Origin of the sequence: Bacillus sp. NP247 (assembly GCF_018966865.1) — a bacterium.
Lineage (GTDB): Bacteria > Bacillota > Bacilli > Bacillales > Bacillaceae_G > Bacillus_A.
This window is the reverse complement of the sequence record NZ_CP076653.1, coordinates 2,812,472-2,870,142: the sequence shown is the minus strand read 5'-3', so window position 1 is coordinate 2,870,142 and position 57,671 is coordinate 2,812,472. Positions and strand designations below refer to the sequence as shown.

General features: G+C 37.3%; 51 protein-coding genes, 9 tRNA genes, 3 rRNA genes, 2 pseudogenes and 3 riboswitches (1 of these 68 cut by a window edge). Of the genes and pseudogenes, 19 read left to right on the top strand and 46 right to left on the bottom strand.

Translation table 11 applies throughout. The features are described from left to right. Window positions 1–47: 47 nt before the first annotated feature. Window positions 48–899, top strand: a complete 852-nt coding sequence (locus tag KPL75_RS15170; protein WP_219916856.1) for a GRP family sugar transporter — start codon at window positions 48–50, stop codon at window positions 897–899. Window positions 900–966: 67 nt separating this feature from the next. Here KPL75_RS15170 and pnuC read toward each other — a convergent pair whose 3' ends face one another. Beyond that, complete coding sequence (gene pnuC, locus KPL75_RS15165) at window positions 967–1,617, bottom strand: nicotinamide riboside transporter PnuC (protein ID WP_219916855.1); 651 nt, start codon at window positions 1,615–1,617, stop codon at window positions 967–969. 188 nt (window positions 1,618–1,805) lie between these two features. On the opposite strand from pnuC, the gene proC reads away from it, so the two are divergent. The 4 genes from proC (at window position 1,806) to KPL75_RS15145 (ending at window position 7,505) form a co-directional block, all read left to right on the top strand. Further along, entirely contained in the window at window positions 1,806–2,609 is an 804-nt protein-coding gene (gene proC, locus KPL75_RS15160) for a pyrroline-5-carboxylate reductase (protein ID WP_219916854.1), read from the top strand. A 1-nt stretch (window position 2,610) separates the two neighbouring features. Further along, window positions 2,611–3,444, top strand: coding sequence for an aldo/keto reductase (locus tag KPL75_RS15155; protein ID WP_219916853.1), 834 nt, complete (start codon window positions 2,611–2,613; stop codon window positions 3,442–3,444). A gap of 153 nt (window positions 3,445–3,597) precedes the next feature. Further along, window positions 3,598–3,702, top strand: a riboswitch (SAM riboswitch). A 135-nt stretch (window positions 3,703–3,837) separates the two neighbouring features. Then, window positions 3,838–5,478: a peptide ABC transporter substrate-binding protein gene (locus KPL75_RS15150; protein ID WP_219916852.1), complete on the top strand. Its 1,641-nt coding sequence runs from the start codon at window positions 3,838–3,840 to the stop codon at window positions 5,476–5,478. 386 nt (window positions 5,479–5,864) lie between these two features. Further along, the gene (locus tag KPL75_RS15145) at window positions 5,865–7,505 is read left to right on the top strand and encodes a peptide ABC transporter substrate-binding protein (protein WP_219916851.1); all 1,641 of its coding nucleotides are present in this window, start codon (window positions 5,865–5,867) and stop codon (window positions 7,503–7,505) included. A 46-nt stretch (window positions 7,506–7,551) separates the two neighbouring features. On the opposite strand, the gene KPL75_RS15140 is transcribed toward KPL75_RS15145, so the two are convergent. Beyond that, a complete protein-coding gene (locus tag KPL75_RS15140; protein WP_219916850.1) occupies window positions 7,552–8,691 on the bottom strand; it encodes a YhgE/Pip domain-containing protein in 1,140 nt (379 codons plus the stop codon). A 58-nt stretch (window positions 8,692–8,749) separates the two neighbouring features. Beyond that, the gene (locus KPL75_RS15135; protein ID WP_002151292.1) at window positions 8,750–9,331 is read right to left on the bottom strand and encodes a TetR/AcrR family transcriptional regulator; all 582 of its coding nucleotides are present in this window, start codon (window positions 9,329–9,331) and stop codon (window positions 8,750–8,752) included. 267 nt (window positions 9,332–9,598) lie between these two features. Here KPL75_RS15135 and KPL75_RS15130 point away from each other — a divergent pair, with 267 nt between their 5' ends. Further along, on the top strand, window positions 9,599–10,066 hold the full coding sequence (locus KPL75_RS15130; protein WP_215572263.1) for a YusW family protein: 468 nt from the start codon (window positions 9,599–9,601) through the stop codon (window positions 10,064–10,066). Between the two features lie 29 nt (window positions 10,067–10,095). Here KPL75_RS15130 and KPL75_RS15125 read toward each other — a convergent pair whose 3' ends face one another. From KPL75_RS15125 to KPL75_RS15105, 5 genes are read right to left on the bottom strand one after another with little or no spacing between them, the layout of a single operon-like run. After that, a complete protein-coding gene (locus KPL75_RS15125) occupies window positions 10,096–11,706 on the bottom strand; it encodes a peptide ABC transporter substrate-binding protein (protein ID WP_219916849.1) in 1,611 nt (536 codons plus the stop codon). Between the two features lie 13 nt (window positions 11,707–11,719). Then, a complete protein-coding gene (locus tag KPL75_RS15120; protein WP_002151286.1) occupies window positions 11,720–12,493 on the bottom strand; it encodes an ABC transporter ATP-binding protein in 774 nt (257 codons plus the stop codon). Then, window positions 12,490–13,500 (bottom strand): ABC transporter ATP-binding protein, encoded by a 1,011-nt coding sequence (locus KPL75_RS15115; protein WP_002151284.1) that lies wholly within the window; start codon window positions 13,498–13,500, stop codon window positions 12,490–12,492. Before KPL75_RS15115 ends, KPL75_RS15120 begins: the two co-directional genes overlap by 4 nt. Continuing rightward, the gene (locus tag KPL75_RS15110) at window positions 13,457–14,461 is read right to left on the bottom strand and encodes an ABC transporter permease (protein WP_219916848.1); all 1,005 of its coding nucleotides are present in this window, start codon (window positions 14,459–14,461) and stop codon (window positions 13,457–13,459) included. Before KPL75_RS15110 ends, KPL75_RS15115 begins: the two co-directional genes overlap by 44 nt. A 16-nt stretch (window positions 14,462–14,477) precedes the next feature. Then, a complete protein-coding gene (locus tag KPL75_RS15105; protein WP_002140132.1) occupies window positions 14,478–15,395 on the bottom strand; it encodes an ABC transporter permease in 918 nt (305 codons plus the stop codon). Between the two features lie 137 nt (window positions 15,396–15,532). Continuing rightward, window positions 15,533–15,638, bottom strand: a riboswitch (SAM riboswitch). Window positions 15,639–15,812: 174 nt separating this feature from the next. Here KPL75_RS15105 and KPL75_RS15100 point away from each other — a divergent pair. Further along, window positions 15,813–16,028 carry a DUF3951 domain-containing protein gene (locus tag KPL75_RS15100; RefSeq protein ID WP_219916847.1) on the top strand — a complete coding sequence of 72 codons (216 nt, stop codon included), beginning with the start codon at window positions 15,813–15,815 and terminating at the stop codon, window positions 16,026–16,028. Between the two features lie 16 nt (window positions 16,029–16,044). Here the strand turns inward: KPL75_RS15100 and KPL75_RS15095 are convergent, their stop codons facing one another. Continuing rightward, window positions 16,045–16,548 (bottom strand): hypothetical protein, encoded by a 504-nt coding sequence (locus tag KPL75_RS15095; RefSeq protein WP_219916846.1) that lies wholly within the window; start codon window positions 16,546–16,548, stop codon window positions 16,045–16,047. 274 nt (window positions 16,549–16,822) lie between these two features. Here KPL75_RS15095 and KPL75_RS15090 point away from each other — a divergent pair, with 274 nt between their 5' ends. Beyond that, on the top strand, window positions 16,823–17,269 hold the full coding sequence (locus KPL75_RS15090; protein WP_219916845.1) for a hypothetical protein: 447 nt from the start codon (window positions 16,823–16,825) through the stop codon (window positions 17,267–17,269). 32 nt (window positions 17,270–17,301) lie between these two features. Here the strand turns inward: KPL75_RS15090 and KPL75_RS15085 are convergent, their stop codons facing one another. The 4 genes from KPL75_RS15085 to KPL75_RS15070 all read right to left on the bottom strand — a co-directional run bounded on the left by KPL75_RS15085 (window position 17,302) and on the right by KPL75_RS15070 (window position 22,443). Then, entirely contained in the window at window positions 17,302–18,561 is a 1,260-nt protein-coding gene (locus tag KPL75_RS15085) for a multidrug effflux MFS transporter (protein WP_219916844.1), read from the bottom strand. Between the two features lie 118 nt (window positions 18,562–18,679). Beyond that, window positions 18,680–20,398: a DUF3981 domain-containing protein gene (locus KPL75_RS15080; RefSeq protein ID WP_219921112.1), complete on the bottom strand. Its 1,719-nt coding sequence runs from the start codon at window positions 20,396–20,398 to the stop codon at window positions 18,680–18,682. Between the two features lie 78 nt (window positions 20,399–20,476). Further along, a complete protein-coding gene (locus KPL75_RS15075; RefSeq protein WP_219916843.1) occupies window positions 20,477–21,010 on the bottom strand; it encodes an MFS transporter in 534 nt (177 codons plus the stop codon). Beyond that, window positions 21,007–22,443 carry an FAD-binding oxidoreductase gene (locus KPL75_RS15070; protein ID WP_219916842.1) on the bottom strand — a complete coding sequence of 479 codons (1,437 nt, stop codon included), beginning with the start codon at window positions 22,441–22,443 and terminating at the stop codon, window positions 21,007–21,009. Before KPL75_RS15070 ends, KPL75_RS15075 begins: the two co-directional genes overlap by 4 nt. Before the next feature lie 200 nt (window positions 22,444–22,643). Here KPL75_RS15070 and KPL75_RS15065 point away from each other — a divergent pair, with 200 nt between their 5' ends. The 4 genes from KPL75_RS15065 to KPL75_RS15050 all read left to right on the top strand — a co-directional run bounded on the left by KPL75_RS15065 (window position 22,644) and on the right by KPL75_RS15050 (window position 26,340). Next, entirely contained in the window at window positions 22,644–23,552 is a 909-nt protein-coding gene (locus KPL75_RS15065; RefSeq protein WP_219916841.1) for an NAD(P)-dependent alcohol dehydrogenase, read from the top strand. Window positions 23,553–23,632: 80 nt separating this feature from the next. Then, window positions 23,633–23,746: riboswitch (SAM riboswitch) on the top strand. Between the two features lie 85 nt (window positions 23,747–23,831). Beyond that, window positions 23,832–24,644, top strand: coding sequence for a MetQ/NlpA family ABC transporter substrate-binding protein (locus tag KPL75_RS15060; protein ID WP_219916840.1), 813 nt, complete (start codon window positions 23,832–23,834; stop codon window positions 24,642–24,644). Between the two features lie 12 nt (window positions 24,645–24,656). Further along, on the top strand, window positions 24,657–25,697 hold the full coding sequence (locus tag KPL75_RS15055; protein ID WP_219916839.1) for a methionine ABC transporter ATP-binding protein: 1,041 nt from the start codon (window positions 24,657–24,659) through the stop codon (window positions 25,695–25,697). Further along, window positions 25,672–26,340, top strand: a complete 669-nt coding sequence (locus tag KPL75_RS15050) for a methionine ABC transporter permease (protein ID WP_219916838.1) — start codon at window positions 25,672–25,674, stop codon at window positions 26,338–26,340. Before KPL75_RS15055 ends, KPL75_RS15050 begins: the two co-directional genes overlap by 26 nt. A 36-nt stretch (window positions 26,341–26,376) precedes the next feature. Here the strand turns inward: KPL75_RS15050 and KPL75_RS15045 are convergent, their stop codons facing one another. Further along, the gene (locus KPL75_RS15045) at window positions 26,377–27,180 is read right to left on the bottom strand and encodes an SDR family oxidoreductase (protein ID WP_219916837.1); all 804 of its coding nucleotides are present in this window, start codon (window positions 27,178–27,180) and stop codon (window positions 26,377–26,379) included. 348 nt (window positions 27,181–27,528) lie between these two features. Between KPL75_RS15045 and KPL75_RS15040 the strand changes: the two genes are divergently transcribed. The 4 genes from KPL75_RS15040 (at window position 27,529) to KPL75_RS15025 (ending at window position 30,218) form a co-directional block, all read left to right on the top strand. Next, on the top strand, window positions 27,529–28,020 hold the full coding sequence (locus KPL75_RS15040) for an RNA polymerase sigma factor (RefSeq protein WP_002113346.1): 492 nt from the start codon (window positions 27,529–27,531) through the stop codon (window positions 28,018–28,020). Continuing rightward, the gene (locus KPL75_RS15035; RefSeq protein WP_219916836.1) at window positions 28,020–28,931 is read left to right on the top strand and encodes a sigma factor regulator N-terminal domain-containing protein; all 912 of its coding nucleotides are present in this window, start codon (window positions 28,020–28,022) and stop codon (window positions 28,929–28,931) included. Before KPL75_RS15040 ends, KPL75_RS15035 begins: the two co-directional genes overlap by 1 nt. A gap of 258 nt (window positions 28,932–29,189) precedes the next feature. After that, window positions 29,190–29,696, top strand: a complete 507-nt coding sequence (locus KPL75_RS15030; protein ID WP_219916835.1) for a DoxX family membrane protein — start codon at window positions 29,190–29,192, stop codon at window positions 29,694–29,696. A 138-nt stretch (window positions 29,697–29,834) separates the two neighbouring features. Then, window positions 29,835–30,218 carry a hypothetical protein gene (locus tag KPL75_RS15025; protein WP_258236942.1) on the top strand — a complete coding sequence of 128 codons (384 nt, stop codon included), beginning with the start codon at window positions 29,835–29,837 and terminating at the stop codon, window positions 30,216–30,218. A gap of 242 nt (window positions 30,219–30,460) precedes the next feature. Here KPL75_RS15025 and KPL75_RS15020 read toward each other — a convergent pair whose 3' ends face one another. Further along, window positions 30,461–31,027: a DUF4256 domain-containing protein gene (locus tag KPL75_RS15020; RefSeq protein ID WP_219916834.1), complete on the bottom strand. Its 567-nt coding sequence runs from the start codon at window positions 31,025–31,027 to the stop codon at window positions 30,461–30,463. A 171-nt stretch (window positions 31,028–31,198) separates the two neighbouring features. Between KPL75_RS15020 and KPL75_RS15015 the strand changes: the two are divergent. After that, window positions 31,199–31,498 (top strand): annotated as a pseudogene (locus KPL75_RS15015) (hypothetical protein); the annotation flags it as partial. Window positions 31,499–31,589: 91 nt separating this feature from the next. Here the strand turns inward: KPL75_RS15015 and KPL75_RS15010 are convergent. The 21 genes and pseudogenes from KPL75_RS15010 to KPL75_RS14910 form a co-directional block, all read right to left on the bottom strand. Further along, entirely contained in the window at window positions 31,590–33,554 is a 1,965-nt protein-coding gene (locus KPL75_RS15010) for a S9 family peptidase (RefSeq protein WP_219916833.1), read from the bottom strand. Window positions 33,555–33,853: 299 nt separating this feature from the next. Continuing rightward, window positions 33,854–35,656: a glutamine--fructose-6-phosphate transaminase (isomerizing) gene (gene glmS, locus KPL75_RS15005; protein ID WP_219916832.1), complete on the bottom strand. Its 1,803-nt coding sequence runs from the start codon at window positions 35,654–35,656 to the stop codon at window positions 33,854–33,856. Window positions 35,657–35,668: 12 nt separating this feature from the next. Continuing rightward, window positions 35,669–35,854: pseudogene (locus tag KPL75_RS15000) on the bottom strand (hypothetical protein). 287 nt (window positions 35,855–36,141) lie between these two features. Continuing rightward, entirely contained in the window at window positions 36,142–37,488 is a 1,347-nt protein-coding gene (glmM, locus tag KPL75_RS14995) for a phosphoglucosamine mutase (protein ID WP_219916831.1), read from the bottom strand. Next, entirely contained in the window at window positions 37,481–38,956 is a 1,476-nt protein-coding gene (locus tag KPL75_RS14990) for a CdaR family protein (RefSeq protein WP_219916830.1), read from the bottom strand. The genes glmM and KPL75_RS14990 overlap by 8 nt, the downstream gene beginning before the upstream one ends. Then, on the bottom strand, window positions 38,949–39,770 hold the full coding sequence (gene cdaA, locus KPL75_RS14985; RefSeq protein ID WP_002113339.1) for a diadenylate cyclase CdaA: 822 nt from the start codon (window positions 39,768–39,770) through the stop codon (window positions 38,949–38,951). Before cdaA ends, KPL75_RS14990 begins: the two co-directional genes overlap by 8 nt. Window positions 39,771–40,013: 243 nt before the next feature. Beyond that, a complete protein-coding gene (rocF, locus tag KPL75_RS14980) occupies window positions 40,014–40,907 on the bottom strand; it encodes an arginase (RefSeq protein ID WP_219916829.1) in 894 nt (297 codons plus the stop codon). Window positions 40,908–41,176: 269 nt separating this feature from the next. Next, on the bottom strand, window positions 41,177–42,322 hold the full coding sequence (locus tag KPL75_RS14975; protein WP_219916828.1) for a glycerate kinase: 1,146 nt from the start codon (window positions 42,320–42,322) through the stop codon (window positions 41,177–41,179). A gap of 125 nt (window positions 42,323–42,447) precedes the next feature. Beyond that, window positions 42,448–42,520: transfer RNA gene (locus KPL75_RS14970), tRNA-Ala, on the bottom strand. Window positions 42,521–42,530: 10 nt separating this feature from the next. Beyond that, window positions 42,531–42,602 (bottom strand) — tRNA-Gly (locus KPL75_RS14965). Between the two features lie 5 nt (window positions 42,603–42,607). After that, window positions 42,608–42,683 (bottom strand) — tRNA-Lys (locus tag KPL75_RS14960). A 5-nt stretch (window positions 42,684–42,688) separates the two neighbouring features. Next, window positions 42,689–42,763 (bottom strand) — tRNA-Gln (locus KPL75_RS14955). Between the two features lie 65 nt (window positions 42,764–42,828). After that, window positions 42,829–42,912 (bottom strand) — tRNA-Tyr (locus KPL75_RS14950). Window positions 42,913–42,928: 16 nt separating this feature from the next. Next, window positions 42,929–43,004: transfer RNA gene (locus KPL75_RS14945), tRNA-Val, on the bottom strand. Between the two features lie 5 nt (window positions 43,005–43,009). Further along, window positions 43,010–43,084, bottom strand: a tRNA-Glu gene (locus KPL75_RS14940). 23 nt (window positions 43,085–43,107) lie between these two features. After that, a tRNA-Thr gene (locus KPL75_RS14935) sits at window positions 43,108–43,180 on the bottom strand. Window positions 43,181–43,184: 4 nt separating this feature from the next. Continuing rightward, window positions 43,185–43,259, bottom strand: a tRNA-Asn gene (locus KPL75_RS14930). A gap of 9 nt (window positions 43,260–43,268) precedes the next feature. Then, window positions 43,269–43,384: ribosomal RNA gene (gene rrf, locus KPL75_RS14925) — 5S ribosomal RNA — on the bottom strand. A 91-nt stretch (window positions 43,385–43,475) separates the two neighbouring features. Then, window positions 43,476–46,397: ribosomal RNA gene (locus KPL75_RS14920) — 23S ribosomal RNA — on the bottom strand. A gap of 146 nt (window positions 46,398–46,543) precedes the next feature. Next, window positions 46,544–48,095 (bottom strand): 16S ribosomal RNA (locus tag KPL75_RS14915). Together the 16S, 23S and 5S rRNA genes with 9 tRNA genes alongside form the textbook arrangement of a ribosomal RNA operon. 223 nt (window positions 48,096–48,318) lie before the next feature. Beyond that, the gene (locus KPL75_RS14910; protein WP_219916827.1) at window positions 48,319–48,537 is read right to left on the bottom strand and encodes a hypothetical protein; all 219 of its coding nucleotides are present in this window, start codon (window positions 48,535–48,537) and stop codon (window positions 48,319–48,321) included. Between the two features lie 193 nt (window positions 48,538–48,730). Here KPL75_RS14910 and pdaB point away from each other — a divergent pair, with 193 nt between their 5' ends. Continuing rightward, window positions 48,731–49,495: a polysaccharide deacetylase family sporulation protein PdaB gene (pdaB, locus tag KPL75_RS14905; RefSeq protein WP_219916826.1), complete on the top strand. Its 765-nt coding sequence runs from the start codon at window positions 48,731–48,733 to the stop codon at window positions 49,493–49,495. 124 nt (window positions 49,496–49,619) lie between these two features. Here the strand turns inward: pdaB and kbaA are convergent, their stop codons facing one another. After that, complete coding sequence (gene kbaA, locus KPL75_RS14900; RefSeq protein WP_219916825.1) at window positions 49,620–50,231, bottom strand: KinB signaling pathway activation protein KbaA; 612 nt, start codon at window positions 50,229–50,231, stop codon at window positions 49,620–49,622. Window positions 50,232–50,370: 139 nt separating this feature from the next. On the opposite strand from kbaA, the gene gerD reads away from it, so the two are divergent. Next, window positions 50,371–50,982: a spore germination lipoprotein GerD gene (gerD, locus tag KPL75_RS14895; protein ID WP_219916824.1), complete on the top strand. Its 612-nt coding sequence runs from the start codon at window positions 50,371–50,373 to the stop codon at window positions 50,980–50,982. Window positions 50,983–51,032: 50 nt separating this feature from the next. Here the strand turns inward: gerD and KPL75_RS14890 are convergent, their stop codons facing one another. From KPL75_RS14890 to KPL75_RS14850, 9 genes are all read right to left on the bottom strand, one after another. Then, on the bottom strand, window positions 51,033–52,100 hold the full coding sequence (locus tag KPL75_RS14890) for an Mrp/NBP35 family ATP-binding protein (RefSeq protein ID WP_219916823.1): 1,068 nt from the start codon (window positions 52,098–52,100) through the stop codon (window positions 51,033–51,035). 143 nt (window positions 52,101–52,243) lie between these two features. Next, window positions 52,244–52,957 (bottom strand): N-acetylmuramoyl-L-alanine amidase CwlD, encoded by a 714-nt coding sequence (gene cwlD / locus KPL75_RS14885; protein ID WP_002113331.1) that lies wholly within the window; start codon window positions 52,955–52,957, stop codon window positions 52,244–52,246. Between the two features lie 66 nt (window positions 52,958–53,023). After that, entirely contained in the window at window positions 53,024–53,452 is a 429-nt protein-coding gene (locus tag KPL75_RS14880) for a DUF2521 family protein (protein ID WP_219916822.1), read from the bottom strand. Between the two features lie 162 nt (window positions 53,453–53,614). Continuing rightward, window positions 53,615–54,007 carry a 30S ribosomal protein S9 gene (gene rpsI / locus KPL75_RS14875; protein WP_000079986.1) on the bottom strand — a complete coding sequence of 131 codons (393 nt, stop codon included), beginning with the start codon at window positions 54,005–54,007 and terminating at the stop codon, window positions 53,615–53,617. Window positions 54,008–54,028: 21 nt separating this feature from the next. Continuing rightward, the gene (gene rplM / locus KPL75_RS14870) at window positions 54,029–54,466 is read right to left on the bottom strand and encodes a 50S ribosomal protein L13 (protein ID WP_002029337.1); all 438 of its coding nucleotides are present in this window, start codon (window positions 54,464–54,466) and stop codon (window positions 54,029–54,031) included. A 152-nt stretch (window positions 54,467–54,618) separates the two neighbouring features. Beyond that, on the bottom strand, window positions 54,619–55,362 hold the full coding sequence (truA, locus tag KPL75_RS14865) for a tRNA pseudouridine(38-40) synthase TruA (protein WP_309137431.1): 744 nt from the start codon (window positions 55,360–55,362) through the stop codon (window positions 54,619–54,621). Window positions 55,363–55,376: 14 nt separating this feature from the next. Then, window positions 55,377–56,171, bottom strand: a complete 795-nt coding sequence (locus tag KPL75_RS14860) for an energy-coupling factor transporter transmembrane component T family protein (protein WP_070140538.1) — start codon at window positions 56,169–56,171, stop codon at window positions 55,377–55,379. Then, window positions 56,159–57,040 carry an energy-coupling factor ABC transporter ATP-binding protein gene (locus KPL75_RS14855; RefSeq protein ID WP_002113327.1) on the bottom strand — a complete coding sequence of 294 codons (882 nt, stop codon included), beginning with the start codon at window positions 57,038–57,040 and terminating at the stop codon, window positions 56,159–56,161. Before KPL75_RS14855 ends, KPL75_RS14860 begins: the two co-directional genes overlap by 13 nt. Continuing rightward, window positions 57,016–57,671, bottom strand: partial view of an energy-coupling factor ABC transporter ATP-binding protein gene (locus KPL75_RS14850; protein ID WP_144505030.1) — the 3' portion only. It continues 187 nt past the right edge of the window; 656 of the gene's 843 nt are visible here — the last part of the coding sequence; the start codon falls outside the window, past its right edge — the gene reads right to left on this strand; the stop codon is at window positions 57,016–57,018. Before KPL75_RS14850 ends, KPL75_RS14855 begins: the two co-directional genes overlap by 25 nt.

Here is a 57,671-nt window from a genome sequence, read left to right as displayed (position 1 = left end):
AACGATATGTAATTATATTGGTATAGCAACCCGAAGGGAGTCTTGTAATGGACATTTTATTAGCGCTTCTTCCTGCAATTGCATGGGGAAACATCTTATTAGTAAGCGTAAAAATGGGCGGTGGTGCATATAGCCAAACGGTAGGTATGACAATCGGTGCTCTATTCTTCGCAACAGTTATGTATGTATTTACTCAACCAGCTTTAACAATGACAATCTTGATTGTTGGTTTTATTTCAGGTTTATTCTGGGCTTTAGGACAAGTAAACCAATTAAAAACAGTTGAAAAACTAGGTGTTTCAACTACTGTAACGATTTCTACTGGTATGCAACTTGTTGCAACTTCTATCTTTGGAGTTATCGCTTTCCGCGAGTGGACTACTACAACAACGATCGTTATGGGAACGATTGCAATCCTATTAATCGTAATTGGTGTTGTATTCACATCATTAGACGATAAAGAAAATGCACAGCCACCAGGACAATTGAAAAAAGGACTTCTTACTTTAATTGTTTCTACTTTCGGCTATCTTGTATATGTAATTATTATTCGTTGGTATAACATCGATGGTTGGTCTGCTATTTTACCACAGGCAGTTGGTATGTTCGTTGGTGCGGTTGTACTGACGTCTAAACATAAACCATTTAACAAATATGCAATTCGTAATGCTGTATCTGGTTTACTTTGGGGAACAGGAAACTTATTCTTACTTCTTTCATTACCACGTGTCGGAGTAGCGACAAGCTTCCCATTATCTCAAACTGGAATCGTTATCTCAACATTCGGTGCGATTGTCTTCTTAGGTGAAAAGAAAACAAAACGTCAATTGATCTTTATTGCACTAGGTAGTGTTTTAATTATCGGCGGCGCTATATTACTCGGTCTAACAAAAGCATAAACTTATATTCTATTAAAAAAACCCTGGGGCATATGTGCCTCAGGGGTTTTTTGATTTTAATTATTTTCTAAATATAATTATTTACATGCACTTGTCCTTTATAGTTCTTCTTCCACTCTAGCAAACCAGCTACACATATAAAGAGATTAATAACAGCTAGTATTAGCATGACATATAAACCAGTGGAAATATAAATTACAATACTAACTACGTTATATAAAATCCATAAATGCCAGTTTTCTAAGATTTTTCGACTTAGCATAAATTGAGCTACTAATCCTAATACAGCATTTAAAGCGTCTAAATATGGACTTGTTGATTCTAAATAACGGACTTGATAATAACCCCAACCAATCCAAGCAACTAAAATAAAAATTATATAAAAAGTCCACTCTTTCAAATCTAAACGAACTGTTGCTTTTACCTCTCCCTCCCCACTACGTGCAATCCAATAATACCAACCATATACATTAAATATAAATTGAAAGGCTGCCAATACCGCCATTGCATATAAACCTTGTGCAATAAAAATATACAGAAATACCGCAACAGTAATCATGCCAAATAAAAAGTTAGATATTTTTTCTCTTGCTAATAACCAAACATTAATAATCCCCATAATCGATGCAAAAATTTCAATATAACTCGATTGAATATACAATCCAACCAATACGCAAATTATACTAGAACTGAGTAAAAAAAGTGGACTTCTAACCATGATTATCTCTCCCCAGATGTGTAATAAATTACCTATCACCAGTATAAGGAATAGCTCTCCCCTTTACCATGAATTTTCTGACCCCCGTTATCCATTCCACCTACGGTAAGTCTTTTCTTTTTACAAAATTCTCTTAAAGATGATATCGTTTTTTTATAACATATCTCTACTAGAAAGGAATAAAGGATATGCCTAATAAACATCGAATTTTATTTATTGGTGCCGGTCGTATGGCAGAAGCTATATTTACTGGACTACTTACAACAAGTAAAGAATATATCGAAGAAATTATTGTTTCCAACCGAAGCAACATAGAAAAACTAATGCAATTACAAGCTCAATATGATCTATCGATTACAACTGATTGGAAGCAGCATATTAAATCTGTAGATACAATCGTTTTAGCAATGCCACCTGTCGCACATGAACAGCTATTAGCGGATCTATCCCCTCTTCTAACTAATCAATTTGTCGTGACAGTTGCTGCCGGAATCGGACCATCTTATCTAGAAGAAAGACTTCCCCAAGGGACACCTGTTGCTTGGATTATGCCAAATACAGCTGCTGGAATTGGCAAGTCTATCTCCTTATATACGACGGGACATTCTGTAGATGAAACACATCAAGAAACGTTACAACTTCTTTTAAAAGGTATTGGTACCTCACAGTTTTGTACCGAAGAGGAAGTTCACCAACTTACCGCAGTTACTGGTAGTGCACCTGCTTTTCTCTATCACTTTGCTGAAGGTTTAATTGAAGCAACGAAAAGCTATGGTATTGATGAGGAAACAGCAAAACACCTTGTCATTCAAATGATTGCTGGCTCTGCCGCTATGCTCCAGCAAAATCAGGATCCAGCTATGCTCCGCGAGCAAGTAACAACACCAGGAGGTTCAACGGCTGAAGGCTTAAAAGTTCTATATGAAAATAATTTTTCAGAAGTCATTCAACAAGCAGTTGAAGCGACCAATAAAAAAGCTAGGGGGAATTAATATGACTTTAACAAGTTTAAACGACTATACAACATTACATAACGGCGTGAAAATGCCTTGGTTCGGCTTGGGTGTTTTTAAAGTTGCAGATGGTACAGAAGTAATTGATTCTGTAAAAGCAGCTATAAAAAATGGATACCGTAGTATCGATACTGCTGCGATATATAAAAACGAAGAAGGCGTTGGACAGGCAATTCAAGAATCTGGTATTCCTCGTGAAGAGTTATTCATCACTTCAAAAGTGTGGAATAGTGATCAAGGTTACGAGTCAACATTACAAGCATTTGAAACTACATTAGAAAAATTAGGTCTAGAATATTTAGATCTATACTTAGTACATTGGCCTGTAAAAGGAAAATACACTGAATCATGGAAAGCTTTAGAGAAACTTTATAAAGACGGTCGTGTGCGCGCTATTGGTGTGAGTAATTTCAACATTCACCACTTGCAAGACGTATTTGAAATTGCTGAAATCAAGCCAATGGTCAACCAAGTGGAATACCACCCTCGCTTAGCACAAGAAGAATTACATGCTTTCTGTAGAGAACATAACGTCCAGCTTGAAGCTTGGTCACCATTAATGCAAGGGCAACTACTGGATAATCCAACATTACAAGAAATCGCTACAAAATATAATAAATCGACTGCACAAGTTATTTTACGCTGGGATTTACAAAACGAAGTTGTAACGATTCCTAAATCAATTAAAGAACACCGCATTATTGAAAATGCAAACATCTTCGACTTTGAATTAAGCTCGGATGATATGAAAGCAATTCAAGCTTTAAATGAAAATCATCGCGTCGGTCCAGATCCAGATAACTTTAACTTCTAGTAGGAAAACCACTGCCATATGCAGTGGTTTTTTTATTTTTAAAAAACTGAAAATTTAAACTATATTTCATTTGATTGACACTTCATTATCTAAGGTGTAAGATTTTGAATTATCAAAGAAACACAAAAATTAATAAAATTTATTCGTTTACTCATTGTATCAAGAGAGGTGGAGGGACTGGCCCTTTGAAACCTCGGCAGCAGGTTCATTTTGAATACTGTGCCACTTCCTGCAAGCTTTATGCTTGAAAGATAGAATGAGGGACTTCGTTTATATACGGGTGCATAACTTGTACGTAAAAATCCCTCTTTCTCAATCCGAAAAGAGGGATTTTTTATTTTTCATTTCCCTCATCATCATCCAATCTTATTAATTATCTAGGAGGAAAATCAAATGAAAAAGAAGTTTGTACCCGGTATTGCATCAGTTGTAGGAGTAAGTATTTTATTAACTGGTTGTGGTAGTTATAAAAACGAAGCGAGTGGAGCAAATGCAAAAGATGAGGCACCTAGTAAGCAAGTTTTAAACTTATCTTCACCTACTGAGATTCGAACAATGGATACAGCTCGTGCTACAGATACTGATTCTGGTCAAGTAATGAGAAATGTATTTGAAGGTTTGTATAATCTTGGTGAAGGTAATAAACCTGTTCCTGGTGTTGCAAAATCTCATGAAGTAAGTGGTGATAAAACGAAATACACATTCCATTTACGAGATTCAAGATGGTCAAACGGTACTCCTGTTACAGCGAAAGATTTTGTCTTCGCTTGGCAAAGAGCTGTCGACCCAGCAACAGCCTCTGAATATGCATTTTTATTCTTTGATATTAAAAACGCAACAAAGATTAACAACAAAGAACTTCCAGCCGACCAACTTGGTGTAAAAGCAGTTGACGACCATACGTTTGAAGTAGAATTAGAGCGTCCTGTTCCGTACTTTATTAGCTTAACAGCGTTCCCAACATTTCTACCCATTAACGAAGAATTCTTTAAAGCACAAGGTGATAAGTACGCTTTAGAAGATAATACAATTTTGTACAACGGGGCTTTTACACTAAGCGATTGGAAGCACGAACAAAGCTTTAAATTTAAGAAAAACCCTACCTATTGGGATAAAGATAATGTCAAACTGGAAGAAATTAATTTTAACGTCGTAAAAGAAAAATCAACAGAAGTAAATTTATTCGAATCTAAACAATTAGACCGTATAAAACTAACATCTGACTTCGTTGATAAATATAAAAAAGATGCTAACTTTAAAGAACGTCCGAACGTAGGCGTACAATTTTTGCGTATGAATCAACAAAACAAAGTACTTCAAAACGTTTCTGCACGCCAAGCAATCGATCAAACAATCGATAGAAAATCCTTTGTAAATACGCTATTAAATGATGGATCTACACCAACTTACGGTCTCGTACCAAAAAACTTTGCAAAGGGATCTGACGGAAAAGACTTCCGTGCTGTAAACGGCGATTTAACAAAAGTTGATACAAAAGCTGCACAAGAATTATGGAAAAAAGCAAAAAAAGAACTTGGTTCTGAAAAGATAACATTAGAATTATTAACAAGTGACGGTGACCTTGAGAAGAAAACCGGTGAGTTCTTAAAAGGACAACTAGAAAAGAATTTAGAAGGCTTAACAGTAAATATAAAACCACAACCGCGTAAGCAACAAGTTTCACTCTTATTAAAAGGTGACTACGAAATTGGAATTGACGGTTGGAGCCCTGACTTTGCTGATCCAATCACATTCCTTGAATTGTTTACAACGAATAACCCTTACAACTTAGATCATTACTCTAATAAAGAGTTTGATGACACAATTGAAAAGGTTAAAACTACCTTGGCTGGTGATGAAAAAGCTCGCTGGGAAGCGTTACTAGCATCAGAAAAAATATTGTTTAAAGACTCTGTTATCGCTCCTCTTTACCAAAAAGGCGAATCTTATTTAGAGCGATCCTTTGTAAAGGGTATTGTGCAAGTAGACTTTGCTGGTCAATTAAACTTCAAATGGGCAAAAATTGAAAAATAAAGTGAAACTTTAATCATCGTGTTTCCGCCAACTCCCATTGTTTTCTTGGCAAAATATATTAAAAGTAGATTCCTTAATATGAGTGAATCTACTTTTTTAATATATTATTTCAAAAAATTAACACTCTATTTTTATTATTGACATATAGTTCTTTCCAGTGTTAATATTCTAAATAATCAAAGAAACTAAATATTTCACCACCAAAATATAATGTCTACTATGTTGAAACATATAACGATAGATTATAGTTCAACATGTATATACATATAGAACACATGATTACCTACATACACATATTTATAATAGGTTTTCTCTTCTTCTATAGCTACGCTTCAAGACATGGACATTATGACGTTACGAACAACACATTTAGGGAGGAAAGAACAATGAAGAAAAAAGTTGTACCTGTTGTTGCATCTGTTTTAGGGGCAAGTCTACTACTAACTGCTTGTGGAGGAAATAAAGATAATACGAGCGGAGCGAAAGCAAATGATAAAGCACCTAATAAACAAGCGATTAACTTATCATTTGCTTCAGAAATTCCAACAATGGATGTTGCAAAGGCAACGGACGGGGAATCCATGAACGTAATGAGAAATGTTTTTGAAGGTTTATATGCAATGGGAGAAGATAATAAACCTATTCCTGGTGTCGCTGAATCGGTTGACGTTAGTCCCGATAAAACAAAATATACATTCCATCTTCGTGATTCGAAGTGGTCAAACGGTACTCCCGTTACAGCAAAAGACTTTGTCTTCGCTTGGCAACGTGCCGTAAATCCTGAAACAGCTGCCGAATATGCATTCTTATTCTTCGATATAAAGAATGCAAAACAAATAAATCAAAAAGAAGCAGCGATCGATCAATTAGGTATCAAAGCTCTTGATGATAAAACTTTAGAAGTGCAACTGGACCGTCCTGTTCCCTACTTCTTAAGCTTAACGACATTTTCAACATTCTTACCAATTAACGAAGAGTATTTAAAGTCTCAAGGTGATAAATACGGTTTAGAAACAAATCATTTAATTTACAATGGCGCTTTCACATTAGATAACTGGAAGCATGAACAAGGATTCCAATTGAAAAAGAACCCTAACTATTGGGATGCTAAAACTGTAAAATTAGAAGAAATTAACTTCAATGTCGTGAAAGATAAGTCTACAGAAGTTAACTTATATGATTCAGGACAAATTGATCATGTTGCTTTAACTGCAGAGTTTGTTGATAAATATAAGGGCGATTCAAACTTCAAAGAGCGCGCTGAAGTCGGTATTCAATTCTTACGACTAAATCAGAAAAATGCAGTATTAAAAAATCAACATGCACGCCTCGCTATTAACGGAGCAATGAATAAAAAAGCGTACGTAGAAACAATTTTAAATAACGGTGCAATCCCAGCAGAAGGAATGGTTCCTGCGAAGTTCGCAAAGAGCCCAGATGGCAATGACTTCCGTAAAGAGAATGGAAATCTAGTCAAAGATGATGTGAAATCTGCAAAAGAAAACTGGAAAAAAGCGAAACAAGAACTCGGTACTGACAAAGTAACAATTGAACTATTAACAAGTGATAATGCTTTAGCTAAGAAAACTGGTGAATATTTAAAAGGTGAATTGGAAAAAAATCTAGATGGATTAACAGTGAATTTAAAACCTCAACCACGTAAACAACAGTTAAAACTACTATTAAGTGGTGATTACGAAATCGGAATCGATGGCTGGGGTCCTGACTTCGCGGATCCTATTACATTCTTAGATCTATTTACAACAGATAGTGCTTATAACTTCGATAAATACTCTAACAAAGAGTACGACGAGCTTATTCGTAAAGTAAAAACTGATTTAGCTGGTGATGAAAAAGGTCGCTGGGAAGCAATGAAGCAAGCTGAAAAAATCTTATTACAAGATGGTGCTGTTGCTCCTTTATACCAACAAGGTCGCTCTTACTTACAACGTGGATTTATTAAAGGACTTGTAACAACTGACTTCGGCGGTGAATTTAACTACAAGTGGACAGAAGTTGCAAAATAATAAGTACCATAAAAAAGGTATCCAATTGAAGGATACCTTTTTTATTTTATACTTCTTTAACTATAGAACTTCTCCCCTTTACCATTCTTTTTATAACTATAGCGATTCCCGCTACCAATTGTGTAACTAAAATAATAAACAATAATGAAATAATATTTTTCTCTAAATTAACTCCGCCGAATATTATTGTATAATAACCATTCGCTGCGTATGTTGCGGGAAATAAATCGCCGATTGTTTGATATGTTTTAGAAAGCATCTCATGTGGTACAATTACACCCGAACTTACAAGTTGTAGCGATAGTGAAATTATATTAAAGATCATACCTGCATTTCCGAAAACAGTTATGAACATTTGTGTTAATGAAAGAAAGGCAAAGAAAACTATCGCTTGAAACACCCATATGCTCCATACTGCTTCGTGTATTTCAATTTGAAATCCTTTCATTAAACCCATTGTAATACATGCAAGTAAAATTGATACTGTACCGTTAATGATTTGTCTTGATACGAAATTACTCCAACCGTTCTTTACTTCCTTTGCAACTTTTGATAGTTCCATACTCATGATCATTGCTCCTACAAATGAAGCTAATACCATCATTAGTGGTACCATGTTAGCCGAAAATCCTTTGACATCATTTACTTTATGAACTGTAAAACCAATTGAATCTTCGGTTAACCCTTTTATCACTTCTACATTCTCAGGTCCTACAGCTTGTAATTTCCCGACAATCGCTTGTTTCTTATAACTTGTTATCTCTTTATTTACATTGTCTCGAATTTGTTTTGCAGCTCCTTCCATCATTTGCTTTGCCATCATGGCATTCGCTTGATTAATGTGGAAGTTTAAATTTGCTTTTCCTGTTTCATTTATATCTTTTGAAAAAGAAGTAGGAATTTCAATAATCATATCGTACAAATGATCATTCATTTCTTTATTTGCTTTTTCCACAGACTGTTCCGTTTTCACCTTAAATGGTAAATTTCTCTGCAAGCCTTCTGCTATTTTACTGCCTATATTTCCATCCCCATTCACAATAGCGATACGCATTTGATCTGCTCTTTCATTCACTCCATCATACGCCGTTAACCAAACACAAAAGAAAATAAGTTGGAACGATAGCGCTACTACCATCCCTACATAAGTACCTGGTCGTTTTAAAAACTGTTTTAATGTATCCATCTTCCCGCTCTCCTATATAGCAAGTAAGTACTTGCTTGCATTTTATTTTAAATAAATACTAGGGTCTTAAAGCCCTAGCATATAAAACTATATTATTCTCAATAAATTTCTCATCATCAATTTCCATAAGTCGGTTTTCAAAACGCAATTTAGATAGAAAGTAACCAAAATTAATCCATATAAAATTCATTACTTGCGCTTCAATATTTGTATGAATAATCTTGCCCTGTTCCTGCATCTTGGCAAAATAAATTATTAATTCCTCTTTTAATCCTTTTGGAATTTTCGAGATTTCCTCATCTAATTCAGGAAATTCTCTCGCCTCACGTATACCGATAGAAATAATATCTTTTATGCTATTTAAAAATTTATGATAATGCCTTGCTAAGTTCTTTAAATCAGTTTCTAATTCCCACACAATTTCTGTTTGCAAAAATTGTTTTAAATGCGGTATATATGAAAATTCAGCAACCGCCGCTTCAATAACACCCTTCTTACTTTTAAAATTACGGAATATCGTTACTTCATTAACACCAGCACGCATTGCAATTTCTTTCGTCGTTGCTGCCGTATATCCTTTTTCTTTCACTAATTCAATTGCCGCTTGAATGATTTTTTCTGCTGTCTTTGAGCGCGCCATAAAACCCTCTCTTCCTCATGCAAGTGATCACTTACATTTTGATTATATTACTTTTCTAATAATTGTCAATAATTCTCTTTCGCTTCTTTTTACATTTCAGTACCTCCTCACAACTTAAATTCACCATATATATACAAATCCTTTTTGATTTAAATTGCGGATTAATCCTTGAAGCTATAAGAAAATAATTTATTTTCATCACATACATAATTACATGGAATTGGGAAAAACTTGTATAGAAAGAAGTTACATAAGGAGGAATTTATAATGAGAATTTTACTATCAGTTTTATTAGCTCTTATGCTAGTACCTGCATTAACAGGATGTAAAGCTCCTGCAAAAGAAGACACAACTTCTAATAAAAAGACTACAGAAGAGGCAAAGAATGAAGCGCCTGCTGATTTAAAACTAAACTTTAATGAATTTGATTTAAAAGCGGACTATCAGGATACAAAGAAAGACTACGAAGCTGATTATAAAAATGTAGCAGCCGATAAAAAAATGGAAGCAAAAGTTGAAGACCATAAAGCAGATGTAAAATTAACAGGTGATGAAGCTATTACAAAATTAAGCCCACTTCTACAAGAATTAAAATTTGATAAAGATACTCCTGATCAAGAAGTAATCGATCAAGTAGTAAACGTGTTCAAACTTGATAAAGACTACCAAAAGTTCGCTTTAGAAGTTGTATTCTCTGATGGAACGAAAAAAGAATATAAAAGAGAAATAAAATAAAGAAGTAGGCGATTGCCTACTTCTTTATTTTATTTTTTAATTTTTACATATCTTAGTTCTGGACTAGAACCGATAATGAATTGGACGCCAGATACTGATGATTTTTGTAAATAAGAAGAGCTTGGGAAAATAATTGGGATTAATGGTGTATCATCAAACATAATATCTTCTGCTTTATGCAATAAGTCAAAACGCTTATCTTCGTTTTGTTCAACTTCTGCTTCTTTTACTAAAGCGTCAAATTCTTTATTATGCCATTTTGCATAGTTGTTTGGACCATCACCTGCATATAAATCTAGTTTAGTAATTGGATCTAATAGAGAACCTCCCCACCCCATATAAGCTAATTGGAAATCACTTTGCTTGTATGTGTCGATGTAACTCTTCCACTCTTTATTTTCTAATTTAATATCTACACCAAGATTTTTCTTAAACATTTCCTGCATTGCTTCTGCTACTTTTTTATGTTGTGTATCTGTAGTGAATTTTAATGTTACTTCAGGCAATGTAGACCAGCCTTGTTCTTTCATACCTTCTTCTAGTAATTTTTTCGCTTCCGCTGAATCGAATTTTACGTAATCACCTTTTTCTTTACGGAAATCACGACCACCTTGTGTTTTTGCCCCTTCTGGAACGAATGCATATGCTTCCTGTGCATTATTTTTATACAGTTTTTCAACGATAAACTTACGATCAACCGCTAATGAAAATGCTTTACGTACTTTCGCATTTGTAAACGGCTCTTTTTCTACGTTAAACGAATAAATATAAGATGAGAATCCTGCAACGCGCTTATATTCTTTGTTTCCTTTTTCTTTTTCAATCATCTCTTGTGGTAAGCTACTTAGCAAATCTAATTCTTTTGATTTGTACAATTGGTACGCTGTTTTAGAATCTGGAATAATACGAAACTCAATTTCTTTTAATGTTACCTTTTTATCATAGTATTCTTTATTTTTTTGTACTGTAATCGCTTGATTATGCTTCCATTCTTTTAACGTAAATGGTCCGCTCGTAATTAACTCTTTTGGATCTGTTTTTAATTTATTATTATCATCAATCGATTTTTTAGATAATGGAATAAATAATGAACTTGCTAATTTTTGTTTAATAGAAGCAACTGGGTGCTCAAGTGTTATCTTTAATGTTTGAGGATCAACGACTTGAATACCAACTTGCCCTTCTTCACCTTTTCCAGTATTATATGCCTCTGCTCCTTTAATAAAATACATTTCTGTCGCATTCATAGAACCCGTTTTCGGATTTAATAATCGCTTCCATGCAAACTCAAAATCATTTGCTGTAATAGGAGAACCATCTGACCATTTAATATCTTTCTTTAAATGAATTGTATACTCAGTCCCATCAGCATTTACTTCTTCTTTCGCTGCTAATTCATTTTGATATTTCCCATCACTATCTTGCGTATATAAACTTGAGAACAAATGTCCAATTACATAACCTGATGTGCTATCTGTCGCGATAGCGGAATCAAGTGTATATGGATCACTACTAATATTCGTTACTAATCGATCTCCTTCACCCTTACCAGCACTCGCTTTTTGCGTCTCTTTCTTACCGCAAGCAACAGAAGTAATTGCTAAAACAGTCATAATGACAAACAGTAAAAACTTCTTCATCCTACATTCTCCTTTAACCTGAAATTTTTGGTGTTGATGCTAATAATGTTTTTGTATAAGAATGTTGTGGATTACGGAATACTTCATCCGTATTTCCAAATTCAACAAGTTCTCCTTTATATAGGACGGCCACTTTTTCACATAAATAGTGAACCATCGGTAAATCATGTGCGATAAATAAATATGTATAGCCTTGTTCCTTTTGAATCTTTTGCAGTAGATGTACAATTTGGATTTGCAGTGAAACATCTAATGCTGAAATTGGTTCATCAAGGATTAAAACTTCTGGCTCACATAATAACGCTCTTGCAATAGCAATACGTTGACGTTGTCCTCCGCTAAATTCGTGTGGATAGCGATCAATATATCGTCTATCTAATCCAACACGCTCTAGTGCATCACCTGCAACTTTATCTTTCAATCCTTTATCGCCTAAACCGAATGAAATATAGCCTTCTGTTACAATATCGCGTACTTTCCAGCGCGGATTTAATGCAGCTGTGGAATCTTGAAAAATGAACTGTACTTTCTGCAAGAAATCCCGCTTATGAGCTGACTTCAGCTTGTGAACAACTTGACCGTTATAATCAATTTCACCAGACGTTGGACGCTCGATCCCAGCTATGAGCTTACCAAGTGTTGTCTTTCCAGAACCACTTTCTCCAATAATGCCAAGCGTTGTTCCTTTTGGGATAGAAAGTGATATACCTTTTAACGCTGCGATTTCTTTATTTTTACTTCCATACGTTTTCGTTACTTGCTTTACAGTAATTAAATCTGTCGTCATGAGGCATTCACCTTCTCTTTTGATTTCGCTTTATTATGCTCCAGAATATGTTGCCAGCAATGTGAGCTATGCTCCTCAGAATATGTCGTTCTCTCTGGGAAGCGATGAATACATTCTTTTATCGCTACTGGGCAACGATTTACAAAAGGACAGCCAAAGCTATTTAATGTTTCAATGGAAGGTGTCGTTCCTTCTATAGCACGTAATACCTTTTCGGAATCATCCATATTTGGAATTGCTTGTAATAAGCTTTTCGTATATGGATGTTTAGGAGAACCTATTACCTCCTGTATCGTTCCTTTTTCAACAACACGTCCCCCGTACATCACAACTACTCGATCAGCTACTTCACGTACAAGTGCCAAATCATGTGTAATTAATAAAATACTCGTATTTTGTTTTTCTTTTCTTTCTTTTAACAACTCCATAATTTGCTTTTGAATCGTTACATCTAATGCTGTTGTAGGTTCATCTGCAATAACGAGCTTCGGATGACAAGCAAATGCAATTGCTAAACAAATACGCTGCCTCATCCCCCCGCTTAACTGATACGGGTATTGTTCAAAGCGTTTCTCTGCTTCATGTATCCCTAAATCATTTAGTAAGTTAATTGCAATTTCTTTTGCCTCTTTTTTCGATTTTTTTTCATGCTGCACAATTACTTCTGTAATTTGTCTTCCCACCTTCATCGTCGGATTTAAAGATGAAAGCGGGTCTTGAAAGATAAAGGAAATATCTTTCCCGCGAATTTGATTCCATTCTGATTCCTGTAAATTAGTTAATTCCTTTGATTTGAAAGATATATCTCCATCATCAATATGAATCGATTCTTGATTTAAGCCGATAATAGATTGTGCTGTAACACTTTTTCCTGAACCACTTTCTCCTACAAGTGCAACTATTTCACCTTCGTTAATAGAAAAGGAAACATGCTTCACAATTGCTTGCTTACTATTCTCTTTTTCAACGGCCAACGTTACGTTTTCTAAAGATAAGATTTGTGCCATGTTTTTTCTCCTTTCGATTACGTTTTACGATTTTTGGATCAATTGCATCTTGCAAACCGTCACCAATTGCATTAAATGCGAACATGATGAGTGCAATCATAATTGCCGGGAAGAATAGTTGCCACCATTCTCCGCTTAGTAATGTCCCAAGTGCATCGTTCGTCATCGTGCCCCAACTTGCCGCTGGTGATTGTACTCCAAGTCCGATAAAGCTTAAAAATGATTCTGAGAAAATAGCTGCTGGAATTGTAAATGATAAATTTACGATAATAATCCCCGTTAAGTTTGGAATTAGATGCCCATATATAATTTTCATATGAGGTGTACCTAATCGCTCTGCTGCAATAACAAATTCTCTTTGTTTCAATGAAAGTACTTGCGCTCGAATGAGACGTGCCATGCCAATCCATCCCGTTAACGCAAGGGCGATTATAATTGTAAAAAGCCCGGGTTTCATAACGATTAATAGTAAAATAACAATTAATAAATATGGGATACCGTATAACACTTCAATCCCTCTTATAATCCACTCATCAATTAACGTTCCAAGACGATTACGCCCTCTCACATATCCACTAAAACCTCCGATAAGTACACCAATCCCTATATCGAGAGCTGCTGCTACCAATCCAACTGTTAATGAAATTTTCCCACCAGCCCAAGTACGCGCCCAAATATCTCTCCCTAAATCGTCTGTTCCGAACCAATGCTCACTACTAGGCGGTAAATTAGTTGCTTCTTTTACTTGTTCACTCGCAGTAAATGACGTTAAACTTTCGCCAATAAGCGAGAAAACAATAATTAGTAATAACGTCACTGCCCCTAAAACTGCTATAGGATTTGATACAAACTTGCGAAACACTTCCTTTTTTCGGCTAATCGTTTGCTGATCTTTATTTATCGTTAATTCTTTTTTCTCTTCATTCGTTAATAACTGGTCATTAATTTCATAAGCCCCCATTTAAACATCACCCTCCTTACGTAATAGAACGAATGCGCGGATCAACAATACGATGAATGATATCTGTAATAAAAATACATACAATTAATAGCGCACTATAGAAAATGGTTGTTCCCATAATCACTGGATAATCTCGATTAAAAATACTATCTACAAAATATTTTCCTAAACCAGGAATTGAAAAGATTTTTTCAATAACAAAAGTCCCTGTTAAAAGTCCAGCCATTAATGGGCCAACAAACGTAAGTACCGGAACAATCGCATTTCGAAGAGCATGTCTTATAATGATTTTCTTAATTGGTATACCTTTCGCTCTCGCTAGCTTAATATAATCACTCTGCAACACTTCAATCATATTAGAGCGAACAAATCTTGTAATAACTGCAATTGGACCTAAAGCCAATGCGAAGGATGGTAATACCGTATGTTCGAATGTTCCCCAAGACGCTACTGGTAAAAGTTCAAATTGAATAGCGAATACTTGTATAAATAGTGGTGCTAAAATAAAACTTGGAATAGAAATACCGAGAATCGCAAGCAAGCTCACACTATAATCAATTACTTTCCCATGATATAGCGCGGCAAATGTACCTGCTGCAATTCCGACTAACAATGAAATAACAAGTGCTTGTAGGCCAATAATCGCCGATGGTCCAAAGCCAGTTGTTATAATTTCTGATACACCTTGCCCTGTCGATTGCACGGATTCACCAAAATCAAAATGTACTACGCCATCTAAATAAGCAACATATTGATTCCATAACGGTTCATCAAGGTGATACTTTGCTCTCATGTTTTGTATCACTTCTTCAGGAAAAATCTTCGCATCTGATGAAAATGGATCCCCTGGAATAATATGCATAATCAAAAATGTTACTGTCGTAATAACCCATAGTGTAAATACCATAACCGATAGTTTTTTAATCACATACACTTCAATAACCCCCTAAACACGTGAATTTACTTTGTTTTATTGACGTACTTTTTCCCTTACTCCCTTTTCTCTTTTTAGAATACAAAAAGCCTTGATCTTAAAAAAATAAGATCAAGGCTTAATAAACAAAGGCCCATCACTTATCTTTCAAGACTTGCTTGCTGGAATTAGCACGGTGTTCATCTTGCAGAACCCGCTGCTGAGGTGTCATAGGGCCAGTCCCTCTACCTCTCTGGATAAGTAAATTGCTATATTATTATTTGGTTCAAATTGTATATTTCGAATTATAATTCTGAAAAAATGAAAAGTCAATCAAATTGGATATATTTAGAAAAATCAGTTTTTTAATGCAGTCATTTATCTAAATCGCAGTTTTTTGTTTATAATAAAAAGAAATGATATTAAAGGAGTTATACGATGGATCCATCACTTCTTGCTACTATAGGATTACCATTAACAATTGTTATACTTGTTATCATTGGATTTTATAAACTTTTCATTAAAAAGAAAAGCATTACTTCTTTTTACACACCCTTCGATAATATTACCGGACAAATTATTTCCGAATTTCACGAAGAGCAGAAAGTATTAGTATGCGAAGATGAAGATGGCGATGGTAAGAAGAAAAAATAACCTTGCACACGCAAGGTTATTTTTTCGCTTCTGTTTGAAAACGTTTATAGTATGTCGATGCTGTTGCAAAATTAATTTCTATATCACGAATTAATGATGAATCTTCTTCTTTAGCTAACTTCTGTAATTTTTTCATCGCTTGTTCCGATTCATTCAAGAAACCAACATATACCTCATGTTCTTGCTCTTTCGACTTTGGAACACGAATTTCTTTACGTATATTATCAATATCTTCTAACATGCTCGTCGTTACCTTTTGCACATCTTCTTTATATGTAGCATTCGTTATTTCCTTACCGCCCTTTTCTTTTGCCACTTCAAATAACTGTAACGCCTTATTAATTTCTTTATTTATTTTCGTATCATATTTTTCATGTACTGCGCTGTATTCTTTCATTTCTTCTGTTTGCTCAGTGGATTGCTCTACCTTTTCTTTCGGTTCTTTCGTATCTTTATTTCCATTACATCCTGCTAGAAGGATCATACTTCCCATTACAGCAATACCCAAAACCTTCTTCATCTCGAATTCTCCTTTTATCTACAGCTACTACTAATTATAGTTTCTTTTATCTCCAATTGTTATTATACCGAGAACGCCCCACTTTTTACACTTAAGACGATATCTTAATATACATACCAACATTTTTGTCACAGTATCGTCACTTTATGCAAATAACTTTTGCATCACTTTACTACATCACCTTACAAAACTGTAAGCACACATAGAGAACAAACCATGCTAGACTTACATATGCATAAAGTAAGCGTAGTTCAGTTTGTAAGGAGAATCATCAATGTACAATACAATACCCTTTATGGGCGAAGATATTCGCGTCCTTATTCGCGAAAAGTCACTTCATATTGAAAATACAGAGAGCCTTCGCCGCGTATTAAAGAAGAAGCATGCTCCATTTAAGCTGGCCCAATATTTAAAGCAACAACATATAAATCAATTTCATACTGTGCTAAATATATCCGATAAATCTTTAACAATCGAGATTATCGGTCATGTCTACATTGGAAATTTTGCAGATGTCTTAAAAGAAATTCCACGCATACCGAAGATTGCTCCTATTATCGTTGAGAGGGCATATAGAATTACAGATCATACTGATATTATTGATTGCGGGGAGAAAGAGGTCGACAGTAACCGCTGGGTATGGGATAAACTTGCTTTCTTATATGATGCGATCATGAATAATATGTATGAGTTATTTCAAAAAAATGAAAAAAAGAGCTGATTCAAAGAAATGTTTGAATCAGCTCTTTTGTATTAAGCTTCTAAATTTTTATTTTGTTGCAGTTCAAACTGCTTCTCACTTCTTCTAGCCATAAATAGATAACATAATACGGCACCAATTTCACAAAGAGCTATAACAACACCCATCGGTAATGCTGTATTACTTCCACCAATACCTACTAGCGGTGCTACAAGTGCTCCTGAAATGAACTGTAATAAACCTAGTAAAGCTGATGCTGTTCCTGCTGCTTGTTTTTGATTTCTCATCGCTAACGAGAAGCCGGTTGTTGATACAACCCCAACACTTGATACAACAAGGAATAGCGAGCATAAAACACCGATTAGCCCTATTCCAAGTGCGATTGTAAGTAGTAACGATAGACCGCCAACAGCCGCAATAATAATACCAGCAACAAATAAAGTTTTCTCATTAACTTTCCCCGCTAAGCGGCCAGTAACTTGGCTAGCAATAATAATACCAATACCGTTAATCGCAAAGAACAAACTAAACTGTTGTGGTGATGCCCCGTATATATTTTGCAACACAAACGGTGAACCAGAAATATAAGCAAACATTGCAGCTGTTACTAATCCTTGTGACAATGCATAACCCATAAATAAACGATCTTTCAGAAGCTTTCCGTATGTCGCCAGCGTTCCCGACAAACCACCTGTCTCTCTTTCTTCAGGAGGTAATGTTTCACGTAATACGAAAGTAGCTGATATTAGCATGAATACACTAATTGCTCCAAGGACGATGAAGACGCCGCGCCATGATGTGAACTGTAATAATTGCCCTCCAATAATCGGTGCCAAAATAGGTGCTGCTCCATTTACTAACATAAGTAATGAGAAAAACTTCGTCATTTCAGAACCGGAATACATATCACGTACCATTGCACGTGATATAACAATCCCGGCTGATCCTGAAGCTCCTTGTAAGAAGCGCAATAAGACTAAAGTCCAAATAGATGGCGCAACAGCACAAAGCAATGAAGATGCAACATAAACAATAAGAGCAATAATAAGAGGTTTGCGCCTTCCATAAATATCACTAATTGAACCGATAAACAATTGTCCTACTGAAAGCCCAAGCAAACAAGCTGTCAATGTAAGCTGCGCAAGGGATGCACCTGTCTGTAAATCATCTGTTAACTTCGGTAAAGAAGGCAAGTACATATCAATAGATAATGGCCCAATTGCCGTAAGTGTCCCTAATACAAGAATCATCCATAACCTGTTTGTCTTTACAGGTTTATATACTTCGTGATTAACTCCATTCACTTTTTTCATTCACCCTTTCATATAAAAATCTAATCGTAACAATTATAGTTACAACATAAATATACGTCAAGTATACCGTATTTCCCTGTTTAATAATGTAAAAAAAAGCGATAGAATCTCTACCGCTTTACTTTTTTAAATTACTATTTGCAAATTTAGATACAGATGCCATCATTTCTCCTGTGTCTAAATATGTGATTTGAATTGGATCTCCTACTTCTGTAAACATTGCATATGGGAATTTCTTCGCCGGTACCATGAATACTTTTTGCTCGTTTTCTAATAGTACGTACACAATCGTATTTTCACCTGATTTTTCTTTATACACACGTTGTACAGTACCTTCTTTTTGCGCTTCTTTCCCATTTGAAGTCGGTCTAAATGAATCACCACTTCCGCTCAGCGCATTTTTATAATTCTCAAGTGCTTCTTTTTGCGTTGAACCTGTTGCAAACACTTTTGCATTAGAAGCATATATAACAGTATGAGCACGTACTAATCCCCCGTCATCAATAACCGGTACAATCCAAGAAGGTTTACCATATACGTTATAAATAACCGGCATTGTTCCATGCCATTTCTCTCTCTTAAAGGAATTATCCACTACTTCTGTAGCAGCCGAACCGTCCATAATTCCCTTCACTTCTTTTCCGTTATAGTAATACAACTTTCCTGTCCGTGCATCAACTAATGAGTAACCTAGGGCAGAATCTACTCCTTCTTTCGGAGAGGTAAAGTCTGTAAAGTAATACAGTTTACCATCCTTTCCGAAGATTGGCGTAACGCCTTCCTTCGTCCCCCACTCAGTCGGAATCTTCATGTCAGTTTGTGAGAATTTCGTATTCCAAAATCCGTGAATGTATTTTCCGAAGTACGTATTTAACGTAGATGCTGTTTCATGATTTAATACACCATCAACGAATTTAGGTGCATTCCCTTTATCATATCGTTTCACATCACCTGTTTGTGCATCAACAACGACAACGCCTTCTACTTCAAACCCTGATCTTCCTGAAATAAACTCACCGTATGTCATTGTATAATACGGTTTTCCTTTATCATCAACTTCAAATTTTGGTTTCCCTTTAAAAACTAAATCTGGCTCTGCTTTTCGAACGACACGTTCTAATTTATTACCGAAAAACATGCTTGGTACATACTTCATTTTATATCCAAGATGTAATTTCGCTTCCGCATCAGGATTTGTACCTGACATTGTTACGTAACCTGGAATTGTTTCCGCTTTACGTGCTTTAAAAAATCCCGAAACTTCTATCGGTGCTACATACAAGGCTTCACCATTTACCATTTGTGGCGTTAATTCCCCTAGCTCAAAATAAGCTACTTTCGGAATATCACCAAATACCTTTTTCATTTTATTTTCCGCTGTTTTAGGCGGAACTGTAAACGGTTGATCATTTTCAGTAAATGGCTCTGAAATATCTTTCTCTACCTTCACGACTGAATCATATTTCTTTTGCGAGATTACTATATCGTGCAAATAACCAAAATAGCCGTAACTTGCGAGTAAAACAAACATTAGAAGTCCTTTTAACATACCTTCTAATTTCCCTACCTGCTCTTGTGAAAATAAAACAAGCCCAATTAAAATCGCTACTGCAACAGAATAATGAGTAAGAATAGAATCTGCTCGATCATCAATTAGCCAAAAATATTCATAGATTGCAATACCTATCCAAAATAAAACAGGAATAACTAAAATAGATGATTTCTTACCCTTTACAACTTTCTCATTTCCTCCTTTATCCACCGCGCGAATTTTATTACCGCTTCTAGTCCATGGAATCAAAAACAAAGTGAGAATAGCTAAAACTATAAATTTCATCAAAGGCAATGTCCCCTTTTCTTTTGTCTTCTCCATAAGTATAACAAATAAAGGGTAATCAGGTAAAAATGGGTATGATTATATTTTTTTGCTACTTAATACAATTCCACTCACTGCATATAAAATAGATGCTATATAAAAAATGGTGCCAATCGTAAAGAAATCTACTAAATATCCCGTTGCAATAACCGCTACTGCTCCTCCAACCGATGTCCACACATGATATTTTCCAATTTCATAACCAGCTTTTTTCTGTTCTACCTTTCGTGCTAACGATGTCTTCTCCGTATTACGCTGCACAGCACCTAAAATACCCATTAAAATTTGGAGAATATATACATGCCAAACCTCTGTTGCAATAGGGAAACAAAGCATTAATATAGCCATGGACCATGCGTATATAATTAATAACTTTCTATCACCTATCCTATCAGAAGTTCTTCCAACTAACGGATATACTAGAGCTGAAGTTAAGGCAAATAAACCGTACGCCCAGCCAAATTGCGAGAAGCTATTCCCAACATTTCGAAGCAATAGAATGTAAAAAGGAAATACCATACTTCCCGCCATCATAATAATGCTTTGTGACGCTACAAATCTTCTATATGTCATTTGCTATACTCCTTATAAAATAAATTCACAAACCTTTCCTCTGGGTCTACTTCCTTCTTCTTCTGAAGGAATTCTTCTATACGAGGATATGCTTTCTTTAGTTGCTCCTTTGCCGGATAAGAATAATACGGTAAATAATAACTTCCATTATGCTTTAACGTAACATCAATCATCTTTTGAATGACCACTTTTGTTTTCTTTATTTCATCCTCAGAACGCCCTTGATTAATTAGAAGCACAAGCGCAAACATATCATCTTTCGCATAAGATAGCACCGCATTCTCATTCTTTTCTACATAGCGGATTGTAATGTTAAGAAGGTTTAATTCCTCTTCATTTAAAACACTTCGCAAATCATCTATATACTCTGCAAAACCATCTATCGGTACAAAGTACTCTTGTAAAACTTCGGTCAAGTTTGGATTATCGTATTCCATAAAAGCACTATCAGATCTCATTACGTTATTTCGCGTTTCGTACTTACCATCTGTACGTTCAAAATAACTTCTTTGTATATCCCAAAATGCGCCCTTTCCCCAGTCACTATAACGTGATAACCCAAGTAAGAATTTCGGCGCAGCTATAATATTTTCTTCTTTTAATTTGCTGTACTCTTTCAACTTCTGTTGATCTTCTGCCAGTACATAATCTGTCACATACATCTCTTTTAAAAATGAATTTGGGGCAACAGAAATACGTGCTAAATGCATACGTATATTCTCATCCCTTCGCACTTTATTCTTAAAGTATGAAGAGTATTCTTTATAATCTAGTACTTTCGTATGAGTTTCATACAATTCATCGTTTGTTAACTGCAGCGTCACATCTAAAATCACACCAAACAATCCATATCCCCCAATTACATACGGAAACAAGTCAGCATTTTCTTCTCTACTTACATCACGTACTGTACCATCTGCCATTAACAATCTGAACGACTCTACTGTATCAATCAATGCTTCATGACGAATATCACGCCCATGCACATTTACACTTAATGAACCACCAACAGTAAAAATATTTTGAGATTGCATCACTTGAACTGCAAGACCATATGGATTGATTTTCTTTTGAATGCCATTCCATGTGACACCACTTTGTACCCTAATCCTCTTCTTCTCCGGATCAAACTCTAATATTTTGTTATATCCTTTCATATCAAGCATCGTACCGTTCGGATAATACGTCTGTCCGCCTTGGCTATGTTGCATACCTGCAATCGAAATCTTCTCTCCAGAAACATTTGCATCTTGCACTAGCTTTTTTAATGAGCCCTCATCCTCAGCATCTTCAATACGTTTAATTTTCGTTGGAAGCAACTTTCCTACATCACTCATAATAGGATGATCCAGTTGCTCTTTGTATACATATATAGATGTTGTGAGCAACACTGTATACGCTACAATTACAACCGCTATTTTTCTTTTTTTCAAATGGCACTCTCCTCGTTTGAAATTCTAATCTCACTAGTACTTCTCTCTATGCTTATTGTACCTACTTTCTTAAAAGGAAAATACTACACTGTAAAAAAGAACTATCTTTCTTTTACTTATTATGAAGCGAAACTATACGCATGATTTAAAAAACATTTAAATATGATGTAGAGGAAAATAACTTAATTCAGGAGGTTGCTATGAAAGCAATTATTTGCACAAAATACGGGCCACCTAACGTTCTCAAGCTTCAAGACGTAAAGAAACCTACTCCTAAAAAGAATGAAGTATTAGTTAAGATTCACGCAACAAGTGTAACAACTGGCGATTGTAGAATGCGAAGCTTTACTAGTCCACTTTTATTTTGGATTCCTATACGACTTGTATTAGGACTTAGAAAACCGAGAAAACCTATACTGGGAGTAGAATTAGCTGGAGAGGTTGAAGAAATAGGAACAGATGTGACTCAATTCAAAAAGGGAGATTCCATCTTTGCATTAACAGGACTTAACGTTGGTGGCTATGCTGAATACGCATGCGTACATGAAAGTGGATTGATAGCATTAAAACCTACCAATGTGACGTATGAAGAAGCGGCAGTTATTCCTTTCGGCGGAACTTCAGCATTACATTTTCTGAGAAAAGGGCACATAAAAAAGGGACAACAAGTACTTATATATGGCGCTTCCGGATCAGTAGGTACCGCTGCTGTGCAACTTGCTAACTATTTTGGCACGACTGTTACAGCTGTTTGTAGTAATTCAAATTTTGAGCTAGTGAAATCTTTAGGGGCTGATAAAGCAATTGATTATACGAAAGAAGATTTTACTGAACGAGGCGAGTGCTACGATATAATATTTGATGCAGTTGGAAAGTATAAAAAATCCCTTTGTGAAAAAGCATTAACGCCTAATGGAAAATACGTATCTGTTAATGGCACAATCGCAAAGGTCAGCAAAGACGATATGAGTCTATTAAAACAACTAGCTGAAACAGAAAAGCTAAAACCTGTTATTGATAGAACTTACCGATTAGAAGAAATTTCAGAAGCCCATACGTACGTAGAGACCGGACATAAAAAAGGTAATGTTTCCATTACCTTAAAATAAAATATATTCAGAAAATAACATTGACAATTCTTTTTGTAAGATTTACTATTAGTACCATATTTAAAAACTACATACACATACTCTTATCAAGAGTGGCGGAGGGACTGGCCCGATGATGCCCGGCAACCGAGCTTATAACGTATAAGCTAAGGTGCTAATTCCTGCAGAACGATTTTCGTTTTGGAAGATGAGAGAGGAACCTATTTCGTCTATTCGGCACCTCTCTTATTTTTGAGAGGTGCTTTTTATTTTGGAACGCATATTAAGGAGGAACTATAAATGAAAAAGATATTATTAAGTATTGTAAGTGGAGCTGTATTATTGTTAAGCGCATGTGGTGCTAATTCTGATAAAGAGGTAAAAGTATTAGATGAGAAAAAGATTACCGTTGGTGTAACAGGCGGACCGCATGAACAAATTTTTGAAAAGGTGAAAGAAGTTGCAGCAAAAGATGGTCTCCAAATCGACGTAAAGGTATTTAATGATTATGTAGCACCAAACGTATCTTTAGATGAAAAAAGCCTCGATGTAAATAGCTATCAAACTAAATCTTATTTAGACGTATTTAAAGCTGAACGTAATATGAAATTAACTGAAGTATTTTCCACAGTAACATTCCCTATGGGTGTATATTCTAAAAGCTTAAAAGATGTAAAAGAATTAAAAGAGGGCGACGCAATTGCTGTCCCAAACGATCCAACAAATGAGCTTCGTGCTTTAAAGCTATTTGAAAAAGCAGGAGTTTTAAAAGTTGATCCAAAGGCTACGGAAAAAGCGACTGCAAAAGATGTAATTGAAAATCCGAAAAATTTAAAGATTGTTGAATTAGAGGCATCTCAATTACCAACGCAGCTAAGTGAAGTGAAAGCGGCTGCGATTAATACAAACTTTGCATTAGGCGCAAAATTAAGTCCAGCGAAAGATTCTATTTTCCGCGAAGGAAAAGATTCACCCTATGTGAACTGGGTCGTTGTTCGTACTGAAAATAAAGATGATGCAGTTGTAAATAAATTGAAGAAAGCTTATCAATCTCAAGAAGTAAAGGATTTCATTGAGAAAAAATTTGATGGTTCTGTTTTACCGTCTTGGTAGGAGCTGACTATAATGATTGAATTAAAAAACGTCTCCAAAGTATTTACAACAAAAAAAGGGAATGTTGAGGCCCTTAAACCAACTTCCCTTAAAGTAAAAAAGGGCGAAGTATTTGGAATCATCGGATATAGCGGCGCTGGTAAAAGTACATTAATTCGTTGTGTAAATTTATTAGAAAAACCAACAACAGGAAATATCATTATAAACGAACAGGATTTAACAACCTTATCAACAAAAGAACTCGCAAAAGCGAGGCAAAAAATCGGCATGATTTTTCAAGGATTCAATTTGCTTAAAACCGTTACCGTTTACGAAAACATCGCACTACCCTTACGTCTATCTGGTCTTCCCAAAGATGAAATTGAAAAAAGGGTAGAAAAGTATCTACGCATTGTTGATCTCTTTAATAAAAAAGACGCCTATCCAAGTGAATTATCTGGTGGTCAAAAACAACGTGTAGCGATCGCTCGCGCACTATCTCATGAGCCTGAAGTGTTATTAAGTGATGAAGCAACGAGCGCATTAGATCCGGAAACGACCGATTCTATTCTTGATTTGTTATTAAAAATCAATAAAGAAATTGGAATCACGATTTTACTAATTACACACGAAATGAATGTCATCCAGCGTATTTGTGACCACGTTGCCGTTATGGAACATGGGGCGGTAGTCGAAAGTGGAACCGTAAAAGATATTTTTACAAACCCACAACATGTAACAACGAAGAAATTTGTAAATAGCGCATTTGCAGCTAAAATTCCAGAAGAGGTACAGAAAGAGCTACAAAGTACTGGAGAAATCGTAACACTTTCATTTATAGGAACCGCTTCAGGAGAACCAGCGTTAGCTGTCGCTACAAAACGTTTTCAGGTATATCCTAATATTTTATCAGGCAATATTACGCAATTAAAACATGAGGCATATGGGAAACTGGTCGTTCATATGCAAGGTGACAAAAATGAAGTAAACCGTGCTTTATCATTTTTACAAGAGCAAGGAATCATCGTAGAAGGAGGTAGAACAGATTATGGGAAACAAGTCCTTTTTGGATGAGTGGGGTAACGTAATATGGGAAGCAACCATTCAAACATTTCAAATGACATCTATTTCATTACTTATCTCTATCCTTATTGCATTACCACTTGGTGTCACACTTGTTTTAACGAGACCTGGTGGACAGCGAGAAAATAAAATTATCTATCCTATTCTTAATACAGTTATTAATGTCATTCGCTCTCTTCCATTTATCATTCTATTATTCTTCATTTTACCTTTTACAAAGTTTCTAATGGGGACATCAATTGGCGTACAAGGTGTTATCGTACCGCTTGTCGTATTCACAGCACCTTATATTGCACGTTTAATGGAAACAGCTTTATTAGAAGTGGATCGTGGCGTCATTGAAGCATATCAAGCGATGGGAGTTTCTACTATAAAAATCATTTGGCACGTTATGGTTAAAGAAGCACGTCCATCTCTTGTACTTGGACTAACAATCGCAACAATCGGCTTAATTGGTGCAACAGCAATGGCTGGGCTTGTAGGTGCTGGCGGGCTAGGGGACTTAGCATATCGCTTCGGGCATTTACGCTACGAACCTGAAGTAATGTATGCAACGGTCTTTATTTTAATCATTCTTGTTCAAGGATTGCAGTCTTTAGGGAATGGTGTTGCACGAAGATTGAAGAAAGATTAAAAAGAGGGTATCTCACTAAAGTGAGATACCTTCTTCTTATCTTTTAAATCCACCTTCTGAATGAATAACTTGCCCCGTAATCCATTCTGCTTCTTCACTTACTAAAAACTTAATGAGTCTTGCTGCATCCTTTGGCTCACCAATTCTGCCAAAAGGAAACATTGGTTTTAATCCTTGCTTTATCTCTTCATTCATCCACCCTGTGCTAGTTGGTCCTGGATTAATTGCATTCACTGTTATCCCTAAGTGGCCCACTTCCGCTGACAACGTACTAGTTAGAGCATCAATAGCTCCCTTCGTCGTTGCATACGCCAGTTCTCCTGCCATAGGCCCCTTAAATTGCCCCGAAGTCATATTCACAATTCTACCACCAGATTTTTTATCAAATCCTCGGGCAAATTGACTACTTAACAATGTAGTCGCGCGGACATTTACCATGTAATGCTTATCCAACTCTTCGGCAGTCAAATTAGAGAAATCATTATTCTTAGAGTATGCCGCATTATTAATTAATACATCAGGGTACCCCATTTGTTCAGTAACTTTATTTATAAGCTGCTTTGGTGCATCATTCTGAGTTAAATCTAACTCCATACTTGATACTTCAACACCGTTCTTTATCAGCTCTTCTTTTAATTGTATTTGCTCATTTTTCTCAACGCCCCAAGGCATCTCTTTATCGTAATTCGTCCAGTACGTAAAAAATACATCGTATCCTGCTTCAGCTAATTCTTTACAAATCGCTGCTCCAATACCATCTAGACGACTAACACCTGTAACAACAGCTACTTTATTTTTCAATTGATTCATACTATACTCCTCCAAGTTTAAAGGACGCATATTTTATATAAGAGATATAAACTTTCCTCACAAAAGGGATGTATAGGCCAAATATGCAGTCCTTGAATGATTTACAGATAGCCAAATAAACCCTCACTTATGAGAGAAAAATTCATCTATCTAATTTCTAATCATTACAAGTTCATCCACATATTGAGTCTTTGTCTCCTCTCCATATATCTCCAAATTTCATTTTAACATTAAAGATTTAATATTTCAAAAAATAAAATAACCACTCCTATTTATGAAGTATCGTGTACTATAAACCATAGTTAATAACTATTTTAAATTTAAAGTGTATACATTTACCATTACCTATTCGTTGTATAAGTGTAGGGAGGAAAAATGATGGGAAAAGAAAATATATTGACCTCCTATCTTATCAGTTTAGGAGAGGAAGTGTTCAAACTATTACTAGCGAAAGGGGCTATAAAAGAAGATGCAGAAGACATCATCCAAAATACTTTCTATAAAGTATACACGTTGCTAGATGACCTAACCGAGAGTAACATACGGCCATGGTTTTTTAGAGTCGCATTAAACGAATACATTGACTTGAAGAGAAAAAAAGAGCAGCAAAACATCTATTTAACTGAAGAGATTTATTCAAAACTACAATATACAGACCGAGAACTAGATGCTGTTTTAAATAAAGATGAGATTTTCTATCTATTAAAAGATATAAAACTAGAATATAAAGAAGCCTTCTTTTTAAAGTACTACTACAACTTTTCATATGAAGAAATCGCCCTAATACTAGATATTCAAGTAAACAGTGTCAAACAAAAATTACATCGCGCACGTAAAACAATTCATTCTACAGTAGGAGGAAAAACTTGATGGATACTTCTTTAAAAGATGCGTTAAAAAAAGCTAAAAGGAAACAGTTACTTAAAATCATCATTACTTCTATTATCGTTGTAATCATGCTTATCCCTATAATTTATAAAATTGGCAATTACTTTGCAGCGAAAAGTTCGACAAAGCTTCACGAAAGACTATTTTTACATAACGCAATTGCAGAACCTAATGTCCATATCGATTCTCAAGTTACGAGTAATTCTTCTATGTTCGGTGGCAATATCGTATCTAATCGCTCTAAAAACATTAACGGTTACGTAGTACGATGGAATACACTGACAAGCTCTTACGATTGGTTTCGCTCTAACATCGATTACAATGAGTTAATACCAGGATCTTATTGGTCTAACACAGATTCTTATAATTACGATAAACAAACGAAAAATAAAGTTGCTACATTTTATAATCCAGCTATCAAGGAATATCATAATGGAGCCAAAAATGAATTAGGTGCAGTTTCAAAAATGGAAAACTATGTAGCGGAAGTCGCTATCTCTTTCAATCAACCTTATACATTAAAAGAAATTCAAACCAAAATATCTGACAACTTAAATATCGTATGGCTATATATGGTCTCACCTATTAGAGATGAAAGCAGAGGCCCCTCTGGTATGCCAGTTTACGGATTTGATCCAGAAAAATCCCCTGAAGAAGCGTACAAAAGGTTCTTTGATTCACTTAAACAATACGATGACGATGGATATGACGAAGATATCCAGAAGTTTTTAAAATCAAACAAGGACAAACCATTCGATCAAGTAAAAATTTTAGGTGTTATGCTAACAGGAAAAACGGAAAACTTTAAGGTGTTAGAAAACCAAGACTTTATTCGCGGTGCTTCTGTAGGAGTTACTGCACAAGTTGTTCCTTATATAAAACCAGAGAAATAATAAGGAAAAGACAAGATAAACTAATAGTAGATATTTAAAAGAACGTACATTAATTTGTTTACTATGGGAGCTATCTATTTTAGTGGAGAGCTCCCATCCCTCATTTATTCTTCATCCTCCAAAAAAAAATTTCAAAATACTTTATGTACAATTTTACAAATAAAAAATTGTAAGTTTTGTTCACACTTTATCCATTGTGAATTTATTCACAATGGATATATAATAAACATGTAAATACAATACATTGGAGGGATTTCAATGGTTATCAACTTTTTAAGAACTGATAAACGCGCTACTTTCATATTATTATTTTTACGACTTTACATAGGATATGCATGGCTCGCTGCTGGAATAGGCAAAGTCTTCGGACAGTCTTTTGATGCAAGTGGTTTTCTAAAAGGAGCTATCGCTCAAGCATCAGGTAGTCACCCTGCAGTACAAGGTTGGTGGGCAGATTTCCTTCAACATTTTGTTCTTCCAAACGCAGACCTATTTAGCTTTTTAGTTCAATGGGGAGAAATTTTAGTAGGTCTAGGTTTGATTTTAGGTGGATTAACAAAAACAGCTGCATTTTTCGGAATCATAATGAATCTTTCATTTTTATTAAGCGGAACTGTTAGTGTAAACCCAAACCTGCTTATTTTAACTATGTTCATTTTAGTTGCAGGGCAGAACGCCGGACGTATTGGATTGGACGGTTATATTTTCCCAAAACTTTTCCGTAAAAACAACCACGGAACATATAAATTAAGTAAAACTGCGTAGTAATAGTTCATCTTTAAAATATAAATAAGAAAAGAGCCTGAATATAGGCTCTTTTCTTATTGCCACCTCCAAATGATAACGATTATCATTTGGTTTAATTGGTGATATAATTATCGTATCAAATTTAAGGAGGTCTTTATGTTTGCATTTTTTATCAGTAAAAATGTATATATCTTTTCTATTATCTTATTTTTGATATTCTTTGCCTCACTACCATTGCAAAAAGCAAAGACATCAGGAGATCTAGAAACTCCAGCAATAATAATGAATCCAGATGAACCTTCCAAACCAAAAAACTATATCCAAAGTAAAGATTCAGTGTATGAAGAAACAGGAGGCCTTTACACAGAAGATGATTTCAAAAATGCCATGCCTATGGATAAAACAAAAACAGTAACTCCAGACAACTCTATCAAATCCAATCCATCATTTGAGAAACCACCTACGAAAGACAAAAATAAAAAGCAGCAATTTGCACCACCCACTTCTCCCACCGATGATTCTTTTTCTACTAAACAATAGTTCCAAAAACTACAGGAAAGCTGTATTTTCGTGAGACCTCTAATTCTAAGGCATTTGTATGCTCTGCCTCTGTAATTACTTTTAAACACGATACGCAATAATGAATTTTACATTCCCTACGAGATAACTACATGAAAAAAGTGAAAGCTTCCTTGATGAAATCGAGGAAACTTTCACTTTTTAAACTAAGAGGATGTTTTCAATGCCCTCTGAATGCAGGCTCTTTTTTATTTACGTAAAACTTAAACCTTTAACAAACCACGAAAACCTCTGGCAGCATAATAGGAATCTGCTCCATTGTGGTACACAAAAACGTGTCCAAAGCGATAATCGCAAAATAGAGCACCGCCGAGTTCTCTAATATCAGAAGGTGTTTGCACCCAACTTGATGATTTCATGTCAAAATCCCCAAGTTTTTGCAATTCCCGATATTGTTCTTCAGTTAATAGTTCAATACCCATAGCAGTTGCCACATCAATAGCGTTATTTTCTGGTTTATGTTTTTTTCTTGATTCTAACGCTTCAAGATCATAACAAAGGCTTCTGCGACCTTTAGGACTCTCCTTTGAACAATCATAGAAAGTATACTCGTCCGTCTCTTTGGCATAACCAACAACATCCGGCTCACCGCCAGTTGCTTCCATTTCGTTAAGTGACCATAATTTCTCAACATTAACAGTCAACTTTGCTTCGACTTTAGCCCATTCAAGCTCTTCATGGCGGTTCATATTCTTCTCAAAACGAGCTTTCAATACTTTAAATAACTCTTCACGTTGCTCTACCGGCAAATCATTTTTATTCCCTGTCATATTAGTCCTCCGTCTTATGTTTACTTATAATCGTTTAAGTATATGTTTCATAATAAATCATCTTAATAATTGTTTGAATGCAGTTTACAATAAATTATATAATTTATTAAATCTCCATTTCAACAATCTGGCTACTAAACGACACAACTTATAGGATTGGTAGGTGTAAACGTGTTACATGTACAATTATCTCAATACTTACTAAAAGAATCTCAACCTGATCTTCATGCTGATGGAAAACTAGTATATATGTTAAATGATGAAGGTATATCACCTTATCCTATCTATTTGAATCAACCTATCATGATAGGTGTAGGAACGAATTGGACTCAACATAATGGATATGAAGAAATTATAAAGAAATTTATTAGCTCCATTAATACATTTCCTATGTATATGATATTTGAAACTTATATGTATATGGACTTCATTGAGGAATCTTTAAAAGAAATAAATTTCAATATCGATTTAAGAAAATGAATATACTAAAAGAAAGAGAACTGCGATTTAATGCAAGTTCTCTTTTTTATCACGTACATAAATCCGCTGTACTGAATATCCATTATAAACCCTTAAAACCTTCCATACTTTCTCCAAGAATATAGTGTGAAAACCACATCAAATTCTGCTTCATAATAGCTACATTCATTCCCGGTTGATTAGGACTATATGCCATTCCTTTAAATATAATTAATTCTGTATCAACTTCCATATCCATTAATCCTTGATATAGCTCATATGCATTTGTAATTGGAATTCTTGCATCCTTTTCTCCATGTTGGATTAAGGTGGGCGTACAGGCTGATTTAATATATGTCATTGGTGATGTTTTCGTATATATCTCTGGATCATTCCATGGATGATTTCCTAAATACATCCTAATGAAGTAAGGGATATCTGTATGTACATAATGGGTACTCCAGTTAGTAATTCCACCTCCAACTGAAATAGCTTTAAATCTGCTACTAAATGTAGAACAGAAAGCTGATATATATCCCCCGTTACTCCATCCCATAACCCCTACTCTATCTTTATCTACTATCCCTTGATCAACTAGTTTATCAACTCCTGATATAACATCGTCGTAGTCAGCAATCCCCTGTTTTCTATAGTTGGCTTTTAAGAATTCATTACCATAACCAGAACTTCCTCTGTAGTTTGGCTCTAAAACGATAAAGCCCTTTTCGATAAACTGTTCAATAGGATATTTCTCATTAAAACAGTCTGAAAATATCGGAAAAGATGCCCAAGCCGGACCACCATGGATTACTACTAATAAAGGATATTTTTTATTTGCGTCAAACTCTACTGGAGTTGATAAAACACCCTCTATTTCAAGACCATCACTACTTTTCCATGAGATGATTTTCCTGTTACTTTTAAGCTTTCCTTCGAAAAAGCTATTTTCATTCGTTATTTTTTCATCGTCTAAATAGATTTCAAAGGTTTCATTTGTTATAGCCTTATTATAGGATATATGATTTCCATCCCTTGTTATAGAAGCATCCATTATAAAACTATCTGCTTTTTCGCTTAACACTTCCACAGTGCCATCCTCACATAACAGCCCAATAAGGTAATTCGTTTTATCCTGCCATCTAATTAAAATTCCTTTAGCTGTCCACTGTAATGGCATAACCGTACTATCAAAATTTTTTAAAGGTTGAATTGCCTCTCCAGTATTCATATCATATATCTCTAATGTACTTTCTTGTATATGGTTTCTATAGTAATCCTTCTCTCTTATGCTTGCTGCGTAACATATTTTGCTGCCCTCAGGAGAAAAGCAAACGCTCCCGCCCAACAACTTATCTACATTCATCTTTTGTAGTTCCTCAGCTTCAACATCTAATATGTATAGATCACCATTCATATGATCGTTTAGGCTTGGTGTAGCCATAAATACAACCTTTGTCCCATCATTTGAAATATCAAAGTTATGTATATAAAAATCCTTATCCTCCGTTAATTGATAAACACCGCTAATTTCTCGTTCCCCTTTATCATTTTGTATCACTTTTTCTATTTCAATGTAGTATAAACAATTATTCTGGTGTTCCTTACCTATATGTTGAAAATCTCCATATAGTTCCTTACGTTTCTTTATTTCCTCATATTCTTTCGACTGTGCAACATAATAAAAACCTTTACCCGTGGGATCCCATTTAAATGTACTAATCCCTTCTTCCTCATCAGTCATTTGAACCTCACTACAACCGTCTATTGACTTAACAAAGATCTGATTTTTATTAGCTCCGTCACCGCCTGGGCTAAGGTATGCAATAGTCTTAGAATCTGGAGACCATAATGGATGTGTACTATCTATATCTCCAGTTGTTAGTGGGTAAATCTGCCCTTTATCTTTCTCATATATCCATACATGATTTCTATATGTATTGTCTTTCCAGTTAGCGCTCTTCTTAACAAATGCTACATTTTTGCCATCATCACTTATATTTGTACTTGATACGGCCGGTAATGAAATAATCTCTTCTATACTTAAATATGCTTTTTCATTCATTTTCATTAATACCTCCTCGTAATGTCTATGAATCTCTCTTCTCTTCTTGTCATGATGAAGGAAATTGTTCACGGATACTTAAAATGATAACTGAAAATTCAGATGAATAAAAGTAGCTTCATTCCAAATCCGATAAAGTAATACTTTAATTAGTGGGGTTTTCTGTCCATCTCTCCCTATCCACTTGTCAATTTTAGATGTTCTTTTTCGACACAAAAATCCCCCTTTAGATACAATATCTAAAGGGGGGAAAATTCGTAAATTTATTTTAAAGCTACAACTATATCTATTAACCTACCAAGCTCCTACTCAACCGTAACAGACTTAGCTAAGTTACGTGGCTTATCAACGTCACACTCGCGGTGAAGTGCTGCGTAGTATGAGATTAATTGGAATGGAATAACTGCGATTAGCGGTGCTAATGCTTCATGTACAGCTGGTAATACGAAGCTGTCTTCTTCCATTTCTAAGCCTTTCATTGAGATGATACATGGGTTAGCTCCGCGTGCTACTACTTCTTTCACATTACCACGAATTCCAAGGTTTACGTGCTCTTGTGTAGCAAGGGCGATAACTGGTGTACCATTTTCGATTAAGGCAATTGTACCGTGTTTTAATTCTCCTCCAGCAAATCCTTCTGCTTGGATATAAGAGATTTCTTTTAGTTTTAACGCACCTTCTAAACCTACGAAGAAGTCTACACTACGTCCGATGAAGAAGCAGTTGCGTGTTGTTGATAAAAATTGTTTTGCTAATGCATCCATTTCTTCTTTTTGATCACAAAGTACTACCATTGCGTTTGCTACAAGCCCTAGTTCGTGAGTTAAATCGAAATCAAGAATTTCACCTTTAGCTTTGGCAATGTCAGCTGCTAAGATTGAAAGTACTGCAAGTTGTGCTGTGTAAGCTTTCGTTGATGCAACTGCGATTTCTGGTCCTGCGTATAGCGGAAGTGTATAATCAGCTTCACGAGAAAGCGTAGAACCAGGTACGTTTGTAATTGTTAATGCTTTATGGCCCATTTCATTTGTTTGCACAAGTACTGCACGGCTATCAGCTGTTTCACCACTTTGTGAAATATAAATGAAGAATGGTCTTTCTGTTAATAATGGCATGTTGTAAGAGAATTCACTTGCTACGTGTACTTCAACTGGTAATTTCGCGAACTTCTCAATGAATTGCTTTCCAACAAGACCTGCATGATAACTTGTTCCGCATGCAATGATATAAATACGATCGCTATCTAAAATTGCGTTACGGATATCTTCATCCAGTTCAATCTCGCCATTTTCACCTTGGTACTTTTGAATAATATTACGGATTACAAGTGGTTGCTCATCGATTTCTTTTAGCATGAAATGAGGATACGTTCCTTTTTCAATATCACTTGCGTCTAATTCCGCTGTAAACGGTGCACGTTCAATCGTTTCACCTTGTAAGTTTTTAATTGTAATGCTTTCTTTTGTTACGATTACGATTTCTTTATCCATTAACTCGATAAATTGATCTGTAACTTGTAACATCGCCATAGCGTCGCTCGCCACAACATTAAAGTTGTCACCAACACCTACTAATAGCGGGCTTTTGTTTTTAGCAACATAAATCATGTTTGGATTTTCAGCATCAAGTAGTCCGATTGCGTAAGAACCATGTAAAAGAGATAACGTGTTACGGAACGCTTCTTCTACACTTAGTCCTGTGCTTACTTGTTGTTCCATAAGTTGCACGATAACCTCTGTATCTGTCTCACTTACGAACGTTACATCTTGTAAATATTCTTTTTTCACTAATTCATAGTTTTCAATTACACCGTTATGAACTAGCGTAAAGCGTTTTGATGTACTTTGATGCGGATGCGCGTTTACTTTGCTTGGAACACCGTGTGTAGCCCAGCGTGTGTGACCGATTCCCACGTTTGCTGCTACATTCTCCTCTACGACTTCGCGAAGTTTTGCAATACGGCCTTTTTCTTTGTATACAACAACACCGTTCTCTGCTTGTACTGCAATACCTGCTGAATCATATCCACGATATTCTAGCTTTTCTAAACCTTTTAATAAAATTTCCTTTGCATCTTGCTCTCCAATAAATCCTACAATTCCACACATGTTTAGTCGCCGTTACAAATGCTTACACTGCTCTGCGAACATGTAACGACATAGTCCGATACCATTTTTATTTGTACTAAAAAACGGATTACATATTGCTAGCCCTGTAAGCTTGTAACGGCTTTCACCTTCCTCTCGATTGGGTTAAAGTCCGTATATACTTATACAGCTAGTATTCATCCGTTCCTTTTCTCTCATCACACTTTCACCTTTGTCCACTAAGTCACCTTAATGTTTTAAGTAAAAGCTTGCGGTTGTGATGAACAACCGGGAGTTATCCGCCGAAATCTCGATAAAACTCCTCCTCGTCAACTACACTACTTGTAGCTCTGGCGCTTTTATAATTTACAATATTTACTTTGAGAAAAAGAACAAGACCATCTTATAACAAACAATATAAACCGTCAATGAAATTTTTTTCATTGTCTATAAAACATATGAAAAAGGAGCACTTCTTGTGCTCCTTTTAAAACAAATCCAGTAAATTATTCAGCTCCAACTTCAGCTTTCACAACTTCTACAATACGGTGCACATAAGCATCACAAATTTCTTGTGTCGGTGCTTCTGCCATTACACGAATAAGTGGCTCCGTTCCAGATGGACGAACAAGAATACGACCCTCGCCGTTCATTTCTTCCTCTACAACTTGAATAATTTCTTTAATTTTTTCATTTTCTAATGCTAGTTTTTTATCTGTTACACGAACGTTTACTAGTAATTGTGGGAATTTTGTCATCTCACTTGCAAGCTCAGATAATGGCTTTTTCGTCATTTTCATGATGTTTACAAGTTGAAGAGCACTTAACATTCCATCACCAGTTGTAATGTAATCAAGTAAGATAATGTGACCTGATTGTTCTCCACCCAGGTTATATCCACCACGTTTCATTTCTTCCATTACGTATCGGTCACCAACTGCTGTTTTATCACTTGTAATACTGTTTGCTTCAAGTGCTTTGTAGAAACCTAAGTTACTCATAACTGTTGAAACAACTGTATTATGTTTTAATTGACCAGTTTCTTTCATATACTTCGCGCAAATAAACATAATTTGATCGCCATCAACGATGTTTCCTTTTTCATCTACAGCGATTAATCGGTCGCCATCACCATCAAAAGCAAGTCCGATATCAGCACCTTTTTCTTTTACTAATTCAGCTAAGACTTCTGGATGTGTAGATCCGACGCCTTCGTTAATATTCATACCGTTTGGAGAAGTTCCCATCGTTGAAATATCAGCTTCTAAGTCTGCAAATAAGTATGGAGCTAAAGAAGAAGTCGCACCGTGTGCGCAATCTAAAGCGATATGTAAACCAGAGAAATCTTCCTCTACAGTTTGTTTAATGTATTGTAAATATTTTTGTCCACCTTCAAAGTAATCGCTCACTTGACCAAGGTTAGTACCTGTTGGACGTGGTAACTCGTCAACTTCTTTGTCTAATAATGCTTCAATTTCTGCTTCTTGCTCATCTGTTAATTTGAAACCATCTGAACCGAAGAACTTAATTCCATTATCTTGTACTGGATTATGAGATGCAGAAATCATAACACCCGCTTGTGCATCTAAAGCTTTTGTTAAATAAGCCACACCTGGTGTAGAAATAACACCAAGACGCATTACTTCTGCTCCAGTTGATAATAGACCTGCTACTAAAGCTCCTTCTAACATATGTCCAGATATACGTGTATCACGGCCAATAATTACTTTTGGACGATCTGTATCTTTTGTTAATACATAGCCGCCAAAACGTCCAATTTTGAATGCTAATTCAGGTGTTAATTCCTTATTTGCAACCCCGCGTACTCCGTCTGTACCAAAATATTTACCCATTATTATTCGCTCCTTTTTCGTGCTCTTTTTGATTATCTACTGTTGGTTCTTGGCCATTTTCTTTATCTTTTTCTTTTTCTTTATCTTTTTCTTTTTCCTGATCCTTTTCTGGATTGGTTTCAGGATTTTTTGGTTTGTCAGTTTGATTTTCTTGATTGTTTTTTGAATCTGGTTGTTCAATATTACCCTGTACTTCTTTATCTGGTTTTTCTTTCTTCACAATTGTGACTTTAGCACTTTTTTGTTTTGCTTCTATCGAAATATTACCAGGACCGCTCACTTGAATAGAAACATCCTTCGTCCCCGGAGATACATTTTGCAGATTAATCGCAGCTGTTATTTGAGCAGCTGTTATTTTATCTACTATACTTGCTTCTCCTGAAATATCAACGCTTATCTTTCCATCTTGTGGCGAAAGTAGCTGAGCAGTAACATCATTCGGAATTCCATTTTTTTGAATCGGGATACCATCAATAGTTTTACTTTTCGTTTGTTTTACCTTTTGTACCCCTACGGAAACCTTCACTTGATTTGGTTTTGCACTTGTTACACCTTTTGGCAATAAAACAGAGGCATCGAATGTTGTAGAATCCGTCAATTGACTAAGATCTACCTCGACCCCCTCTATAGATTGTATATTATCCAAAATGTCTTTTGGACCTGCTATCGTTACTTCTTTTGGTTCAACACTAATACTTGTAACAGCTAAACCTTCTGGTAAATTCCCTTTTTTCGTATATGTTAAAGGAACTGTTTTTTCGACGTTATTTGCTGTAGCTTGCGTTGCTACATTCAACGTTACACTAATTTTAGATGGATTTGTTCTTACATTTAAGCGTTTTCCTTCTTTATTGTATAATGTAACTTCTGGTGTTTTTGTAACAGTTTTATTAACACCTTTTAAATCGATATATGCCTTAGCAGATGAAATACTTTCTATTTCTTCTTTCGTCCCAACTACCTCAACAGTATCAGGCTTAATAACTGATTTTTCAAGAGTAGCACCCGCTGGCATCTGATCTTCATTTGATAATTTCAAGTCTACATGAACATACTTTTTCGCTTTTTCATGCAGAGTGACTTTAATTGTTGCTGGCTGGACTGTTCCTTTCACATCATCTGGAAGCCCATTCGCTTTTAAAGAAACTTCATAAGTTCCTTTTTGACTATCTCGCAAGTCAACTGATATATCAAATTGTTTTTTTGCTTTTGCTGTAGCAACTGCTGATTTTGGGCCTTCCAACTTCACCTTGACTCCACCTGCTGGAATACCACTTACAATATATTTCTCTTCATCATACTTAAGGGTAATAGGATAATCAGTTAATGTTTCTTTCGTTTCATTTACGAAAGGTAATATACTCGATGTCGTATTTTTTTCAGTTAAAGTTGCTGACATAAAAAGCATACACGCCAATAGTAATGAGATTCCTTTTAAAAACCAATGATTCTCCATTAACTTATCCATGACGCTTTCTCCTCCAATTCCATAAAGACGAAGAAGTCGTTTTTTCGTTCCCACTAAATTCTGTTAACAACATATCCTTCAGCTGTTCTGTCTTCAAATCACGATGTAACTCACCGTTTTTCGTTAAAGAAATTTGACCCGTTTCTTCCGACACAACTACTGTAATACTATCAGTAACTTCACTAACTCCCATTGCAGCGCGATGCCTTGTTCCTAACTCCTTAGAAATGAACGGACTTTCTGATAGCGGAAGATAACATGCTGCTGCTTTAATTGTACTTCCCTGCATAATTACTGCTCCATCATGAAGAGGCGTATTAGGGATAAAAATATTAATGAGTAATTCTGATGACACATTTGCGTTCAGCGGAATACCCGTTTCCACATAGTCACCCATCCCAGTCTCTTTTGACAACGTAATTAATGCACCAATTCTACGTTTCCCCATATATTCCGTTGCTTTCGCTATCGCTGTTGCAACAATTTCAGGTTCATCGTCCTCGTGAGTTCCCACACGCGAAAACAAGCTACCTCGTCCTAGCTGCTCAAGTGCTCTTCGTAATTCTGGCTGAAAGATAATAATAACGGCCAAGAATCCCCACGTTAATACTTGTTCTGTTAGCCAGTATAGCGTGTGCAATTCAAGTAAAATACTAATCATCCGGACGACAATAATAACTGTAATACCTTTTAAAAGTTGAACAGCCTTCGTGCCCCGGATTATAAGAATTAGCTTATATATAATAAACCATACAACAGCAATATCTAATGCCGTACTAAGATATTTCAAAATGGTCGTATCTTCAAAAGGCATGCTAACCCTTCCTCCTACTTACGAGCAATTCTATCCATATATTGAAATATTATTTTATGCTCTATCTGTATGTATTTCCAACAACTAGTTAATTATACCATACATGAAACAAACGACAATTACAAACGCCCCCTTAGCTTAAATTGGTAAGATGTCAAACTTTCTTATCCTACAGTGTAATATAAATTATTATACGCCTATTTTCCAATAAAAAAAGCAACTTCACAGTTGCTTTTCTTACATTTATTTCAGTTTTTCACCGAATAAAGAACCCATTAAAGCAACCGCTGTTGTTGCTGTTCTGTTTCTCTCATCTAAAATTGTATTTACTTCAACAAATTCAGCAGATGTAACAATATCAGCTTCTGCTAACATCTCCATCGCTAAGTGGCTTTCACGATAAGATAGACCACCAATTACAGGTGTTCCAACTCCTGGTGCGTCATGAGGATCAAGCCCATCTAAATCTAATGATAAATGAACACCATCAGTATGAGATAAATACGCAATTGTTTCTTCCATAACAGCCGTCATACCCATACGATCAATTTCATGCATTGAGAATACTTTAATGCCTTCATCGCGAATAAAGTCTTTTTCTCCTTCATCTAATGCACGTGCACCGATAATTACAACGTTCTCTTTCTTCACCTTTGGATATGACCCGTATAAGTCTACAAGTGAAGAATGTCCATATCCTAAACTTGCAGCAAGTGACATACCGTGAATATTTCCAGATGGTGAAGTCTCTTCTGTATTTAAATCACCATGTGCATCATACCAAATAACACCTAAATTTTTATAATGTTTCGCTACACCAGCTAGCGTACCGATAGCAATACTATGGTCACCGCCTAATACAAGTGGAAAACGACCTTCTTCTATAATATGATCAACCTTAGTCGCTAGTTCATTACATACAGTTGCAACTTGTGCAAGGTTTCTTAACTTTGTATTTTCATCTACTTCTTTTTCTCTCTCTATACATATATCTCCCATATCTTTTACGTCATATCCAATTTGTTCAATTCTTTCAACTACCCCTGCATAACGGATCGCGCTTGGTCCCATATCAACCCCGCGACGCATCTGTCCTAAATCCATTGGAACGCCAATAACTGAGATTTCTTTTTTCATAGATAGTATCCCCCTTTTATGCCTTCACTAAATATTTTAAATCTTTTATATAGTCTGACTCAACTCGACATTTTTCTGCATGGATATACATTTTATTCACTTATATTTACGTTGGACTCCCAATTTTAAAACTGTTCTATGTATAAAGTTAACTTAATGAACCGACTAACTTTTCTATCAGCTAATATTTTTATCAGTGCTTTTCTCCATCACTACCTATAATTACACAAAATATCCTCAAATAAATGGATAAAAAAACACTTCTATATTTAGAAACGTTTTTCTGATGCTAGTTTCCACACTGCTGCAATATTTCTTGCTGCCATTTCGATATTCTCTTCTGCCGCTTTATATGCTTCTTCTAATGTCATTGGACTAGCCGTAATACTAAACACTGCATCAATTCCCTTTTCATAAATAATTGTATAATTCGGAGATACAGATCCACCAATAGCAATTACCGGAATATGACGACGTTTCGCCCGCTTCGCGACACCAACAGGAGCTTTTCCATATGCTGTTTGTTCATCTATTCTTCCCTCACCAGTTACAATAAGATCAGCACCCTCTATACACTTATCAAAATTTGTATAATCTAATACAATTTCAATCCCTTTTCTTAGCTGTCCCTTTAGTACTGCAACGACAGCGGCTCCCGTTCCTCCAGCTGCCCCCGCACCTGGTATTTCAGATACATCAAAAGACACATGTTGTTTAAGTATATTAGCATAATGTTTTAAATTCTCATCTAGCTCTTTCATCATCTCTACATTCGCACCTTTTTGTCTCGCAAATACAAAAGATGCCCCGCTCGGTCCAACTAACGGGTTATCTACATCACATGCCGCTTCTAATTTTATATCCTCCAGGCGTGAATCAATCCTAGAAAGGTCAACAGTGGTTATCAAATGCAATGTCCCTCCAGAGGGTTCTATTACCTCACCTTTCCTATTTATAAATCTTGCGCCTAAGGCAGATAGCATACCAGCCCCACCATCATTTGTAGCACTTCCTCCAAGCCCTAAAATAATGTGTTTAGTTCCTTGATCTAATGCATGTAATATAACTTCGCCTGTCCCTTTTGTCGTTGTAATAAGTGGGTTTCTCTTTTCAATTGGAACGTGTTGTAACCCCGATGCTGCTGCCATTTCAATAAATGCCGTCTTCTTATCCTTAGACATACCATAAAAAGCTTGCACGCTCTCTCCAAGCGGCCCTGTCACATTAAGTGATATAATTCTCCCCATTGTAGCACCAACAAGAGATTCAACCGTTCCTTCGCCCCCATCTCCAATTGGTACTTTAACATACTCTGCTTTAGGAAAAATTGCTGCAAAGCCTCTTTCAATAGCTTCACATACCTCTATAGCTTTCAGGCTTTCTTTATATGAATCCGATGCAATAACAACCTTCATAGTTACCTCCTCCTTATTCAATCCTTTTTTTTATTTTAAACGATATACGGAAAAGTTGCCTTTTCGAGTGGAATTTAAACACAAAAAAAGCTCACATCATTTGATGTAAGCTTTCCCTATTTATATGGAGCCTAGCGGGATCGAACCGCTGACCTCCTGCGTGCAAGGCAGGCGCTCTCCCAGCTGAGCTAAGGCCCCGTAGTAATAAAGCGGAAGACGGGATTCGAACCCGCGACCCCAACCTTGGCAAGGTTGTATTCTACCACTGAACTACTTCCGCGAAAATGGTGAGCCATGAAGGATTCGAACCTTCGACCCTCTGATTAAAAGTCAGATGCTCTACCAACTGAGCTAATGGCTCGTAAATGGCTGGGCTAGCTGGATTCGAACCAGCGCATGACGGAGTCAAAGTCCGTTGCCTTACCGCTTGGCTATAGCCCATTAATATTTACTAGTATGGTTATCTTCTCAAAAAAATAAACCCTCTCAGGTTATTTTAAAGAAAATGGTGGAGGGGGGCAGATTCGAACTGCCGAACCCGAAGGAGCGGATTTACAGTCCGCCGCGTTTAGCCACTTCGCTACCCCTCCGACATTTAAACATATATGGTGGAGGATGACGGGATCGAACCGCCGACCCCCTGCTTGTAAGGCAGGTGCTCTCCCAGCTGAGCTAATCCTCCAAAAGTGGTGACCCGTACGGGATTCGAACCCGTGTTACCGCCGTGAAAGGGCGGTGTCTTAACCACTTGACCAACGGGCCAAAAAAATTCAAAAATTTTCCCAAGCTTCCAACCGGGCTTGAACCGGTGACCTCTTCCTTACCATGGAAGTACTCTACCAGCTGAGCTATGGAAGCATAATGGCTCCGCAGGTAGGAATCGAACCTACGACCGATCGGTTAACAGCCGATAGCTCTACCGCTGAGCTACTGCGGAATAATATAAGCCTGGCAACGTCCTACTCTCACAGGGACAAGGTCCCAACTACCATCGGCGCTAGAGAGCTTAACTTCCGTGTTCGGTATGGGAACGGGTGTGACCTCTCTGCCATCATTACCAGACTTTTATCATTATGTACATTCTTTTCAGAATGTCAAAAGGAATTTTAAATATATATTCCTTCAAAACTAGATAACATTTGCTTCATATTATATGGTTAAGTCCTCGATCTATTAGTATTCGTCAGCTCCACATGTCACCATGCTTCCACCTCGAACCTATCAACCTGATCATCTTTCAGGGATCTTACTAGCTTACGCTATGGGAAATCTCATCTTGAGGGGGGCTTCATGCTTAGATGCTTTCAGCACTTATCCCTTCCGCACATAGCTACCCAGCTATGCCCTTGGCAGAACAACTGGTACACCAGCGGTGCGTCCATCCCGGTCCTCTCGTACTAAGGACAGCTCCTCTCAAATTTCCTACGCCCACGACGGATAGGGACCGAACTGTCTCACGACGTTCTGAACCCAGCTCGCGTACCGCTTTAATGGGCGAACAGCCCAACCCTTGGGACCGACTACAGCCCCAGGATGCGATGAGCCGACATCGAGGTGCCAAACCTCCCCGTCGATGTGGACTCTTGGGGGAGATAAGCCTGTTATCCCCGGGGTAGCTTTTATCCGTTGAGCGATGGCCCTTCCATGCGGAACCACCGGATCACTAAGCCCGACTTTCGTCCCTGCTCGACTTGTAGGTCTCGCAGTCAAGCTCCCTTATGCCTTTGCACTCTACGAATGATTTCCAACCATTCTGAGGGAACCTTTGGGCGCCTCCGTTACACTTTAGGAGGCGACCGCCCCAGTCAAACTGCCCACCTGACACTGTCTCCCGGGTCGATAAGACCCGTAGGTTAGAATTTCAATACAGTCAGGGCGGTATCCCACCAGCGCCTCCACCGAAGCTAGCGCTCCGGTTTCAATGGCTCCCGCCTATCCTGTACAAACTGTACCAAAATTCAATATCAGGCTACAGTAAAGCTCCACGGGGTCTTTCCGTCCTGTCGCGGGTAACCTGCATCTTCACAGGTACTATAATTTCACCGAGTCTCTGGTTGAGACAGTGCCCAAATCGTTACACCTTTCGTGCGGGTCGGAACTTACCCGACAAGGAATTTCGCTACCTTAGGACCGTTATAGTTACGGCCGCCGTTTACTGGGGCTTCAGTTCAGAGCTTCGCTTACGCTAACCCCTCTCCTTAACCTTCCAGCACCGGGCAGGTGTCAGCCCCTATACTTCGCCTTACGGCTTCGCAGAGACCTGTGTTTTTGCTAAACAGTCGCTTGGGCCTATTCACTGCGGCTTTCCGTTAAGAAAGCACCCCTTCTCCCGAAGTTACGGGGTCATTTTGCCGAGTTCCTTAACCAGAGTTCTCTCGCACACCTTAGGATTCTCTCCTCGCCTACCTGTGTCGGTTTGCGGTACAGGCACCTTTTATCTCGCTAGAAGCTTTTCTTGGCAGCGGGGAATCAAAGACTTCGCTCCATAAGGAGCTTCCCCATCACAGCTCAGCCTTCACGATAAGCGGATTTGCCTACTTATCAGCCTAACTGCTTGGACGTGCACAACCAATCGCACGCTTCTTCTATCCTTCTGCGTCCCTCCATTGCTCAAACGATAAAGAGGTGGTACAGGAATATCAACCTGTTGTCCATCGCCTACGCCTGTCGGCCTCGGCTTAGGTCCTGACTAACCCTGAGCGGACGAGCCTTCCTCAGGAAACCTTAGGCATTCGGTGGACGGGATTCTCACCCGTCTTTCGCTACTCATACCGGCATTCTCACTTCTAAGCGCTCCACCAGTCCTTCCGGTCTGACTTCACTGCACTTAGAACGCTCCCCTACCACTGATACCATTGGTATCAATTCGCAGCTTCGGTGGTGTATTTAGCCCCGGTACATTTTCGGCGCAGAGTCACTCGACTAGTGAGCTATTACGCACTCTTTAAATGGTGGCTGCTTCTGAGCCAACATCCTAGTTGTCTAAGCAACTCCACATCCTTTTCCACTTAATACACACTTTGGGACCTTAGCTGGCGATCTGGGCTGTTTCCCTCTTGACTACGGATCTTATCACTCGCAGTCTGACTCCTAAGGATAAGTCATTGGCATTCGGAGTTTGACTGAATTCGGTAATCCGATGAGGACCCCTAGTTCAATCAGTGCTCTACCTCCAAGACTCTTACACTTAAGGCTAGCCCTAAAGCTATTTCGGGGAGAACCAGCTATCTCCAGGTTCGATTGGAATTTCTCCGCTACCCACACCTCATCCCCGCACTTTTCAACGTGCGTGGGTTCGGGCCTCCATTCAGTGTTACCTGAACTTCACCCTGGACATGGGTAGATCACCTGGTTTCGGGTCTACGACCACGTACTAAACGCCCTATTCAGACTCGCTTTCGCTGCGGCTCCGCCTCTTCAGCTTAACCTCGCACGGGATCGTAACTCGCCGGTTCATTCTACAAAAGGCACGCCATCACCCATTAACGGGCTCTGACTATTTGTAGGCACACGGTTTCAGGATCTCTTTCACTCCCCTTCCGGGGTGCTTTTCACCTTTCCCTCACGGTACTGGTTCACTATCGATCACTAGGGAGTATTTAGCCTTGGGAGATGGTCCTCCCAGATTCCGACGGAATTTCACGTGTTCCGCCGTACTCAGGATACATTCAAGAGAGAACGAAGTTTCGACTACGGGGTTGTTACCCTCTGTGACGGACCTTTCCAGGTCGCTTCGTCTACCTCGTTCCTTTGTAACTCCGTATAGAATGTCCTACAACCCCAAGAGGCAAGCCTCTTGGTTTGGGCTAGATTCCGTTTCGCTCGCCGCTACTCAGGAAATCGCATTTGCTTTCTCTTCCTCCAGGTACTTAGATGTTTCAGTTCCCTGGGTCTGTCTTCCATACCCTATGTATTCAGGTAAGGATACCATACCATTACGTATAGTGGGTTTCCCCATTCGGAAATCTTCGGATCAAAGCTTACTTACAGCTCCCCGAAGCATATCGGCGTTAGTCCCGTCCTTCATCGACTCCTAATGTCAAGGCATCCACCGTGCGCCCTTTCTAACTTAACCAAACTAAAATTAAAAAAATATGAGCTACACTGTTATCTAGTTTTCAAAGAACATACATTTAAACTTGAGAGATAGTTCTCTCAAAACTGAACGAAACGAAACAAGTCAACGTTTATTGATGAACTGCGTTCATCAATTCTCCATAGAAAGGAGGTGATCCAGCCGCACCTTCCGATACGGCTACCTTGTTACGACTTCACCCCAATCATCTGTCCCACCTTAGGCGGCTGGCTCCATAAAGGTTACCCCACCGACTTCGGGTGTTACAAACTCTCGTGGTGTGACGGGCGGTGTGTACAAGGCCCGGGAACGTATTCACCGCGGCATGCTGATCCGCGATTACTAGCGATTCCAGCTTCATGTAGGCGAGTTGCAGCCTACAATCCGAACTGAGAACGGTTTTATGAGATTAGCTCCACCTCGCGGTCTTGCAGCTCTTTGTACCGTCCATTGTAGCACGTGTGTAGCCCAGGTCATAAGGGGCATGATGATTTGACGTCATCCCCACCTTCCTCCGGTTTGTCACCGGCAGTCACCTTAGAGTGCCCAACTTAATGATGGCAACTAAGATCAAGGGTTGCGCTCGTTGCGGGACTTAACCCAACATCTCACGACACGAGCTGACGACAACCATGCACCACCTGTCACTCTGCTCCCGAAGGAGAAGCTCTATCTCTAGAGTTTTCAGAGGATGTCAAGACCTGGTAAGGTTCTTCGCGTTGCTTCGAATTAAACCACATGCTCCACCGCTTGTGCGGGCCCCCGTCAATTCCTTTGAGTTTCAGCCTTGCGGCCGTACTCCCCAGGCGGAGTGCTTAATGCGTTAACTTCAGCACTAAAGGGCGGAAACCCTCTAACACTTAGCACTCATCGTTTACGGCGTGGACTACCAGGGTATCTAATCCTGTTTGCTCCCCACGCTTTCGCGCCTCAGTGTCAGTTACAGACCAGAAAGTCGCCTTCGCCACTGGTGTTCCTCCATATCTCTACGCATTTCACCGCTACACATGGAATTCCACTTTCCTCTTCTGCACTCAAGTCTCCCAGTTTCCAATGACCCTCCACGGTTGAGCCGTGGGCTTTCACATCAGACTTAAGAAACCACCTGCGCGCGCTTTACGCCCAATAATTCCGGATAACGCTTGCCACCTACGTATTACCGCGGCTGCTGGCACGTAGTTAGCCGTGGCTTTCTGGTTAGGTACCGTCAAGGTGCCAGCTTATTCAACTAGCACTTGTTCTTCCCTAACAACAGAGTTTTACGACCCGAAAGCCTTCATCACTCACGCGGCGTTGCTCCGTCAGACTTTCGTCCATTGCGGAAGATTCCCTACTGCTGCCTCCCGTAGGAGTCTGGGCCGTGTCTCAGTCCCAGTGTGGCCGATCACCCTCTCAGGTCGGCTACGCATCGTTGCCTTGGTGAGCCGTTACCTCACCAACTAGCTAATGCGACGCGGGTCCATCCATAAGTGACAGCCGAAGCCGCCTTTCAATTTCGAACCATGCAGTTCAAAATATTATCCGGTATTAGCCCCGGTTTCCCGGAGTTATCCCAGTCTTATGGGCAGGTTACCCACGTGTTACTCACCCGTCCGCCGCTAACTTCATAAGAGCAAGCTCTTAATCCATTCGCTCGACTTGCATGTATTAGGCACGCCGCCAGCGTTCATCCTGAGCCAGGATCAAACTCTCCAATAAAGTTAGTTTGTCTAGCATCTAAAAATAAAAATTGACGTTCACGTTGTTTGTTTCGTTCAGTTTTCAAAGAACTTCTTTGTCGCTCATTTGCGACTTCCTTATGTTAACATCTTCATTTTTCGATGTCAACTAAGTTTTTCAATTTCTTTTTTGCCGTTTTCTGCGTTTCTGCATCAGCGACGTTTATTAATTTATCATATACTTACTCCTAACGTCAATAATTTTAATAAAAAAATCTTTTTCTTACATAACGAATACATTCTTCCCTATTAGCAACCCTCCGAAATAAACAAAAAATGATTTTATACCTTTCTTCCATCGCCTTTTTTACAACGCTATGTATACGCTCATCTTCAAAATCAAATAAAAGTTCCTCTAACTCTCTCTTCAGTATGTATTCCATTTCTTTTCTTTCTTCCTTCGTCAACATAATCCCAAGCAAATTATCACCCCAATAACTCCTTACATTTATCGATAAACGCCCCACTCATTTTCAAATATCAATAATGTATCATCAAAAAACAAAATTCTATCACTCATTATATCCACCACTTACGATATTAATCCCTTGTTCTCTTTTTTTAATTTAAAGCATATATGTAACTGAAAAGGATTGGACAAAGGGGCGTAATATTATGTTTTTCTTTTTTATTACGAGTAAAAGAACATTTAAACACATTAGCTTAATAGTCGTACTTTCCTTATTTACAGCATGGCTACTCTTTTTAAAAACATATTCACATGAATCTGCTTTTTCAACTGCTACCGGCCCTAAGGTGATTTACAAAGGGGACACTGCAAAAAAACAAGTTGCATTCACGTTTGACATTAGTTGGGGAGACCAAAAAGCTATTCCAATCCTTAATACACTCAAAGAAAGAGAAATTAAGAATGCAACCTTCTTTCTCTCTGCTGCATGGGCTGAAAGACACCCTGATATTGTCGAACGCATCATGAAAGATGGACATGAAATTGGTAGTATGGGCTATAATTACACATCCTACACTTCATTAGAAGCAAATGAAATAAGACGAGATCTTTTGCGGGCACAAGATGTTTTTACGAAACTTGGCGTAAAACAAGTCAAGCTATTACGTCCACCTAGTGGCGATTTTAACAAAACGACTCTTAAAATAGCGGAATCACTCGGATACACCCTCGTTCATTGGAGTAACAATTCAAATGACTGGAAAAATCCCGGCGTAAATAAAATCGTTTCCACGGTCTCTAGCAATTTAAAGGGTGGAGATATTGTCCTATTACATGCTTCTGATTCTGCCCTTCAAACAAATAAGGCTTTACCATTACTCTTACAAAAATTAAAGAGCGACGGATATGAACAAACATCTGTATCACAACTTATTTCCAACACAAGTACAAAAAGTGAAGATATTAAATAGTTCCTTTCTACACGATTCTTCACACATAAAAAGCTCTGCTATCTTTCGTTAAGATAGCAGAGCTTTTTTATCCTAGTATTTACAGACGATAAGAATCTGGATAATTAAAAATCCACTCTCCTCATTAAACTGACTTACTCTTTTGTCCAATTAAACGATGCAATACAAGTAACTGATATGCATTACATAATAGAAGTGGTATCACCATTAAATATAACCAATCTGTATCATTAATCCGGAGCGCTGGTACCCATTCAAGAATTGTTACAACAACCATAAAGAACAGAGCGGGAACAAATGCTTTTTTATTCGTTTCTTTACTCTTTATATAAGCGACAATTGCCCCAAACACAAATAGCACCCCAGCAACAAGTATGTTATTCCCTAATGAAATTTCTCCATTTGCAATAAGTACTGACCTTAAATAAACGAAATCAAACAATACAAACGCAATAAAGAAAAGTTGCACTGCATTCCATAAAGAAGATGACCGAAACACCCCTAATCCAAAACGATGGATCGTTAAATACGCAAAGAACCCCATTTGACTTATAACACTAAAAATAAACCCTACACCCATCAACCAAAAAGAAATTGCTAAAATCTCTTTTCCGTCGAAATTTTGAAAAAATTTAGCGTACTTGTCCCACTCTAAAACAAAACCAATAAAGACTGTGCTAATCCCACCAAGAAACAACGTCGTAAAAAATAGTCGTACCCACTTGCGGCTATTCACAACACATCCCCCATTATTCTTATATTTCTAATTAAATTGTATCAATGACAATTTCAAAAAGCTAGCCATGTTCATGTATAAATTCCTTAAAGAGATTTATATTAAAAAAAGAGAACTTTGCTGAAAGGAGCTCCAACTTATGAAACGGATGCTGCTCGTTTTGATTTCTTCTTTTCTATTTATAGCACTAGTGGCATGTGCACAAGGAAAAGAAGCAAAATCTGAACTTGATTATGATCAAACAAAAAAAATGATTGTTGATATTTTAAAAACCGATCAAGGAAAAAAAGCGATCCAAGATGTATTAACTGATGAAAAAATGAAACAAGCACTCATACTAGATGAAACAGTAGTAAAGAAAACGATTGAAGATGCGATGGTATCTGAAAAAGGGCAACAATTCTGGGAAAAGCTCTTTAAAGACCCTGAGTTCTCATCGAAATTTGCTAAAAGTATGGGAAAAGAACAAACAAACTTAATGAAAACTTTACTAAAAGATCCTGAATACCAATCAGGTGTTATAGAGATTATGAAAAATCCTGAAGTAGAGAAAATTATGTTACAAACAATGAAGAGTAAAGAATATCGTCAATATTTACAACAAGTACTAACCGAAACCGCTGAAAGTCCACTCTTCCAAGCTAAAATGATCGACATCATTAGTAAAGGTGTACAAAAAGCCGAAAAAGGCGGATCTGATAAAAAAGGCGGCGAAGGCGGTTCTCAAGGTGGGAACAAAGAGCAACAATAAAAATTACAGTAATGAGTGGACAATATATACATTGTCCACTCATTACTACTTTATTTTTGTGTAACAGCTGTTTTATCAATAACCTTCTCAGCTATCGCACGATAAATGAGACCCGTTGTATGTGTATCTTCATATACTGACGGCGCAAAGTCTTCTTTATTCCAATCAGGTTGCTGAAGTGGAATTCGGCCCAGTACATCCGTTTGGAGTTCCGTAGCTAGTTTGTCTCCTCCGCCTCTTCCAAACACATACTCTTTCTCACCAGTTGCTTTACTTTCAAAGTATGCCATATTTTCAACGACACCAAGAATGCTATGTTCTGTACGTAAAGCCATTGCTCCAGCGCGTGCTGCTACAAATGCTGCTGTTGGGTGCGGCGTTGTTACAATAATCTCTTTACAAGACGGCAACATCGAATGCACATCTAACGCAACATCACCTGTACCTGGTGGTAAATCTAATACTAGGTAATCTAAATCACCCCATTCTACTTCTGTGAAAAAGTGATTTAACATTTTCCCAAGCATAGGACCCCTCCAAATAACAGGTGCATTATCTTCTACAAAGAATCCCATTGAGATTACTTTCACACCTAGACGCTCCACTGGTATTATCTTATCACCTCTTACGATTGGACGTTTTTCTATACCCATCATATCCGGTACACTAAAACCGTAAATATCCGCATCAATGATACCAACCTTTTTTCCTAAACGAGCTAAAGCAATTGCAAGGTTAACAGAAACAGTCGATTTCCCTACTCCACCTTTTCCACTTGCCACTGCTAAAAATGTTGTATTTGAGTTCGGTGATAATAAGGATTCACTTTTCTCTTCCTCTTGCGGTGGTGCAAACTGAGCTAATTCCTCTTCTGTAAATTCTGCAAAACGAAGTCCAACTGTTGCTGCTCCAAGTTCCTTTACTAACTTTACAATTCCAGACTGCAACTGCATTTGTTCCGCTGTACCTGTCTTTACAATTGCAATTTTAACACTTACATGTTCCTTCTCCGGCTTGACTGTTACCTCTTTAATTGCATTTGTTTCTTTTAACGTTTTATGTATAAACGGATCTACAATCCCTTCCAATGCTTCCACTACCTGCTCTTTCGTTACCATAATTAGCCCAGCCCCCTGTATGAAAAATAACGTAATGTTAATTAAATTTATCTCTCTTTATCTTTGAAATAAATGCGTTTACATTTCCAGTATAACATATTTTCGGAAAACTTCGTTAACGAGAGAAACTCGAAAAATCCTCCTTATTCTGGAGGATTTCCTTTTTCCGTAAAATAACGTAATATACCACGATATATTGCAGCGGCTACTTTTTGCTGGTATTTCTCCGAATTTAACATATATCTTTCATTCACGTTCGATAAAAAGCCAGCCTCAATTAAAGCACCTGGTTTTTTGGCATACTTCAATAAATACACGTGAGGAATTGTTTTAGCAGAACGATTCGTATTTTCTAAGCTTGTTCTCAATTCAGCTTGTATAAATTTCGCAGCCCGTTCATTTTCAATCGAAGAACGGTAGTAGAACGTTTGTGCGCCCTTAGATCCACTACTAGTTAGGGCATTTAAATGAATACTCGCAAAAAAGTCTACATCAGGCTTATTAATGATTTCAACACGCTTTTTTAAATCCTCTGCTTTACGTCTACTATATGACTTTGTATCTTTATTAGCTAAATCATAATCTCCTTCACGCGTTAAAATGACTAAAGCGCCTTGTTCTTGTAAATAATCTTGTACCTTTTTTGTAATCTCAAGCGTAATATCTTTTTCTACAATATCCTTTCCACCAACAGCCCCTCCGTCTGGCCCACCATGCCCAGCATCTAGTACAATCACTTTCCCTGATAAGGGTAAATTCCAAGCTCGCCACGATTTTGTAATTTGAAATTCTTGTTTAACTAAAAAAAACAAAACAACCGCAGCGAGCGCAAAAGAGATAATTCGAATTCTCTTCATACCTTTCCTCCTCCAGCTAGTCCCTCTAATTACTTATATGGGACAAGAGGAAAGTTTATGCTTGTCTTAGTGTAGCTTTAATCGATATCTTCTTTCGCCTTTTTCATACCCTTCCTGCCACCACAAGCCGATAAACTGCTGGCAAGATTCAAAAAGCAATTCCTCGTCTTGCAACTTAATTTCGCGTATAGTCATACTCGTTAAAAATTGAAATAATGTTTCAGTTAATTGTTGCTCTTCTTCTAAAGCCCTATATTTCACATCAAAGAATGATTCACCATGATAACCAAATTTACTGTATCTCGCTCCTAATAAATAAGATTCTATCCCTAATTCAATACAATAATCTTCATACTGACGATGAAGTTCTTGCATCTGAAAGGCATCACGAATATTTGAACGCAATGTTTTTAATGATAATTCTCGCAGCATCTTCCGCTCGTATTTTAACTGCTTTTCTTTTTGCTTTTCTTGTAAGTTGACAATGACATTCATAGTACTTATAAACCTCCCTAATACGTATTAGTCTAAACTTCTAAAGAAGAAGCATACGCAGGACGTTAGCACTAAAATATTCCAAGCTACAAAAATTACAAAAGAAGAATTAAACATAAAAAAACCCCAACCAAAATGGTTGGGGTTTGAAGTTCGCAAAAATTAACGTTTTGAGAACTGAGGTGCACGACGTGCGCCTTTAAGACCGTATTTTTTACGCTCTTTCATACGTGCGTCACGAGTTAATAGACCTGCACGTTTTAGTGTTAGACGGTATTCTGGATCAGCTTTTAATAAAGCGCGAGAAATACCGTGACGAATAGCACCAGCTTGACCAGTGTATCCACCACCATTTACGTTTACAAGTACATCGTAGTTACCTAAAGTTTCTGTTGCAACTAGAGGTTGTTTCACTACTTCACGTAATGCAGCAAATGGGATATAGTTTTCAAAATCACGACCGTTAATGATAACGCGTCCTTCGCCTGGAACTAGGCGTACGCGCGCTACTGAACTCTTACGACGTCCAGTGCCATAGTATTGAACCTGTGCCAAAGTAAGCCCTCCTTTAATTAATTATCCGCGAAGTTCGTAAACTTCTGGTTGTTGTGCTTGGTGTGGATGCTCTGCTCCAGCATACACGTTTAATTTCTTAGACACTTGACGTCCTAAACGTCCTTTTGGAAGCATGCCTTTAATTGCAAGCTCTAACATTTGTACAGGGTAGTTTGTACGCATTTCTAGAGCTGTTCTTTGCTTAAGTCCACCTGGGTGGTTAGTGTGACGGTAGTAAATTTTATCGTTTAATTTATTACCTGTTAAATGAATTTTCTCAGCGTTAATAATAATTACATGATCACCCGTGTCAACGTGTGGTGTAAATGTAGGTTTGTGTTTACCACGTAAAATGGATGCTACTTCAGTAGATAGGCGACCTAAAGTTTGACCTTCAGCATCAACCACATACCATTTACGCTCAACTTCGTTAGCTTTTGCCATAAAAGTCGTACGCATGTGTTTCCCTCCTCGTTATCTTTTCCATAGAAAAAATCTATTGTTTATCTTAAACACGATTTCCTTCCGGGGCTAATCGTGGTTTTAGAAACAATACCATATGTTATGATATACTTTTGCGTTTCTAATGTCAAGCAAATGTTACACCAGGATTAGTTGTTATAGTTTACCTGCCATAAGTAAAGTCCATGACCTGGAGCCATCTTTCCAGCAAACTGGCGATTTTGTTTCGCTAAAATCTCTGGAATGCTATCAGGGTCAAGCTTTCCTTGTCCTACGTTAAGTAACGTACCAAGAATAATTCTGACCATATTATATAAAAATCCATTACCAACAAAACGAAAAATTAATTCATCATCTTGCTCAATTAACTCGATTTCATAAATTGTTCGCACTTTATCTTTTTTGTCAGTTTTTGCCGAACAAAAAGAAGTAAAGTCATGCGTTCCAATAAAATAAGGAATCGCTTTTCTTATAGCTTTTATTTCGAGCGGATATGGATATTGATATGCGTAATTTCTACGGAATACATCCGCAGTCTTTGATACTAATACACGATAACGATATTCTTTTCTCTCGACACCGTAACGTGCATGAAATTCTTCTGTTTTCTTCTCTACCTGCCTGATAACAATATCATCCGGCAACATTGTATTTAAAGCATTACTCCATTGCCACTCTTCAAGAGACAATGGTGTATCAAAGTGTATCACTTGTCCTTTGGCGTGAACGGTAGAATCCGTTCTGCCTGATGCCTGCACACGAACAAGTTCTCCTTTATGCAACTTCTGCAATGCTTTCTCTATTTCTTGTTGAACAGTACGATGCTGTGGTTGAATTTGGTAACCACAAAAATGAATGCCATCATATGCAACTGTACATTTTATTCTATCCATTTCTCTATTCTCCATTACGACCGCACCCATGCCAAAATACAAGCTAAACAAAGTAAGCTTACAATTGTTACTGTATCACTTATTTTCCAGCGTAGTTGCCTAAATTTAGTACGTCCTTCGCCACTTCGATATCCACGAGCTTCCATCGCAATCGCTAAGTCCTCTGCACGCTTAAAAGCACTGATAAATAGGGGAACGAGTAGTGAGATAATAGCTTTCATCCTATCTTTTATCGGTCCTCCAGCAAAATCAATACCACGTGACGCCTGCGCTTTCATAATTTTACTCGTTTCATCCATTAATGTGGGGATAAATCGAAGAGAAATTGACATCATTAATGCGATTTCATGAACAGGAACTTTCATACGCTTCAACGGCTTTAATAACGTCTCTAAACCATCTGTAATCTCAATTGGTGTCGTTGTTAACGTTAATAACGTCGTCATTAAAATAATAACGAAAAATCGTATAGAAATGTAGATTCCTTGCTCTAATCCTTTTTCATGTATCGAAAACCAACCAAGCTGGAATAGTACTTCCCCTTCTTTATTTGTAAAAATATGCAGGAAAAATGTAAAAAGAAAAATCCATAAAATTGGTTTTAAGCCCGAAAGTACATAACGAATCGGCACTTTTGCAAAAAATAAAGCAATGAGTGCATATAAAAATAAAAATCCATATGAAATCGCATTATTTGCTAAGAAAACAACAAATACATATAAAAAGACAATCAACAGCTTCGTACGAGGATCAAGTTGATGAATGAGTGACTGACCTGGAATGTATCTCCCAATAATCAACTGCTGCATGATTCATGACCACCTTTTCGTAACACCTGTACAACTTCATGAGTAAGATCCTCTAAAGATAAGGTAGCCTTCGAAATTGAAATACCAAACTTCTCTTCAATTGCACGTTTATACTTTAAAGACATTGGAAGATCCACACCGATTTGTTCTAATTCATCAGCATGTGAAAATACTTCCTCTGCTCTTCCTTGCAAAAAGACCGTTCCTTTATGCATGACTACTATTTGATCTGCATACTTAGCGGCATCCTCCATATTATGGGTGACAAGAATAACTGTAAGCCCCTGTTCCTTATGCAAATTGTAAAACATCTCCATGAGCTCGTGCTGTCCTTTCGGATCAAGCCCTGCTGTAGGTTCATCTAATACAAGCACTTCGGGTTCCATCGCAAGTACGCCTGCTATTGCAACACGCCTCATTTGCCCACCGCTTAATTCAAACGGGGAACGTGCTAATAACTCTATATCCAATCCAACAAGCTGGATTGCATCCTTTGCCTTTTGTTTCGCCTCTTCTTCAGATACACCAAAATTAGTAGGCCCAAAACAAATGTCCTTTTCAACTGTTTCTTCAAATAGTTGATGTTCTGGAAACTGAAAGACAACCCCTACTTTTTTTCGTAGCGGCTTAAGTTTCTTCTCTTTCTTCCCTGCTGAAATTAAATGTTCACCAATTTGAACCGTACCATTTGTCGGCTGCAATAAACCATTTAAATGTTGAATCATCGTCGACTTACCTGAACCAGTATGACCGATAATGGCATAATAGCCCCCACTTGGAAACGACACGTCTACATCATAAAGTGCGCGTCTTTCAAATGGAGTTTTATATTGATAACGATGTTCTACTTTTTGGAATGTAATCTCCAAAGTTCGTTCACCAAGCTTTCCATTGTAAGATGCATATTTTGCAAGTGAATTTCATTTCTTTTTAATAATTCTGCTATTTTTACCGAAAAAGGTACATCTAATCCAATCTCTTGGAGCATATGAGAGGATTTGAAAATTTGCTCTGGAGTACCTTCCTCTAATATTTCTCCCTTGTTCAAAATAATAATACGGTCTGACTGTGCCGCTTCTTCTAAATCGTGCGTAATCGATAACACCGTAATACCCTTTTGATTAACAAGTTGTCTGACCGTTTCTACTACTTCACGTCTTCCCTGAGGGTCTAACATTGAAGTTGCTTCATCTAGTATTAAAATAGATGGCTGAAGTGCTAAAATACCTGCTATTGCGACTCGCTGCTTTTGTCCACCAGATAACGAATGGGGTTCTTCATTTAAAAAATCTTCCATACGGACAAGTTGCAGAGCTTGTTCTAGTCTTTCTATCATCTGCTCCCTTGGCATTCCGATGTTCTCAAGGCCGAATACAACGTCATCTTGTACTGTCGTTCCAACAAATTGATTATCTGGATTTTGAAATACCATCCCAATTTGCTTTCGAACATCCCATACTGTTTCCTCTGATAAAATCATTGTATCATTTACAGTAATTG

Coding starts and splice junctions, on each gene's coding strand:
- KPL75_RS15170 (WP_219916856.1), top strand. CDS start 48: ATGGACATTTTATTAGCGCTTCTTCCTGCAATTGCATGGGGAAACATC.
- pnuC (WP_219916855.1), bottom strand. CDS start 1,617: ATGGTTAGAAGTCCACTTTTTTTACTCAGTTCTAGTATAATTTGCGTA.
- proC (WP_219916854.1), top strand. CDS start 1,806: ATGCCTAATAAACATCGAATTTTATTTATTGGTGCCGGTCGTATGGCA.
- KPL75_RS15155 (WP_219916853.1), top strand. CDS start 2,611: ATGACTTTAACAAGTTTAAACGACTATACAACATTACATAACGGCGTG.
- KPL75_RS15150 (WP_219916852.1), top strand. CDS start 3,838: ATGAAAAAGAAGTTTGTACCCGGTATTGCATCAGTTGTAGGAGTAAGT.
- KPL75_RS15145 (WP_219916851.1), top strand. CDS start 5,865: ATGAAGAAAAAAGTTGTACCTGTTGTTGCATCTGTTTTAGGGGCAAGT.
- KPL75_RS15140 (WP_219916850.1), bottom strand. CDS start 8,691: ATGGATACATTAAAACAGTTTTTAAAACGACCAGGTACTTATGTAGGG.
- KPL75_RS15135 (WP_002151292.1), bottom strand. CDS start 9,331: ATGGCGCGCTCAAAGACAGCAGAAAAAATCATTCAAGCGGCAATTGAA.
- KPL75_RS15130 (WP_215572263.1), top strand. CDS start 9,599: ATGAGAATTTTACTATCAGTTTTATTAGCTCTTATGCTAGTACCTGCA.
- KPL75_RS15125 (WP_219916849.1), bottom strand. CDS start 11,706: ATGAAGAAGTTTTTACTGTTTGTCATTATGACTGTTTTAGCAATTACT.
- KPL75_RS15120 (WP_002151286.1), bottom strand. CDS start 12,493: ATGACGACAGATTTAATTACTGTAAAGCAAGTAACGAAAACGTATGGA.
- KPL75_RS15115 (WP_002151284.1), bottom strand. CDS start 13,500: ATGGCACAAATCTTATCTTTAGAAAACGTAACGTTGGCCGTTGAAAAA.
- KPL75_RS15110 (WP_219916848.1), bottom strand. CDS start 14,461: ATGGGGGCTTATGAAATTAATGACCAGTTATTAACGAATGAAGAGAAA.
- KPL75_RS15100 (WP_219916847.1), top strand. CDS start 15,813: ATGGATCCATCACTTCTTGCTACTATAGGATTACCATTAACAATTGTT.
- KPL75_RS15095 (WP_219916846.1), bottom strand. CDS start 16,548: ATGAAGAAGGTTTTGGGTATTGCTGTAATGGGAAGTATGATCCTTCTA.
- KPL75_RS15090 (WP_219916845.1), top strand. CDS start 16,823: ATGTACAATACAATACCCTTTATGGGCGAAGATATTCGCGTCCTTATT.
- KPL75_RS15085 (WP_219916844.1), bottom strand. CDS start 18,561: ATGAAAAAAGTGAATGGAGTTAATCACGAAGTATATAAACCTGTAAAG.
- KPL75_RS15080 (WP_219921112.1), bottom strand. CDS start 20,398: ATGAAATTTATAGTTTTAGCTATTCTCACTTTGTTTTTGATTCCATGG.
- KPL75_RS15075 (WP_219916843.1), bottom strand. CDS start 21,010: ATGACATATAGAAGATTTGTAGCGTCACAAAGCATTATTATGATGGCG.
- KPL75_RS15065 (WP_219916841.1), top strand. CDS start 22,644: ATGAAAGCAATTATTTGCACAAAATACGGGCCACCTAACGTTCTCAAG.
- KPL75_RS15060 (WP_219916840.1), top strand. CDS start 23,832: ATGAAAAAGATATTATTAAGTATTGTAAGTGGAGCTGTATTATTGTTA.
- KPL75_RS15055 (WP_219916839.1), top strand. CDS start 24,657: ATGATTGAATTAAAAAACGTCTCCAAAGTATTTACAACAAAAAAAGGG.
- KPL75_RS15050 (WP_219916838.1), top strand. CDS start 25,672: ATGGGAAACAAGTCCTTTTTGGATGAGTGGGGTAACGTAATATGGGAA.
- KPL75_RS15045 (WP_219916837.1), bottom strand. CDS start 27,180: ATGCGTCCTTTAAACTTGGAGGAGTATAGTATGAATCAATTGAAAAAT.
- KPL75_RS15040 (WP_002113346.1), top strand. CDS start 27,529: ATGGGAAAAGAAAATATATTGACCTCCTATCTTATCAGTTTAGGAGAG.
- KPL75_RS15035 (WP_219916836.1), top strand. CDS start 28,020: ATGGATACTTCTTTAAAAGATGCGTTAAAAAAAGCTAAAAGGAAACAG.
- KPL75_RS15030 (WP_219916835.1), top strand. CDS start 29,190: ATGGTTATCAACTTTTTAAGAACTGATAAACGCGCTACTTTCATATTA.
- KPL75_RS15025 (WP_258236942.1), top strand. CDS start 29,835: ATGTTTGCATTTTTTATCAGTAAAAATGTATATATCTTTTCTATTATC.
- KPL75_RS15020 (WP_219916834.1), bottom strand. CDS start 31,027: ATGACAGGGAATAAAAATGATTTGCCGGTAGAGCAACGTGAAGAGTTA.
- KPL75_RS15010 (WP_219916833.1), bottom strand. CDS start 33,554: ATGAAAATGAATGAAAAAGCATATTTAAGTATAGAAGAGATTATTTCA.
- glmS (WP_219916832.1), bottom strand. CDS start 35,656: ATGTGTGGAATTGTAGGATTTATTGGAGAGCAAGATGCAAAGGAAATT.
- glmM (WP_219916831.1), bottom strand. CDS start 37,488: ATGGGTAAATATTTTGGTACAGACGGAGTACGCGGGGTTGCAAATAAG.
- KPL75_RS14990 (WP_219916830.1), bottom strand. CDS start 38,956: ATGGATAAGTTAATGGAGAATCATTGGTTTTTAAAAGGAATCTCATTA.
- cdaA (WP_002113339.1), bottom strand. CDS start 39,770: ATGCCTTTTGAAGATACGACCATTTTGAAATATCTTAGTACGGCATTA.
- rocF (WP_219916829.1), bottom strand. CDS start 40,907: ATGAAAAAAGAAATCTCAGTTATTGGCGTTCCAATGGATTTAGGACAG.
- KPL75_RS14975 (WP_219916828.1), bottom strand. CDS start 42,322: ATGAAGGTTGTTATTGCATCGGATTCATATAAAGAAAGCCTGAAAGCT.
- pdaB (WP_219916826.1), top strand. CDS start 48,731: ATGTTTTTCTTTTTTATTACGAGTAAAAGAACATTTAAACACATTAGC.
- gerD (WP_219916824.1), top strand. CDS start 50,371: ATGAAACGGATGCTGCTCGTTTTGATTTCTTCTTTTCTATTTATAGCA.
- KPL75_RS14890 (WP_219916823.1), bottom strand. CDS start 52,100: ATGGTAACGAAAGAGCAGGTAGTGGAAGCATTGGAAGGGATTGTAGAT.
- cwlD (WP_002113331.1), bottom strand. CDS start 52,957: ATGAAGAGAATTCGAATTATCTCTTTTGCGCTCGCTGCGGTTGTTTTG.
- KPL75_RS14880 (WP_219916822.1), bottom strand. CDS start 53,452: ATGAATGTCATTGTCAACTTACAAGAAAAGCAAAAAGAAAAGCAGTTA.
- rplM (WP_002029337.1), bottom strand. CDS start 54,466: ATGCGTACGACTTTTATGGCAAAAGCTAACGAAGTTGAGCGTAAATGG.
- truA (WP_309137431.1), bottom strand. CDS start 55,362: ATGGATAGAATAAAATGTACAGTTGCATATGATGGCATTCATTTTTGT.
- KPL75_RS14860 (WP_070140538.1), bottom strand. CDS start 56,171: ATGCAGCAGTTGATTATTGGGAGATACATTCCAGGTCAGTCACTCATT.